The following is a 57,671-nucleotide window of genomic DNA, read 5'->3' as shown; positions in this document are numbered from 1 at the left end:
CCTGTCGCCCGCGCGGCCCGAAGGGGGGCTCACCAAGCAGTGCCTCGCCGCCGCGAACCCCACCACGTGGACGGGCGAGCTGCGCGAGTTCCTGGTGCGCCGCTACGACATCCTCCCGGTGCCCCCCGGCACGGAGGCCCCGGTGGACCAGCCGGGGCCCGCGGGCCGGCTCTACCTCGTGCTCGAGGCGGCGGTCCCCCCGGGCCTCTTGGTGATGGACACGCCCGACTTCGACAGCGTCTACCGCGACAACCGCGACCGCGCCGAGGCCCTGCTCGTCACCGTGGACGTGCTCCTCTTCGTGGTCAGCCGGCAGACGTACCAGAACGCGGCCCTGGTGGACTTCCTGCGGGCCGCGGTGGGCCGGGGCCGCCCCTACCTGCTCATCTACAACGAGGCCACCCGGGAAGAGGTGGCCCGCGGGCACCTGGACAAGCTCGCCGCGGACGTGGGCCAGCCGCCCTTGGCGCGCTACCTCGCGCCGCACCAGCCGGAGGTGGAGGCCGGGCAGCGCCCGCTGGCCACGCACCCGCTGGATGGCAGGCCCGCGCTCTCCGTGCTGCTGGGCCAGGCCGAGCATGCGCGGGAGCTCAAGTCCCGGGCCCTGGCCGCCTCCCTGGCGGATGCGCGCGCGGAGATGGACGCCCTGGGCCAGGCGGCGCGCGAGGCCTCCCACGAGCCGGAGCGGCTGCGCCAGCGGCTGCGCCACGAGCTGCTCGCGGTGGGCCGGAGCGCGGCGCTCAAGGGCGTGCCCGCCGACGTGCTCGTGGATGCCTTCCGCGATGAGCTGGACGCGCGCAGCACCTTCCACCGCTACGTGCGCCTGCCCTTCCGGGCGCTCGCCACCGCGCTGACGTTCGTCTCCCGGAAGGTGCGCCAGTCCTTCACCGGGCCCCAGCCGTCCGAGGCCCCCGTCTTCCAGGCCACCGACGAGACGCTCCGCGACGGCACGCGCCGGCTGGTGGAGGTGCTGGCCCCGGAGGTCGCCGCGTGGCGGGGAGACGAGGCGACGCGCGCGCGGCTCGCGGAAGCCTTCGGCGCGGCCACGCTGGCCCGGCTCGAGGAGCCCCTGGGCCTCGACGCCCTGCACGGCCATGCCGCGGATCGCGAGGGGCTCTACGCGTTCTGCCGGAGCCTCGTGGGGCAGGAGCTTCAGGGCGGCATGCGCGAGGAGCTGATGCAGGCGCTCACCACGCTCGTCTACTCCGTGCCCTCGGGCGCGGCGGCCGTCGCCACGGTGGCCACCGGCGGAGTGGGCCACGATGCCATCATCTGGGCGGGCACCCTGCTGTCCACGCCGCTGCTGGAGCGCTTCGTGGATCTGCTCGGCGCCGATGTACGGGCGCGTGTCACCCAAAAATGGGCGGACGCACACGGTGCGACGCTGGCTCACGCCCTGGAGGAACGCTTCTTCCCCGAGGTGTTGATACATCTGGACACCCAGGTGTCCCAGTGGCGCGGCACGGCCGAGGCCCTGGAAGACACGTCGCGAAAACTGTCGCAAGAATCGGCGGCCCCCCCATCCCCCTGACGACGGAAATCTGATAGGCTCTCGCCGCTTCCAGCACCGCGGCGCCCTCGGGGGGGGACCTGGTAGGGAGACTCGACGGGTCATGACCTGGTCGGTCACTACCGCATGACTACCCCGCGTGTCCTTGGAGGACAACTTTCCGAGTCCTATGTATCCCCCCGACTTTACGAGGCGGGGCATGGGATGGGAATGGATAAGAAGCCGGCGAAAAACCCCAAGAAATTGTTGGGGCCCAACATCCGTGAAGCCCGGACCCGGCTCAACATTTCTCAGGCCCGTCTCGCAGAAATGCTCGAAATGTCGACCGAAGTTTTAGGCCGCATGGAGCGCAAGGAAGTCCTGCCCCGGCTGGAACGCTTCGTCCTGCTGTGTGAAATCCTCGGGACGACTCCGAACCAGATGCTCGGCTTCGCCATGGGCCTGGGCAGCCCACAGGGGCCGCGGATGTCCCCGGCGTACGACGAGATGATGACGCTGATGCGTCACTTCGTCATCGAGATGGAGTCGCAGCTGGCCGAGGACGAGCGCAAGGAGCTGATGCAGATCTTCGCTCACCTGCAGCGGCTCATCACCCTCATCAAGAAGCGGAAGGCGGAGGCGGCGAAGTCGCGCCGGGCCCTCGCCAAGCGGGGCAGCCCCGCCGGCTGAGTCCCACCGGCACGCCCGTTTTCCGGTCCAGGTCGCAGGACGCGAGGCGGACTCGCGGTTCTCCCAGGGCCCCCCTCTTTTTCCCCCGCTTGCGCGGCACCGGCCCTCGCCCCAGGGATGATCTCCCGTGCGCCCGGGGCCCCAGAGGCCGGGGAACGGCCCCCGTCCCATTCTTCCCTACCAGGTAGGAAAGTGCGAAGGAACCAGGTGAGTTATAACCTGGGCGGTCTCGCTGCATACCTACCCCGAGTGTCCTTGTGGACCCAACGTTTTAAGTCTTATCTACGTTTCCAACTTTTTGAGGTGGGCGGCAGCATGGACACCAGTGATGAAGAGCGTGAGCGCAAGCGTGTGGAGGCGCTCAGGAAGAACCTCGGAGCGAACACACGCCGGGCGCGCGAGCGCCTCGGCATCACGCAGGAGCAGATGGCCGAGATGCTGGGCATCTCCCCGGAGGTGTACGGCCGCATGGAGCGGGGGCTCATCTTCCCGCGCGTGGAGCGGCTGGCGGTCATCTGCGAGAAGCTGGGAGAGTCCTCGGACCGGCTCCTGGGGCTGGCCAACTCCCAGGAGCCCCTGCCGGCCACCGGGACACCGGGGTACGACGAGCTCCTGCCCATCCTCCACCGCCTCATGCCCGTGATGCCGAAGCTGACGCAGTTGCAGCGCATCGCGGTCCGGCGCCACATCTCGGACTTCCAGCGCCTGCTGAGCACCTTCCTGGAAACCGAACCGTCCGAGAAGCGCCGCAAACGGCGTGCCTCCGACGCGCCCGCTGGGTAGCCCCACCGCGCTTTGCCCTGCCCTGCTCCGGAGCCCCCGTGCCCCGGAAACCGCTCTGGCATCCTACCTGTCACGTCACGGTTTCACCTGCCAACCCTGCGCAGCCTGTGAACCCAACCTGTCGCGTTGTATCTGAACGAGCCAACCCACCATGGTGGGTATGAACAGGTAGGGAGGAGCATGGACGGCCTCGACAGAAGGACGCTGGGCAGGAACATCCGCCAGGCCCGTCACCGGCTGGGTCTCACGCAGGAACAGATCGCCGAGCGGATCAACATGACGCCCGAGGTGTACGGACGCATGGAGCGGGGCAACCTGGTGCCGCGGCTCGAACGCTTCGTGCTCCTCTGCCGGGTGCTGGGCGAGACGCCGGACCGGCTCATCTCCCGCCATGCGCCTGCGGAGGACGGGGCAGAGGACGGCGAGGCGCCGGACCCGGCGGATGTTCCGGTCGATGACCTCCAGCACCGGCTGGGCACCAACATGCGCGAGGCCCGGAAGCGCCTGGGGCTGACGCAGGTGGAGATGGCGGAGCGGCTGCACCTGCCTGTGGACCTGTACGGCCGCATGGAGCGAGGGGAGACGCTGCCCCGGTTGGACAGCTTCGTCGCCATCTGCCAGGTCCTCGGCGAGATGTCGGACCAGCTGCTCGGCCTGTCGCCTCCTCCAGCCGGGAAAACCCGCTGACGGCCCCCGAGGCCCTGGGGACTTCCTGCTTTCCCGTACCTGACAGGTTGTCCTACTTGGGGGTGACCTGTGGGTGTGGACGGAGGCCTGTTCCGGAACGATTGGGCATTTGCGCCGCCGTCCCAGTTGGGGGAGGATGTAACCCCTTGTTCTCGCTACCTTTTCAGATTCGAAGCGCCTTTGTGGCGCTGACCTTGGTGTTCGTGTGCCTCGCGGGGCCCGCGTGGGCGGCGAAGTTGCCGGATGTCATCGTGTTTGGCGACCCGGTGACCTCCTCTCCCGACCTGCCAGGTACGGGGCTGTGCGTCGCATCGAGCGTCTCGGACAATCCTGCCGCCGACTTCCCGCAGAGCACATCGGGTTACATCGGCGGAATGAATGATTTCATGGAGCGGACGGCGGCCAGCCGGACCACCTATGTCCTCCAGACGCCATTCGATCTGTCGAACAACAACACGGGCGGAACCCTCGCCAGCCGCGGCGACTTTTCTAGTCCATCAAGCTACGGAACAAGCTTCTTTATCAATGATCCGTTCACCTCCTTTGGTTCACGCTTCCGCGGCTACCTGAACGTCACCCCCGCGATGACCAACCAAACGCTGCATTTCGGCTTCTACGCCGATGATGCCGTGAGCTTTGTCATCTTTGATAAAAACAACGTGCAGTATCAGGTCATTAATCGGCCTCCCCAACTGGGAGCTGCAACATGGCGCACGACCAATAGCGTCACTTTTCTCAAGGAAGGGCTTTACCCCGTCGAAATCCTTTACTCAGAAGTGACCGATCACGCTGCCTTGGAGATGTCCATCTTCGCAGGTGTGTTCAGCGATTTCGAGCGGACAGCGAATCAAACCCCCATCATCAACCTCGACAATTCCGGCTTCGACCTTGCCCTTCCTGGACAGTTTTTCCAGACAGAGACCGGGCGTCCCTCGTTTGCGAATCCCGCGCAGTGCACGCAGTGCCTCCGGGCCAACGCCAATGCACCTGGCAACGGAGGCTGTGGCATCGGCTCCGGCTTCTACTGCAATGGCGCTGCGCTGTGCGCCCCGTGCGACACCTCCCGCGTTTGTGGCCCCTCGTGCTCCCCTTGCGGTCAGAGCACCCCCTACTGCATCAACGTCTCGGGCACCTTCACGTGCGTCGAGTGCAACGAAAACAAAGATTGTCCCAACAATGGCCGCTGCGACCCCGCCACCAACACCTGCAGGGGTTGCCTCAACGACTCCGATTGCCCCACCGGCCAGTGCACCAACAACGCCTGCACCGGCTGCAATGACGACACCGACTGTCTCTCCGGCCAGGTCTGCGACATCCCCAACTTCACCTGTGTGGAGTGCAACCGGGACGAAGACTGCCCTCCCGATGAGGTCTGCGCCCCCGACCTCAAGCAGTGCCGTGAATGCAGCCAGGACTCCGACTGCGAGCGCGGCAAGACGTGCTCGGACAACCAGTGCATCACCTGTGCCTCCAACGACAGTTGCGCGGGCAACTCCTGCAACTGCTGCCCCAGCGGCACCCAGTGCGCCGCCCCCACCCCGGGCACCCTGCCGTCCTGCGTCGAGTGCACCAACGACTCCCAGTGCGCTGACGGCAAGACGTGTGACATCGCCAACGGCCGCTGCGTAGACGCCATCCCCGAGTGCAACACCTCCGACCGCTGCGGCGCCGAGTGTGTGAAGTGCCCCACCGACCGGCCCCTGTGCCTCGATGGCCAGGTCTGCGTGCAGTGCCGCAATGACCTCGAGTGTGGCACGGGCCAGTTCTGCATCAGCGGCGAGTGCGCCTCCTGCATCACCGACCGGCACTGCGGCGCCCGCTGCAGCGCCTGCCCCGGCGAGGCCCCCTTCTGCCTCTCCGATGGCACCTCCGCCGGCAGCTCCTGCGTCGCCTGCCGGAACGATGCCGACTGCGGCAGCGGCCAGTGTGACACCACCACCCACACCTGCGCGCCCACCGACGGCTGCGAGGTGAGCTGCGCCGAGGGCACCGTCTGCAACGGCTCCGCCTGCGTGCAGTGCTTCGCCGACGCGCACTGCCCCTGCGGCGGCTCGTGCGATGTGGCCCAGGGCACCTGCAACAGCTCCTGCGAGGAGAGCGGCGACTGCCTCGGCGTCCAGCACTGCTCCGTGGCCACCCAGGTGTGTGAGCGCGGCCGGCGCATGCCCGGCACCGAGCCCCAGGGCGGCTCCTTCTGCTGTCAGACGGCCACGGCCGATCTTCCGTCCACCGGCGGCGGCGCCTTCGTGGCCATGCTCCTGGTGGGCCTCCTGTTCCTCTTCTCCCAACGCCGCGTATGACTCGCTCGCTTCCGACGGTTCTTGCCCTGGCGCTGGGCCTCGCCGCGGCCTCCGCCTCCGCCCAGGACGCCCGCTTCGACGCCCAGCTCTTCCGGCCGTCCGGCGCCCCGCAGGACATCGTGGCCGTGGGCCAGTCCCGGCCCCTGTCCCACCTGTCCGCCTCGGGAGGCCTCTACCTGAGCTTCTCGATCAACCCGCTCGTGCTGGTGACCCGCGGCGGTGACTCCAAGAAGGCCCTCAGCCTCGTGGGTAACCGCTTCCAGCTCGATGCCATGGCCAACGTCGGCCTGCTCGACTGGGCCGAGGTGGGCGTGGACATGCCGCTCATCCTCTTCCAGGGCGGCGATAACCTGGAGGCCATCGGCACCGAGGGCGTCGTCGAGGGCTATGTGCTGGGAGACCTCCGGCTCACCAGCAAGATCGCCCTGCCGGGCCTGCGGCGCCGTGCCGAGGACTCGGGCTGGGGCGCCTCCCTCACCTTCAACCTCGGGCTGCCCACCGGCAACCAGGAGGCCTTCGCCAGCGATGGGGCCGTCACCTACACCCCCGGCCTCATCGTGGACTACCGCTTCGGCATGGGCCTGCTCCTGACAGCCAACGCCGGCTTCTGGGCCCGGCCCGACCGCATCTTCAACGGCGTGAAGATTGGCGACATGGCCCCCTTTGGCCTCGGCGCCGAGATGCCGCTTGTGCGCACCGCGGGCGTCACCGCCGTGGGCGCGGTCCATGGCGCCGTGGCGCTGACCAAGCTGCCCGGACAGGCCCGGCAGATTCCCGCGGAGATGCTCCTGGGCCTGCGCTGGTACAGCGGCCTGGGCATCACCGTCACCGTGGGCGGCGGCCTGGGGTGTGGGTGCTCGATCCAGTCCCCGCAGCTCAGCTTCTTCACGTCCGTCATCTGGGTGCCCGCCGTCATGTCCGAGTACGCGGCCATCGAGCGCTTCAAGGAGCCGCCCCGCGACAGCGACGGCGATGGCATCCAGGACGACACCGACTCCTGTCCGGACGAGGCCGGCCCCGAGTCCCGCAAGGGCTGCCCCCTGCGCGACTCCGATGGCGATGGGGTGACCGATGACATCGACGCCTGTCCCACCGAGGTGGGCACCGCCGCCCGCTCGGGCTGCCCCATCCGGGACAGTGACGGCGACGGCGTCGCGAACGAGGACGACCGGTGCCCGGACGTGCCCGCCGGTCCTGGCGGGAAGAACGGCTGCCCGCTGGCCCGCATCCAGGGCAACAAGATCCTCATCCTGGAGCCCATCAACTTCGCCACGGACCAGGACATCCTCCTGTCCGAGTCCGAGCCCATCCTGGAGGAGGTCTCCCAGATGCTGAAGAAGCACCCGGAGATCAAACGCCTCCTCGTCGAGGGCCACACCGACTCGCGCGCCAGCGACGAGTACAACCTGGAGCTGTCCAAGCGCCGGGCGGCCAGCATCCGCGTCTACCTCGAGGAGAGCGGCGTGGAGCCCGAGCGGCTGTGCTCCCAGGGCTTCGGCCGCAGCCGCCCCGTGGCGGAGAACAAGAACGAGGAGGGCATGGCCCTCAACCGGCGCGTGGAGTTCACCGTCCTGCCGCCTCCCGCGGACGGCGAGCCCCGCTGCCCGGAGGAGCCCGCGGACAAGGCGCCCAAGAAGAAGGGCGCCAAGTCCGTCCCGGCTCCGGCGAAGACCGCCCCGAAGCCGTAAGCAGGGGCGCCCCCGCAGGCCGGGCGGCGCCTTCCCCCCCCGGGAGGAAGGCCCGCCGGGCGCGGGATCCGGGCCTATTCAAGGAGGAGCTTCCGGCGCGGCCTACCGGCTCAGGGAACAATCACCTCGGCGGCCCCCACCCTGCGGCCCGCCGAGAGCGTCACCAGGGCCCGTCCCGGGCCCACCGCCGTCACGTACCCCGCCGGGGAGACCTGGATGACCGCGGCGTCCGAGGAGAACCAGTGGATGGGCACCCCCTCCACGGTCCGCCCCCGGCTGTCGAGCGCCCGGGCCCGGAACTGAAGCGCCTGTCCGCGCTTGGTGAAGACATGCCGGGCCGGCTCCACCGCCAGCCGGGTGAAGGCAGGCACGACGAGCACGTTCAGATCCTGGCTCAGGTGGCCCACCGTGGCGGTCACCTTCACCGTCCCGGGCCCCACCCCGATGATCCGCCCGTCCTCGATGCGGGCGATGGTCTCGTCCTGGCTGCGCCACTCGGGGGCCGCATCGCGGATGCGCTTGCCCAGTTCATCCAGGACGGTGGCGAAGAGCCGCTCCGAGCGGCCAATCTCGATGAACTCCTGCTCCCCGGCGCGCAGTGCCAGCCGCCCGGGGATGGTCACCACGAAGCGCGTGGAGGCGCGGGCCTTGCCTCCGGACACCTCAATGGTGGCCTGGCCCGTCTTCCGGGCTATCACCACCCCCTTCTCCACGGTGGCGACGTCCGGAGAGGAGCTGGACCAGTGCAGCCGGGGCTCCGCCAGGCGGCGCCCCTGCGCGTCCTTCGCTTCGTACTCCAGCCGGACGGCCTGCCCGGGCTTTCGCAGCTGGTGCTCCTCGGGGCCCAGAATCGTCAGGGTCTCGGGAGACGGCGCACACGCTCCCAGCAGCAGCCCCGCGGCCACGAACCACCCCACACGCCTGGAGAGCCACGGAAAGACGCTCGACATGAATACAACCCACCAGGCCTCGCGCTTACTTGCGGCCTGCTTTCTTGGAGGGTGCCGGAGCCGGTTTGGAGGCCGCCAGCTTCAGCTCATCACGCTCTCGCGTCAACTCCTCAAGCTCGCCCTCCAATGCCCGGACTTTTGTTTTCAAAGTAGGCGGGCGCTACTTCCGAACCGTGGCGCTGCCCTTCTTCACCGGGGCCGGCTGGGCAGGGGACGGCGAGGCGGCGGGAGCCGGGAGCCGGCCCACGACGGCCTTCAGCTGGTCACGCTCCTGAGTGGCCTTCTTGAGGGTGCCCTCCAGCTCGCCCGCCCGCGTCTTGAGCACCGCATTCTCCTGGCGGAGCGTCTCCACCTCCGCGCGCGCCTGCGCCAGCTCCTTCGAGGGGCCACACGCGGCCAGGGAACCCACCGAGAGCATCATCACCGTCATCCACGCCTTCATCTGCAGCCGTCCTCTGGGCAGGTGCTCTCCAGGGCTTCCTCCCTGCGACAGACCTGCCGGGGGAACCTTTAGCAATGCACGTGCCTCCCCCTGTCCCAGGGGAAGCCTCCCGCGGCGCGGGGCGGCGGCGTTGCAGGAAGCCACGCTCCCCCAGGCGCGTTGCCATGCCCGGGCGTTGTCACACGCCCGGGGCCCACTGGAGCCGGGGGCCCTCGGCCGAGCGAGCTCCCTCCACCAGCGAGACCGGAGGGACATAGAACCCCCGCCGTTCCCGCTTCCACCAGGCGCCCGTGCTCCGCTGGGTGGCCAGGTCCGTCATCCGGTAGTCGTACAGCACCGCCCGCACAGCACGCGGCGGACGCTGGGGGAACGGGTTGGCCGCGAAGAGCGCCAGCACGTCCGGTGAGCCCTCCAGCAGGCGGACCAGCAAGGACAGGAACCACGTGGACGGGCGCCCCAGGGCCGCGAACCACATCTGCCAGTCCAGGCGCGGCTGGTGGGGGGCCACCTGCCGCGGCGCCTTCTCCAGGTGGGAGACCTTGTAGCGGAACGGGTACTCCGTCCACGTCTCGCCGTCCTCGGAGCCCTCGATGACGATCTCCGGCCGCTCGCGCGTCATCACGCTGAAGAGGCCGTAGGAGTTCACCGACCGGAAGGGCCGCACCCATCCCTGGACGCGCTCCAGGTGCTCCAGGCGCTCCAGGACTCGTGCCGAAGGGGCCCACCGGCCCAGCAGCTCGCTTGCCCCCAGGGCCAGGACCGGCAGCGCCAGCGCCCCTTTCACCCACGAGCCACCGGGAGAGGCAAGCAGCGCGGGCCGCCGCGGCAAGCCCGGCAAAAGGCCCGAGAGGGCCGCGTCATCCAGGAGCCACACGCCCAGCACGAACGACTGGAAGTTGAAGAAGCCATAGTTGCCCGTGGCTGCGATGCCCCCTTGCAGGAGGCTGAAGAGGCCGAAGGCGAGCTGCCTCAAGCGCCGGGGGGCGAAGATGAGCAGCGGCAGCGCGGTCTCCGAGGCCAGCACCGCCGCCGTGGAGAGCTTCTGCGCACCCGCTGGCAGGTGGTGCGCATACCACCCGCCCCGCGTGGGCAGGGGCGACGTCTCGTAGTGGTACTGGCACGCGCTCAGGTCGCGCCAGCTCGTGTCCCCGGACTGGAGCTTGCTAAGCCCAGAGCCCAGGTAGAGCCGGAAGAGGAGAACCCGGAAGAGCGCCACCTCGGCCGCCGGCACATCCCGGCGTCCCCACCCGGGCCTCAGGCCCGCGGGCGCCGTCAGCAGGCCCAGCAGGCCCATCTCCAGCAGCAGGGCATCCCACTGGAAGGAGAGGAAGTCCCGCCCGGCCGACACATAGGAGAGGTATAGCCCCCAGAGCAGGGCCGCGGAGGGCTGCGGCGCCACGTTGAGCATCAGCGCCACCGACAGGGCCTGGCCCACGCGGCAGCCGCGCACCAGTGCCCGGTCGGACGCGCCCAGCCAGAACACGGACGGCACCTGGAGGAAGCGCCGGTTGCCCAGGCGCTGGAGGTGCTCCGAGCCAAACGTCTCGTGCAGCGGGCGGATGCCCTGCGTGCCGTACAGGCCAAGCACCTGCCGTCCCAGGGAGGTGAAGGCGATGAGGAAGGTTCCCCCCAACAACCGGAGGAACACCCACCGGACGCCCCGGTGCGAGGCGGGGCCCACGTAGCGCCGCCCCACCAGGAGGTGGTCCACCTTCGCCGCCAGGACACGGTGCTTCGCGACGGCGCGGTACACGCCCTCAGCCACCCCTCTCACTCCGGGGAGCAGCCCCAGCCTCGCCAGCCACCGCGTTCCCGGACGGGCCGACCGAAGGAGCACGCGAAAGACGGCCTGGGCCCCGTGAGACACCCGCCCCGAGGGCTCGATGAGCTGCATCGCGCGCCGGGCATCGGCCCGCCGGATGCCCAGGACCCAGAGCCGCAGCGGCTTCATGGGAAGGAAGCGCACCCGCCCTTGGGTCTGCGCGCTCCAGCGCGCGATCCACCGCTTACAGAAGCCGCACGTCCCGTCGTAGAGCACGAGCGGACGCGCCGCTGTCAGAGCCGAGAGCATGTCTTCCTCCTCTGTCCTCGGAGGAAGATGGAAGCGCGGCGTCCGGATGGCTGCCGTGAGCGCTCGCATGCTGGGCTGGAGGGCAAGCGGCCTGGCAGGAGAAGCCTCTTCGCCACCTTCCGATGCATAGCTTGGGGGCCATGAGTGAGCCCAAGGCCAAAGCGCGCAGTCTGCAAGAGGTCGTCCCCGGCGTGTACCACTGGTACGTCCAGGACGACCGCATCGGCGCGCGCAGTGATGCCTACGCCGTGGTGGACCGCGACGGGGCCGTCGTCCTCATCGACCCACTGCCCATCGACGAGAGCCTGCTGCAGCCGCTCGGCAGCATCACCGCCATCGTGCTCACCGCGGGCAACCATCAACGCTCCGCCTGGCGGTTCCGCAAGCGCTTCAATGTCCCGGTGTGGGTGCCCCGGGACGCGCATGGGCTCGAAGAGGAACCCGACACCGTCTATGGCAACGGCGACACGCTCCCCGGCGGGCTCAACGCCTTCCACACGCCGGGCCCCGCGCACGTGATGTACACCCTGTGGATGCAGCAAAGTCCCCGGGGGGTCGTCTTCCTCTCGGACCTGCTCATTCACCCGGAAGAGGGCTCGCCGGAGTTCGTCCCGAGCGAGCACCAGGACGAGCCCGTCCGGACCCGGATGAGCGTCCAGCGGGTGATTGACCACCTGCCCGTGGACACCCTCTGCTTCGCCCACGGCGAGCCCATTGTCCGGGACGGCGAGCAGGTCCTGCGCAAGGCCCTGGAGCAGGATTCGGAAGGCGCCTCGGCCCCCGCGCCGTGAGCCTCAGGCGCCCCCGGCCCCCGCGGGCAGGGGCCCCTCGTGCACGAGGATGTCCCCTCCGTCCAGTCCCGGGGGGATGAGGTACAGCGTCTCGCCCGCCTCCGCGCGCCGCAAGAGCGAGCCCAGGGCGGGTGAGTCCGTCGCGGACACCCGGCGGGTGGGCTGAAACACGAGCCGCCGCTCCATCGCGGCCACCTCGCGCGCCTCGTCCGTCAGGTCCATCTCGTACAGGAAGCTGCGCTCCACGTAGTCGTGCACGCCCGGCACATGGCCCACCAGCCGCATCGGCCCCAGGCGCGTGTGGACCCGGAGGCTCAGGTTGTTCCACTGGGCAATGCCCCGCATCCGCCGCGCGCCCAGCATCTTCAGCGTCAGCGCCTTCACCCACGCCCCGGCCTGAACCCCCGGCAGGAAGCTCAGCAACGACACCCCGATGAAGTGCCCCCGGTGCACCGTGGGCGCCGCGTAGTAGGCCGCCGCGATGACCCGCTCCTCGTCCGGCAGGCTCAGCCGCTGGCGCGAGGGCTCACTGAGCATCCGCGCTGGGCAGCGCAGCAGGCCGATGGCCCCGGGCTGGAGATACAAGTCCGACAACACCCAGTTGGGCAGCCCCAGCTTGCCGAACGCGAGCTGGTTCAGCTCCAGGTACTGCCGCGACAGCGAGTTGTGCTCCTCCGCGGGCAGGAACTCCACGGGCACTCCCGCCGGGCACAGGTTCAGCTCCGTCGCGTTCTGCGCCGCGCCCAACGCCGCGAGCGAGAGCGCCGGATGGTGCGCGAAGAACCGCTTGGCCAGTGCGTGCATGTCCATTCACCTTCGGCCGGGCCTCATCCGGCAGCCCGAATGGCGTGCTGCGTAACACAGCTGGCGCCATGACGAGGCACGCCATGAGCTCCGGGATGGCACCGTTGCGAAACAACCGGGGTACAACGGCCGAGAACCCTCCACGTGGGCGACACGCCCCGGCAAGGAACCCCCTCTATGCACCGATTGAAGCAGTGGGCGCTGCTCGCCCTGGCCGCGGTCTGTCTCCAGGCTGCCCCAGCCTGGGGCCAGCCCGCAGCGGCGCACGTGTACCACAACCACATGCCCAACTTCTGGCCGTACTACGACGTCACCCAGTACGCCGCGACGCCCGTGGGCGGCCCCATCCGCTACGCGTACGACGCCCAGGTCATCAACCTGAAGAAGAGCCCTCCGTCCAACTACACCTATTACCTGCCGTCGGGCGCGCCGATGCCGCACGACGACCTGGTCACCTACTACTCCCACAACGCGAAGACGGGCGCGTACCTGTACTGGCCCTACGCCGTCGCGCAGGACATGCGCACCAACGCGCCCACCGGCCAGGTCCACGTCACCATGTCCGGCGCCGTGGTGAACAACGTGCAGGATCTCACCACGCTCAAGAACGTGCCGGGTTACGACAACACGGCCTGGGGCTCGCCCTGGCGCGACAAGTACAACAGCCTGCGCACGCCCGCGGGAAACCGGACGTTGGACCTCATCCACTTCACCGGCCACCACTCCATGGGGCCGCTGGTGGGCCCGGAGTACTTCCTCAAGGATCTCATCTACCAGAGCGCTACCCTGGCGCAGCCCTACTTCCTGGGCGGGGACTTCCAGTCCTCCAAGGGCTTCTTCCCCACCGAGCTCGGCTTCTCCGAGCGCCTCATCCCCACGCTGGCCAAGCTGGGCATCCAGTGGTCCGTCATCGGCGACAACCACTTCTCGCGCACCCTCCGGGACTACCCCTTCCTGAACGAGCCCGGCTCGGACACGCTCGTCTCCCCGCCCAACCGCGCGGACTTCCAGAACACGAGCAACGTGGGCAGCTGGGTGAGCCTGCAGATGGCGCACGAGCAGCAGACCATCCGCAACAAGTACCCCTTTGCCTCCACCCCGCACTGGGTGCGCTACGTGGACCCCGCCACCGGTGCCGAGTCGCGCGTGGTGGGCATCCCCGTCAACCAGAACGGCTCCTGGCTGGAGGGCTGGGAGGGCGAGGCCACCGTGGACGTGGTGGGCCTCAGGAGCTTCGAGGGGCTCGTCCCCCAGCGGCAGTTCTTCGTCATCGCCCATGACGGCGACAACTCGGGCGGCCGGGCCGGCTCGGACAGCACCTGGTACAACGGCCGCAGCGTCACCTGCACCGCGGGCGTGCAGTGCATGGGCATCAGCGAGTACCTGAATGCCCACCTGCCCGTTTCCACCGACGTGGTCCACGTGCAGGACGGCTCCTGGGTGGACACGCGCGACTCCTCGAGCGACCCCCAATGGCACCACTGGAAGCTGCCGCTGGGCATCTGGAAGGGCCAGTTCCCCGCCTTCAACGCCGCCACCGGCCTGAACCTGGCGCCCAAGACGAACCTCAGCGGCGTGCAGGAGGGGATGACCGTGTCGCTGGAGCACGGCTGGCACTACCTGGAGCGCAACTTCGCCCTGCTCCAGGCCGCGCTCAACTACGCGAAGACCGCCGAGCAGATCTGGCTCGATGCGCACCCCAACCACTGGAAGCCCACCACCGCCCTGGACAGCCAGGTGACGCACGCGGGCAACCAGCTCAACCCGTGGATGCTCTCCTACCCCGTGAAGGGCGATGCGGCGAACGACTGGGCCGGAGGCGCCAACCCCGCCGAGCTGTCCTGGTACTTCCTCTTGCCCGCCATGGACTCGGGCTTCGGCTACTACGACGAGAACCAGGACGACAACGTCAAGCCCACGCTGGCCTTCAACCAGTCGCTCTACTTCTCCAAGCCCTACGTGCAGGACCGGCTCGCCCAGGACCGCACCGGCCCGTCCGTGTGGTGGCCGCAGCGCTGGCCCTACAACCCCGGCAGCGCCAACACGGACAAGTCCGAGGGCTGGACGCTCCACCACTTCAACAACACCTTCGCCGTCTACACGTACGCCTATGACGTGAGCGGCCTGTCCAACATCAAGGTCCGCATCCGCACCCACGCGGCCAAGCTCATCGACGCCTCGGACAACACCCACAAGGTGTACGAGCCGGCGGCGCTCAAGGCCGCGGGCGTGCCCCACATCGACACCAGCCGCGTGAGCGCCTGGGTGGACTACCCGATGACCCGGCGCGACCTGAAGCCCGTCATGAACGGCGTCGCGTGGCAGCCGGCCTACCTGCCCGTCATGGCCAAGGTGCCCGCGCAGGAGATCGGCGACCTCTACTACACGTACCTCGGCAACTACCGCGACCAGCTCCTCGACTACTACATCGAGGCCACCGACAGCCGTGGCAACGTCACCCGCAGCGAGATTCAATCCGTCTACGTGGGCGCCGGCCGGTACAACCTGGTGGGCGGCAAGTACCTTGAGGACGCCAACGGCGCCATCGCTGGCACGCACCCGTTCCTCGTGGTGGACACCACCGCGCCCTCCACCCCCACGGGGCTCTCGGCCACGCGCACGGACCGCTCCGTGAAACTCTCCTGGAGCGCCGCCACGGACAACGTGGCGGTGACCGAGTATGTCCTCTTCCGCAACGGCACCCAGGTGGGCACCAGCGCCACGCTGAGCTACACGGACATGGGCCTCACTCCCAGCACCGCCTACAGCTACACCGTGAAGGCGCGCGATGCGGCGGGCAACACCTCCACGGCCAGCGCCGCCCTGAGTGTCACCACCCAGCCTCCCGACACCACCGCACCTTCCGCCCCCACGGGACTGAGCGCCTCGGCTGTGACGAGCTCCTCGGTGACGCTGAGCTGGACGGCCGCCACCGACAACTACGGCGTGGCGGGCTATTACGTGTACCGCAACGGCTCGCAGATCGCCGCGCCCGTGGGCACCTCCTCTACGGACACCTCGCTCTCGCCCAGCACCGCGTACAGCTACACCGTGAAGGCCGCGGATGCCGCGGGCAACACCTCGGTGGCCAGCAGCGCCCTGAGTGTCACCACCCTCACGGGCAACACCGCCACCGTCTATTACAAGAAGGGCTTCGCCACCCCGTACCTCCACTACCGCCCCGCGGGCGGCACGTGGACCGCCGCCCCGGGCGTGGCCATGCCGGACGCGGAGGTGACGGGCTATGCGAAGTACACCGTCAACCTGGCCTCCGCCACGCAGCTCGAGGCCGTCTTCAACAACGGCAGTGGCACCTGGGACAGCAACAACGGCAACAACTACTTCTTCCCCACCGGCACCTCCACCTTCAGCGCGGGCGTCATCACCGCCGGGGCCCCCGTGGTGGACTCGACGTCGCCGTCCGCCCCGTCCAACCTCACCTCGCCCTCCAAGACGGCCTCCACCATCACGATCGCGTGGGCGGCCTCTGCGGACAACGTGGGCGTGACGGGCTACCTCGTCTTCCGGGGCACCACGCAGGTGGGCACGTCCACGGGCACCACCTATACGGACAGTGGCCTGGCCGCGAACACCGCCTACAGCTACACCGTGAGGGCGCGCGATGCGGCGGGCAACACCTCGGCGGCCAGCAGTGCCCTGAGTGTCACCACCAGCTCCGGCAACACCGTCACCCTCTATTACAAGAAGGGCTTCACCACCCCATACCTCCACTACCGCCCCGCGGGCGGCACGTGGACCGTTGCACCGGGTGTGGCCATGCCGGACGCGGAGGTAGCGGGCCATGCGAAGTTCACCGTCAACCTGGGCTCCGCCACGCAGCTCGAGGCCGTCTTCAACAACGGCAGCGGCACCTGGGACAACAATGGCGGGCTGAACTACTTCATCCCCGCCGGCACGCACACGTTCAGCGCGGGCACCGTGACCGCGGGCGCGCCGTCGGGTGACGTCACCGGCCCCTCCGCCCCCACGGGCCTGGCGGTGGCCTCCAAGACGGCCTCCTCCGTGTCTCTCACGTGGAGCCCAGTGACCGACTCCAGTGGCATCGCGGGCTACAACGTGTACCGGAACGGCGCGCTGGTGGGTGCGCCCACCGCCGCCAGCTATACGGACACCGGGTTGAGCACCGGCACCGCCTACAGCTACACCGTGCGCGCCCGGGACACGGCGGGCAACCTCTCCTCGGCCAGCGCCGCCCTGAGCGTGACGACGAGCAGCACCGGGGCCACCGTCACCTTCACCGTGACGGCGAGCACCGGGGTGGGACAGAACGTGTACGTGCTGGGCAACGTCGCCGCGCTCGGCGCCTGGAGCCCCGCGGCCGCCGTCGCCCTGTCCCCGGCCAACTACCCCGCGTGGAGCGGGACGGTGAGCCTGCCGGGCTCGACGGCCATCGAGTACAAGTACATCAAGAAGGACGGCAACGGGAACGTCACGTGGGAGAGCGGCGCCAACCGCCTCTTCACCACCCCTGCCTCCGGTTCCGCGACACGCACCGACACCTGGAAGTAAGCCGGTGTGAAGGACTCCTGGCGCGAGGCGTTTTCATCTCTCGCCAGGGGCCTCCTCCCGTCATCACGAAAACTGCTGTCGCTCAGTACGAAGAAACTCAACGTTTCGAGCCGATGGGGAAGCGCCCTTCTCACCCTGGGATTACTTCTTCCTCCAACCATCGACAAAACAGCGCAGGAGGTTGACGTGTCCTTTGCATGGCGGAAGGAAGCATTGGGTCTCGCGGCAGTGTTGGGCCTGGGCTTGCAGGCATGTGCCTCGACTTCGGCGCAGCAACCGTCCCGTGCCACCACGGGCCAGAACGCCGAAGCCGAAGCCACGGGCACGGAGAGCGATGCGCCCCACCTGCGCCTGGCGATGGCGCGCAAGCAGTGTGAGCTGACCGCGCGCAACGTCCGGGGCTACACCCGGGCCATCGCGGGCCCCGCACGCGTGACGGGCCCGGACACCACGTGGGTGGAGCTGCACGTCGGCAGGCCCTACTCGCACACGCCGCTGGGCTGCACCTACGACGCCCAGGCCAATCAGGCCCACGTGCCCTGAGCGGTTTCCCCGGGTCCTTGGCGCTCTCCTTTCAGGGCCGGTTCCCTGGAGGGAACGCCAGACCTTGGGGCAAGGCCCCCTCGAATTCGAGGAGCCATTTCTTGGTGGGAAGGCCTCCGGCGAAGCCCGTGAGCGCGCCGTTGGCTCCAATCACGCGATGACACGGCACGATGATGGGGATGGGATTCCGTCCGTTCGCCAGCCCCACCGCCCGTGCCGCCGCAGGCCGGCCGATCCGCTTCGCCAGCTGGGCGTAGCTCACCGTCTCGCCAAAGGGCAGCAGGCTCAGGGCACGCCACACCTCGTGCTGGAACGCCGTGCCCTGGGCCGCCAGCGTGACGCCCTCGAACGTCTTGCGCCGACCGGTGAAGTACGCGTCGAGCGCCGTGCAGGCACGGTCCAGGTGCGTGCGGGCGCTCCCGGAGCCGCTGCCTTCCGGAAGCTCCCGGGGATCCTCGGCGAACAACACCGTACACAGGCCCTCGCCGCTCGCCACGAGCCGCAGCGCGCCAATGGGGGTTTGAAGGCGCACCGTCGCCAGCGCCTCGGTCTTGAGATGTTTCATGTGTGACTCCTCCGGACTCAGGCGGCGGTGCTCGCGGCCAGGTCCACCTGGGGTTCGGTCCACAGCAGCAGCGCCGCGTAGCCCCGCCAGGGCCGCCACGCCTCCGCCATCCGTTCAAGTACCTGCGGCGACAACAGGGTGCCGCCGCCCGCCGCCTTGCGCAGGGCGAGGTCCGACGCGGGAAAGGCGTCGGGCTCCCCCAGCGCGCGCAGGGCAATGTAGTGCGCGGTCCATTCGCCAATCCCGGGCAGCGTGACGAGCCGAGCCACACTGTCCTCCAGGCTCGCGCCGGGCTTCAGTTCACAGGTGCCCTCGGCACAGGCGGCTGCCAGCCCCTTCACCGCCAGGATGCGTCCTCCCGTGAGCCCGAGCCCCGACAGGTCCGCCTCGGCCAGGGCGGGGGCGGTAGGAAAGAAATGGGTCAGGCCCTGGCGTGCGAAGGAGGCCGGCGTGCCACACCGCGCCACCACCCGCCCCGCGAGCGTCGTGGCCCCCTTCACCGACACCTGCTGTCCCAGGATGGCGCGGACCGCCAGCTCGAAGGGCTCGAACGCCCCCGGCACACGCACCCCACCCGCCCGCGCGAGCCGGGGGCCCATCACAGGGTCCTTCCCGAGCGCCACCGCGAGCGCCGCGGGGTCCGCGTCCAGGTCGAACAGCCTGCGGACCCGCGCCACGAGCTGGCGCACGGGCAGCGGCCCCGTTCCCTCGATTCGAACCGACAGCGCCCGGTGCCCGGGCTGGTGGGACACGCCGAGGACTCCCTCGCTGCCGCCGAGCCGGTAGGTCCGGTGGTAGGCACCTTCCGCCACCGCCTCGACGCCCGGGATGGCCCGGCCCGCGAGATAGGCGAGCACCCGCTCCCAGTCGAACGGCGGCCGATACCCCAGGCGCAGGCAGATGGCCGCGGAGGCCTGGGCAGGGGCGGCGCGGGAGACGCGGCGCAGCTCGCTCGGGCTGCGCGCGTAGGCGGTCCGCAGGGCGTCGTTGAACCGGCGGAGGCTCTGGAAGCCCGCCGCCGCCGCCACCTCGCTCAAGGGCAGCCCCGTCTCGGTGAGGAGCTGCTTGGCCACCAGCAGCCGCCGGTTGCCCGCCACCGCCTGGGGGCTCGCGCCCAGGTGCCGCACGAAGAGCCGGTGGAGCTGCCGCTCACCGATGCCGAGCCGTGCGGCGAGCTGTCCCACCGAGCCCTCATCGAGCGCGCCCTCGTCGATCATCCGCAGCGCCCGGGCCACGCTCGCCTCGGTGCCCGCCCAAGCAGGTGTTCCCGGCGCGGCCTCCGGACGGCAGCGCAAGCAGGAGCGGAACCCCAGCGCCTCGGCGGCGGCCGCGCTGGGCGCGAAGGTGCAGTTCTCCCGCTTCGGCGTCCGCGCGGGGCACACCGGCCGGCAGTAGATGCGGGTGGTCCGGACACAGACGAAGAAGCGGCCGTCGAACCGCGCATCCCGCCCCACGAGCGCGCGGTAACAGAGGTCCGGGTCTGGCGGTTCGAGGGAGTCCATGCGCTGCAATTAACCGTATCCCCGGGCGGGCCGCTCGCCAGAATCGGACGTCACCGTGGCCCCCTTCCGAGTGCACGGTGGAGGAACCTCGCCGCATCCAGTGCTGGCCTTGGGCAGGCGTCTCGGTGAGGCTCCCCCCGCGTGGACGAGACGAACCTGCCCGACCCTGAAGCCCTCCGCCGCCTGCTCACCAGCGCCCTGACGCTGCCCGCCCTGGCGCCGCATGCCGTCCGGCTGGAGCGGCTGCGCGAAGATTATGCCCGGGGGGTGGCGCGCAAGGATGCGCCCCTCACCGTCGCCCTCGTGGGGGCCACCGGCGCGGGCAAGTCCACCCTGCTCAATGCCCTGGCCGGACAAGCCCTCGCCCGCGAGGGCGAGAACCGCCCCACCAGCACCGCCGCCACCGTCTTCGCCCCGACGGACGCGGAGCTGGGCCCCCTGGAGCGCGCGGGCCTCTCCATCGTGCGCTACGCGGCCAGCGCCCACGGGCTGTGGAGCGGGCAGGTCTTCATCGACACGCCGGACCTCAACAGCGTGGCCACCGCGCACCGGGAGGTGGCCCGCACCGCGCTGGAGCTGGCGGATGTCGCCCTCGTGGTGATGCACCGGGGCAGCGTGGCCGAGGCCACCCAGGTGGAGTTCCTCGCTGAGTTCGCGCGGCGCCGGGCACTCGTGCTGCTCATCAACTTCGCGGACGAGCAGTCACCGGAGTCGCGGGAGACGCTCAAGGCCCAGGCGCGCCGGCTGGCCTCCGAGCAGTATGGCCTGGCCCAGGAGCAGCTCCCCGCGTTCGCGATCAGCGCCCGGGCCGCGCGCGAGGGGAAGGATGTTTCAGGAGAGTTCGGCACCTTCCTCTTCCACCTCCGGGAGCTGGCCTCCCAGGCGGTGGCCACCCGGGTGCGCCGCAGCAACGCGCTCGGCGCCCTGGAGGAAGTGGCCACGCGCGTGGACGCCGCGCTCCAGGAGACCGAAGGGGTGCTGTCGCGCACCCGCGCCTCCCTGGAGGCGGGACTCGGCCGGGCGGCGGAAGGGCTGCGCCAGGACTTCGCCACGCGGCTGACGCTGGCCCAGGGGCACCTCGGCACGGAGGTGCGCCGCCAGGCCGCGAGCCGCTTCTGGGGCCCGGCGGCATGGGGCCTCCGGCTGTCTCCCTGGGGAACGGGCGGCATGGGCGCGGCGGCCCTGCTCTCGCGGAGCAGCCTGCCCGTGGGGCTGGCGGTGGCGGCGGCGTCCACGGCGTTGGATGCCGTGCGGGACAGGACCCGGGCCCGCGCCGCGGAGACGCGGGTGGTGGAACCCTTCGAGGACGACTTGACGGTGGAGGCCGCCGCGAGGGCGGCGCTCACCGAGGCGCGCTCGCTCGCGCATGCCCAGGGGCTTGCCCCCGAGACGCTCGGGCTGCCCGACACCCAGACGCTGCTCGCGGAGCTTCAGGCGGCGCGCGCGCAGACGTGGCGCTACACGCTCACCACGGCCATCGCCGAGGCGGTGGCGGGTTGGTGGCGGGTGGCACGGTGGACGGTGCTGCCGCTCATCAACCTGCCCCTGTTCGCGCTCCTGGGGCACGTGAGCTACCGCGTGGTGCGCGCCTACGTCGAGGGCCCACTGCTGGGCGGGGACTACTTCCTCAACGCGGGCGCGCTCTTCGTGCTGCTCGCGGGCGCCGGGGCGCTGCTCGCCTCAGCGAGTCTCGCGGGCGCTGGCCGTATCGCTCACCGAGCGGGGCAGGACCGGTTTACGCAGGCCCTCGCCACCCTGGGCGGGCGCCTCGGAGAGGCTGTCGAGGAGAGCCTTCGCCCCGGGCGGGACGCTGCCCGCGGCCTGCTGCGCCTGCTCCGCCGGTGACAGCGCCACGACGGCTTCGCCCGCGCGGCTGCGGTCCTGCGAGGCCACCATGGAGTCACGCGACTCGCGGCACAGCGGCGCGGCCACGCGCGTGTCGCGCACCGGGTCTCCGTAGCCGACGATGCGCGCGGGGATGGAGGGGTTGTTCCACCCCCGGCCCACCTGGCGCGCCACCTTGAAGTGCAGGTGCGGACCGCACGACCAGCCCGTCGCGCCCGAGAAGCCGATGAGCTGTCCCTGCTTCACCTGCTCGCCCGGCGTCACCACCACGGCGCTGAAGTGCAGGTACTGCGTCTCCAGCCCGTCCGCGTGGGAGAGGACGACGTAGTTGGCCTGGGGCGCGAACTTCTCGTCACAGCCCCCTTCCGTGCTGTCCCCGCGCGCCATGCGCACCACGCCATCCTTCGCGGCGACGATGGGCGTGCCCTCGGACATCCGGAAATCCCACGCATAGGTGTCGTTGTGCTTGTGGCTACCCGTGTCATGTCCCTGGCTCACCGTGTGGATACGCCCACAGGCAAACGGGACACCAACTTCAGGGACCTCCGAGAGGGTGTTGGGGGAAACCGCTGGAACGGACGCAAGGACCAGGAGGGTTGAAAGGATCATGTGTAGGGCCGCCTCTCAACGGAGGGAAGTCCCGAGCCTATTCCATGTGATTTTCCCGCTCGCGCCAGGCCGGCCTACCGCCAGGCGGGCCCAGCCCTTGTCCGCCCGTCTGCTGTAGGCCGCCTTCCCCGGGTCCCCCGCACCCTGAACGTTTTTCTCATATAGTGACTAGTCACTTTTTAAGTTGCGCGTTACAGTCCAGGTATGCCCCCGCGAAAGGCATCCCCCGAAGCCCCCGCGCATGCGCGCCGCACCCAGCAGGAGCGGCGTGAGGAGACGCGCCGGCGGCTGCTGGACGCCACCATCGCGGTGCTGGTCGAGCAGGGCTACGCGCGGCTCACCACGGTGGAGGTCGCCAAGCGGGCGGGCGTCTCCCAGGGCGCGGTCTTCACCCACTTCGACACCAAGGCGGAGCTGCTGGTGGCCGCCGTCGAGCACCTCTTTCCCCGCCTCATCCAGGACTACCTCGCCGGCTACGCGGGGCTGCCCGGGGGGAGGGACCGCATCGGCGCCGCGGTAGAGATGCTGTGGGCCGTGTTCGAGCGGCCGGAGATGCTCGCCGCCGTCGAGCTGTACGTGGCGGCCCGCACGGAGCCCGAGCTCCAGGCGGCGCTCGCCACCGTGGAGGGCCCCCACCGGGACAACCTCCTGCGCGTGGCGCGCGGGCTGTTTCCCGAGGCGGCCGAGTACCCGGACTTCGAGGCCGTCGTCGAGCTGGTCATCGACGCGGTGCAGGGCGGCGCCATCGCCCGCGTGGCCCGGCCCCACCACCCGGCCCTGCCGCGAATGCGCCAGGTGCTCGTCCGCTTCGTCCACCGCAGCTTCACCCGGCACCGGCAACACCAGCGCATCCGCCCCTAGCGAGGTCTCCCATGGAAGAGCTTCACATCCCCGACCTCATCGTCCTGGCGATCCCCTTCTTCCTCGTGTCGCTCGTGGCCGAGGGGCTCATCGTCCGGCGGTTGAAGCGCGAGGGCCGGCCGCTCGTGGGCCACACGGTGAAGGACACCGCGGCGAGCCTCTCCATGGGCCTGGGCAACCTCGCCATCAACCTCGGCTGGAAGGGCATCGCCTTCGCGGCGTACGTGGCGCTCTACCAGCTCACGCCGCTGCGCCTGGGCACCGGCCCCTGGGCCTGGGTGCTGCTCTTCTTCGCGGACGACTTCTGCTACTACTGGTTCCACCGCGTCCATCACGAGTGCCGCTTCTTCTGGGCCTCGCACGTGGTGCACCACTCCAGCGAGCACTACAACCTGTCCACGGCGCTGCGGCAGACGTGGACGCCCATGACGGGGCTGCCCTTCTGGCTGCCCCTGGCGCTGCTGGGCTTCCACCCGGTGATGATTGTCACCGCGCAGTCCATCAGCCTGCTCTACCAGTACTGGATCCACACCGAGACCATCGGGCGGATGGGGCCGCTGGAGTGGGTGCTCAACACGCCCTCGCACCACCGCGCGCACCACGCCTCCAACGTGCAGTACCTCGACAAGAACTACGGCGGCATCCTCATCCTCTGGGACCGGCTCTTCGGCACCTTCCAGCCCGAGGTGGAGCGGCCGGTGTACGGGCTGACGAAGAACATCCACACCTTCCACCCGGTGCACATCGCCTTCCACGAGTACGCCGCCATCCTGAAGGACTTGCAGCGCGCCGAGCCCCTGCGCACCCGGCTGGGCCGCGTCTTCCACGGCCCGGGCTGGCTGCCCGGACCGGAACGTCCCCCGGACAACACCGCGCACACCCTTTCCGCCTGAAATCCGGGGTTCGGCCCCCTTCCGCATGGGGGCCCATGTCGGACAAGCCACCACCTCCGCACGAGGAACGCGTCAGGCGCCTTTTCCCTGTGGGGACGAAGCGCTAGGACAGCGGGGGAACTCGGTGTGCGGAGGAACGATGAGCCAGCGGGAGCTGTGGGAGCGGTACAAGCGTTATCTGTGTGTCAGCCCATCCTTGGGCTTCTCGCTCGACATCTCGCGGATGAAGTTCACCGAGGCCTTCCTGGACCGGATGCGCGAGCCGCTGAAGCAGGCCTTCGATGCCATGGAGGAGCTGGAGAAGGGGGCCATCGCCAACCCGGACGAGAAGCGCCAGGTGGGCCACTACTGGCTCCGGGCCTCGGAGCTGTCGCCCGAGGCGGGCATCGGCCGGTCCATCCGCGACACGCTGGCGGACGTGCACTGGTTCGCCGAGGAGATCCACGCCGGGCGAATCGTCCCGCAGACGGCCGAGCGCTTCACCCAGCTGCTCATCGTCGGCATCGGCGGCTCGGCGCTGGGCCCGCAGCTGGTGGCGGACGCGCTGGGCGGCGCCTCGGACCCGATGAAGCTGTTCTTCTTCGACAACACGGACCCCGACGGCATGGACCGGGTGCTCGCCCAGGTGGGTGACAAGCTGCCCGAGACGCTCACGCTCGTCATCAGCAAGTCGGGCGGCACCAAGGAGACGCGCAACGGCATGCTGGAGGCAGAGCGGGCCTACAAAGCGCGCGGGCTCGAGTTCGGCGCGCACGCGGTGGCCATCACCGGCGACAACAGCGAGCTGGACCGGTACGCGAAGAAGAACAGCTGGCTGCGCACCTTCCCCATGTGGGACTGGATCGGCGGGCGCACCTCGGTGCTCTCCGCGGTGGGCCTGCTGCCCGCGCGGCTCCAGGGGCTGGATGTGGACGGGCTGCTCGCGGGCGCGCGGGAGATGGACCGGCAGACGCGGCAGCGCGAACTGACGCGCAACCCCGCGGCGCTGCTCGCGCTCATGTGGTTCCACGCCGGGGAGGGGCGGGGCACCCGCGACATGGTCATCCTGCCGTACAAGGACCGGCTGCTCCTGCTCTCGAAGTACCTCCAGCAGCTCGTCATGGAGTCGCTGGGCAAGGAGCTGTCGCTGGACGGCCAGGTGGTCAACCAGGGCATCGCCGTCTACGGCAACAAGGGCTCCACGGATCAGCACGCCTACGTGCAGCAGCTGCGCGAGGGCGTTCACAACTTCTTCGTCACCTTCGTGGAGGTGCTCAAGGACCGGCAAGGCCCCTCGCAGCCCGTCGAGGAGGACGCCACCAGCGGCGACTACCTAGTGGGCTTCCTGCTGGGCACGCGCCGGGCGCTCTACGAGAAGGACCGCGAGTCCATCCTGCTCACCGTACCGGACGTGAGCGCGCGCACGCTGGGGGCCCTCATCGCCCTGTACGAGCGCGCGGTGGGGCTCTACGCCCAGCTCGTGCACATCAACGCCTACCACCAGCCGGGCGTCGAGGCGGGCAAGAAGGCCGCCGGCACCGTGCTGGAGCTGCAGCGCAAGCTGCTGTCCCACCTGCGCGCGAAGAAGGGGCAGGCGGGGACGGCGGACGCGCTGGCCACCGCCATTGGCGCCCCGGACGAGGCGGAGACGGTGTTCCACGTGCTGGAGCACCTGGCGGCCAACCCGGACCATGGCGTGACGCGCACCGAAGGCAGCAGCCCCTTCGATGCGCGCTACCAGGTGGCCTGAGCCTCAGGCCTGCTTCGCGGGCGTGCCCTGACGCTGGGGCACGAGCCCCCGGACGGCGTTCTTGGCCACCGCGGTGGCCAGCGCCGAGCCGAAGATGACGACGAGCTTGCGCCCCAGCTCCACGCTCAGGGGCGCCTGCTCGGCGCGGGTGGCAAGCCGCTCCGGGTGCTCCCACGCGCGATGAAGCGCCAGCCGCCGCTTCTTCGCGAGGATCTGTTGCCGGTGGCGCGCGCGCCACACCCCGATGCCCACCCCCACGCCCACCATCGCAAGGGCGGCGACGCCCAGCCCGATGAGCAGTTCCTGGTGCTGGGAGGCGTGGTAGCGCACGTCCATGACGCGCTCGCGCCGGCGCTCCAGCTCGCTCAGGGTGAGCAGCAGCTCGTCGCGGATGCGGTCGGCGGTGCGCTCCACCTGCTCGCGCGCGTTGTTGCTGGACACGATGTGCGTGGGCCCGCTCTTCGCCATCGAATCACGCTCGCTCATTGAAGGGTCTCCCGCGCCAGGCCGAAGTCCGCCTTGAGGCGCTCCTGGGTATGGTTGAGGGGCTTCTTGGGCAGCTTCTTCACGCCCACCCAGCCCAGCACGCCCGCGATGAGCAGGATGGCCACGCCCACCAGCAGCACCCCCAGCGGGGCGGCCACGGGCAGCACCAGCCCCAGCGCGACGAAGAGGGCCGCCACCCCACACAGCGCCAGCACCCCGGCGGCGCCCAGCAGGATGCCGCCAGTCCGGGCGGCCTTCACTTCCTCCCGCAGCTCCTTCTTGGCATGCAGGACCTCCGCCTTCACCAGCAGCCTTGCCTCCGCGAAGGCGTGCCGGATGAGTTCGGCGGTGGTCAGAGACTCCAGTTGGCTTCGCTCCAAGCGTTCCGATTCGAGGTCCACGTCTCCGCCTCCCAGCTTCACAGGAGCCCCGTCCACGCTTTGCCGCGCCCGGTGCCCCGCCTGCGCCAAAGGTGGGGAGCGCCCCGTGTAGGGAGAAGTCCGCAGGAAATACAGGAGGAGGGCTGCCTGCCTGCCCGCCTTCTGCGGGAGGGCCGCCGAGGGCAGCCAGGCTCAGCGCCGGCGGTGCAGGGCCAGCGCGGTGACGAGCGTCTCGCGCACCTGGCGGGCCTGGAAGAGCCGGTCTGCGGTGTCCAGCAGGTTCTCCCCGTAGAGCACCTGCTTGCGCAGGCGGGCAGGCAGGGCGCGCGTGCCCAGGTGCGCCCCCAGGAGCGCGCCCGTCACCGCCGCGGCCACGTCCACCTCGCCGCCACAGCGCAGCACCAGCGCCACCGCCTCGCGGAAGTCGTGGGGCATCTTCAGCGTCGCGTACAGCGAGGTGAGCAGCACCGGCACCACGTGCGGCGGCAGCCCCTCCACCCCGTCGAGCTCCGAGCGCGGCACGCCCACCTTGCGCAGCGCGCCCAGCGCGCGGGACACATCCCACGTGAGCAGCCGGGGCAGGTGCCGCAGCTCCTCCGCGAGCGTCTTGTCGTGCACCGCCGCGGCCAGCGCCAGGGACTCGCAGAAGGCCGCCGCCGTGAGCGCCTCCTCTTCCATGCCCAGCGCCACCGCCTGCGCGAAGGCCGCCGCGGCAGCCGCGCAGGTGGGGTCCTTGTGCGTCACCACCGAGAGCACGCCCGCGTCGTGCGGCAGGCGCGCGCGGCGGCCCTCGAAGAGGCCCACCACCATGGCGCGGCTGAGCACCGAGGGGCACTTGAGGCCCAGCGGCGCCCCGGCGCTCATCCACGGCGCGCCGCCCGCGAGCCGCTGGAGCGCCTCGGACAGGCCCTTGGGCGGCTGGAGGATGACGCCCTCCTGCCACAGCCACGCGAAGTGCGCCGCGGCGCTGCGCCCATCCACCTTGCCCTCGCGGATGACGCTCTCGCTGGCGGCCAGCAGCATCTGCGTGTCGTCGGAGAACTGCCCCTTGGCGAACTTGCCGCGCGGACGCGGGGAGAAGTCATCCGCCAGGTGGGTGAGCCGCGTGAGGCTCGCCGGCGGCACGCCCCGCAGCGGAAACCCCAGGGCATCGCCGATGGCGAGGCCCAGGAACGCCGCATGAAACCTGTCCTGGCGCTCGGCGGGAGTCAGCGGCATCGGGGGCGCGAGATTAGCCGAGGCTCGAACGAGGACCAGCCGAATCCAGCAGCACGCCAAAGTCGAGCATCCGCATCCTCTTCCGGGCCGTCCCCGCGCCAACCGCACGAGGCAATGGAGGGCGGGTTTGGTACCGTAAGAGGCGGGCGCGGGGCAAGCCTCACACAAAGCTACGTGTCGCTGTCGCGCCCCAGATTCACCACCGCTTGCAATCGCGCGAGCACCGCCTCCGCGCCCTCATGCAAGCGCGTTCCATCCCACAGCGCGGGACAGGTGTGGCCACCGTGGCGTGCGAAGTCCGCTTGCACTTCGTCGAAGGCGAGGTTGCGGAAACGCACACGGTCCTCGAGCGCATGGTCGACGATGTAGACGCGCACCCGGGCCGAGGGCCGGTCCGGGATGCGGTGAAAGAGCTCGAACACGGCCACGGGCCCGGAAGAGGCCTAGCGGCCGCCCGCGACGTTCATGCGCGCCGTCTCGCGGCGCACCGTGGCCTGCTCGGCCAGGTACCGCGCGTCCTCGGAGGACAGGCCCTTGAGGCGCTCCTGCGCCTCGGCCAGGCGCTTGCGCGCGGCCTCCACGTCGATGCCCGCCACGGGCTCGGCGCCGTCGGCCAGCACCAGCACCTTGTCGTTGCCCACCTCGACGAAGCCACCGGCGATGAAGAAGGACTCGCGCCGGCCCGCGTCGATGAGCGTCAACTCCCCGGGCTCCACGAGCGACAGGAAGGGCGCGTGGCCGGGGCGCACGCCGAAGAGGCCGCGGCTTCCCGGCACGATGGCCTCGTCGGCCTGCACGGACAGGATGCGCTTCTCAGGGGTGACAATCTCCACGGTCAGCTTGGCCATGCGTTCCTCGGGGTGCCGCTGATTCAGAATGAGAGCCGCTGGGTCTTACTCGCCACCGGCTCGAACTCCACCTTCTCGTCGTCCGTGAGGCGCGGGCCCTTGCCGGGGATGCCCAGCGTCCCTTCCAGCCACTTGAAGTGGCCGTGCATCTGCCGCACCTCGCCCCACTGCTTGGCGGCCACGAGCTCCGGCAGCCGCAGCACCTTCAGCTTCTCGCCGGAGCGGTTGTACAGCACCGCCACCGTCGCGTTGGCCCAGGCCGGCACGCGCACCTTGCGGCGGCCCTGCTTCTCCACCACCGCGCGCTTGCCCTTCTCCACGAGCGGCAGGAGCACCCAGACGCGCTCCCCGTCGTTCGAGGCGAAGTACAAGTCATTCACCGAGCCGATGCACCCGGCGAACTGCCATAGCAGGCCGCTCTCCTGGAGCATCTCCACCCGGCACTCGCCGGGCGCCGTCTCCACCAGCCGCACGCTGAAGGTGCCGTTGGCGCTCACGCGGGCCTTGCTGGCGCGCTCCGCGCCCAGGGCTGGCAGGGCCAGCCCCAGCAGCATCAGGGACAGGGTGAGGCGCATGGGAGCCCCTCCAGGGGAGGCGGGAGCTTTAGGCCGCGGCGAGCTTGCGGGCCTTCTCGATCGCCTCGTTGATGTTGCCCACCATGTAGAAGGCGGCCTCGGGCAGATCGTCGTGCTTGCCCTCGGCAAGCTCCTTGAAGCCCTGGATGGTGTCCTTCAGCTCCACGTAGCGCCCCGGGGCGCCGGTGAAGACTTCGGCCACGTGGAAGGGCTGGGAGAGGAACTTCTGGATCTTCCGGGCGCGCGCCACGGTGAGCTTGTCCGACTCGGACAGCTCGTCCATGCCGAGGATGGCGATGATGTCCTGGAGCTCCTTGTACTTCTGGAGGATGCCCTGGACCTTGCGCGCCACCCCGTAGTGCTCCGGCCCCACGACGTTCGGGTCGAGGATGCGGCTGGTGGAGTCGAGCGGGTCCACCGCGGGGTAGATGCCCAGCTCGGAGATGGCGCGGTTGAGCACCGTGGTCGCATCCAGGTGGGCGAACGTGGTGGCCGGCGCCGGGTCCGTCAGGTCGTCGGCGGGCACGTAGATGGCCTGCACGGAGGTGACCGAGCCCTTGTTGGTGGAGGTGATGCGCTCCTGCAGGGCGCCCATCTCCGTGGACAGCGTGGGCTGGTAACCCACGGCGCTGGGGATGCGGCCCAGGAGCGCGGACACCTCGGAACCGGCCTGGGTGAAGCGGAAGATGTTGTCCACGAAGAGGAGCACGTCGCGCCCCTCCATGTCCCGGAAGTACTCGGCGATGGTGAGCGCCGAGAGGGCCACGCGGGCACGGGCGCCGGGCGGCTCATTCATCTGCCCGTACACCAGCACGCACTGGCTCTCCTCCAGGTTCTTCGTGTTGATGACGTTGCCTTCCTGCATCTCGTGGTACAGGTCGTTGCCCTCGCGGGTGCGCTCGCCCACGCCGGCGAACACCGAGAAGCCGCCGCGCTCCTTGGCCACGTTGCGGATGAGCTCCATCAGGAGCACCGTCTTGCCCACGCCGGCGCCGCCGAACAGGCCAATCTTGCCACCGCGGGTGTAGGGCCCCAGCAGGTCGATGACCTTGATGCCCGTCTCGAAGGCCTGCACGCGCACGTCCTGCTCCACGAAGGTGGGCGCGGGGCGGTGGATGGGCCACGTCTGCGTGGAGGTGATGGGGCCGCGCTCGTCCACCGGCTCGCCGATGACGTTCAGGATGCGGCCCAGGGTGCCCTTGCCCACGGGCACCTGGATGGGGGCGCCGGTGTTCTTCACCGCCTGGCCACGGGCCAGACCCTCGGTGGAGTCCATGGAGATGCAGCGCACCATGTTCTCGCCCAGGTGCTGCGCCACCTCGATGGTGAGGTTGTCCGCCTCGGCGCTGATGCTGGGGTTGGTCACCTTGAGGGCGGTGTACACCTCGGGCAGGCCTCCCGGCGGGAACTCCACGTCAATCACGGGACCGAGGACCTGGGTGATCTTGCCTACCGTCGCAACTTGAGCGCTCATGGAATTCGTCTGCCTCTTTGGCGAAAGGCGGTTTCGGCCGCTAACTCTGACATCGGCCCGAAGGTGGGGAACGGGCCCCCTTTACCGGGGGGCTATGGCCGGGTCAAGCCTTGCGGCGGACTGCTCCCGGCCCGGGAGAGGCACACATCCCTTTTCCTTATAACCCGGCCCTTTCCCGGAGAATTCAAGGGCCTGGATGGCGGTTGGAGGGCAGGAGGGCAGCCGCTATTGCCCCCCTCCAAGGACTCCTCGATGAGCCGATTCCACCGGCGCGCCTTTCTCCACGCCTCGGGCCTGACCCTCGCCGCTACGGCGGCGGGACGGGTCTGGGCCGCCCCACCGGAGACCCCCCGCATGCTCACCCGCCCCATCCCCAGCACCCAGGAGCCCCTGCCCGTCATCGGCATGGGCACCTGGCAGACCTTCGACGTGGGCCCGGACGCGGCGGAGCAGGCGCCGCTGGAGGAGGTGCTCCGCACGTTCGTCGCGCTGGGCGGCACGCTCGTCGACTCCTCGCCCATGTACGGCCGCTCCGAGGAGGTGGTGGGGACGCTGGCGGTGAAGACGGGCCTCCAGCCGAAGCTCTTCCTGGCCACCAAGGTGTGGACCTCGGGCAAGGCCGAGGGCATCCGGCAGATGGAGGACTCGCTGCGCAAGCTGCGCGCGCAGCGCGTGGATCTGATGGAGGTCCACAACCTGGTGGATGCCGCGACGCACCTGGACACCCTCCGGGCGTGGAAGGAGGAGGGCCGCGTCCGGTACGTGGGCGTCACCCACTACACGGCGAGCGCCCACGACGCGGTGGCGAAGCTCCTCCAGTCCCGGAAGGTGGACTTCGTGCAGATCAACTACTCGGTGGGAGAGCGGGAGGCCGAGCAGCGGCTGCTCTCCGTCGCGCGCGAGCGGGGCGTGGCCGTCATCGCCAACCGGCCCTTCGCGGGCGGGGGACTGCTCCAGCGGCTCAAGCACAAGCCCCTGCCCCCGTGGGCGGCGGAGCTCGACTGCGAGAGCTGGGCGCAGCTCTTGCTGAAGTTCGTGATTTCGCACCCGGCCGTGACGTGCGCGATCCCCGCCACGTCCAAGCCCAGCCACCTGCGCGACAACATGAAGGCAGGGCTGGGACGGCTGCCGGATGAAAAGCTTCGGGCCCGCATCGCCGCGGAAGCGGCGTAGGCGGGCCCGGGCACCTGCACACGGCGGGGAAGAGGCCTACTTCAGGGCCTCGGCGCCGGAGACGATCTCCGACAGCTCCTTGGTGATGACGGCCTGGCGCGTGCGGTTGTAGTGCAGGGACAGGTCGGCGATCATGTCGCTGGCGTTGCGGGTGGCGTTCTCCATGGCGCTCATGCGGGCGCCGTGCTCGCTGGCCACGCTCTCCAGCAGGGCGCGGTACAGCTTGATGGAGATGGCCTGCGGCACCAGCCGGTCGAGCACCGCCTGGCGGTCCGGCTCGTACTCGAAGTCCACCATCGAGGTGGCCGTGGCGGCGGCCGGCGTCCCCGCCGGGGCGGCCGGGGCGAAGTTCTGGAGCGGGAGAAGCTGCTCCACGGTGATCTTCTGGCTGATGGCGGAGATGAACTCGTTGTAGACGACGTAGACGGCGTCCACCTCGCCATTGAGGAAGCTGGCGGTGAGCTCCTCGGCCATCTCCCGGGCGGCAAGGTAATTCAGCCGCTGGTACAGGCCGCCGTAGTCCTTGCGGATGTTCTGGCCGCGCTGGCGGAAGAAGTCGTGGCCCTTGCGCCCCACCGTGGACAGCTGGACGCGCTCCAGCCCGCTGTTCTCGAAGATGAAGCGGTTGGCGCGACGGATGACGTTGGAGTTGAACCCACCGGCCAGGCCACGGTCCGAGGTCAGCAGCACCACCTCGGCGCGCTTGACGGGGCGGCTCACCAGCAGCGGGTGCGCCAGTTCCTGGTCCCCGGAGCGGGCCGCCAGATCGGCGATGATCTGGTCCAGCGTCTGGGCGTAGGGGCGGGCGGCGATGATGGAATCCTGCGCCTTGCGCAGCTTCGCGGCGGCCACCATCTTCATGGCCTTGGTGATCTGCCGCGTGTTCTTCACCGAGCGGATGCGCTTGCGGATGTCGCGAAGGGACGCCATGGGCCTTGAGCTCCTGTTGAGCGGCGCCCCCTATATAAGCGGTGCGCCAGCCGGTCAACCCTCGGCTCTCAAGAAGACCGCCCCCCCTTCCAGGCGGCGAGAGGCCGGGAGACAATGGCCCCCTGTCCACGGTCTTTCTTGCCATGGGGCGTCGCGGCGTGCTGGGTGTTTGGATGCGCAGAGGGCTGCTGACCGGCGTGCTGAGCCTGCTCGGCGTGCTGGCGCTGTCCCACTTCGTCCAGCAGCGCTACGCCCACCGCATCCTCCCCCGCGAGGGGGCCCCCGAGGCCCCCATGGCGCTGGTGTTCGGCGCGGGGCTGGCGCCCGGGGGGGTGCCCTCCGCCGTGCTGGCCCAGCGGCTGGACACGGCCATCGCGCTCTGGCGGGCGAAGAAGGTGGACGCGGTGCTCGTCAGCGGGGACAACTCGGACCGGTTCCACGACGAGACGCGCGCCATGCGCCGCTACCTGCTGGAGCGGGGCGTGCCCGAGCGGGTGGTGCTCGGGGATGACGCGGGCCTGTCCACCTACGACAGCTGCGTGCGCGCCCACGACGTCTTCGGCATGCGCCGGGCGCTGTTGGTGACCCAGCGCTTCCACCTGCCGCGCGCGCTCTACATCGCCAACTCCGTGGGCATGGATGCCTGGGGCGTGGCGGCCGACGAGGGCAGGCCCTCCACCCGGCGCTACCTCCTGCGCGAGACGTTCTCCCGCGTGCTGGCGGTGCTCATGGTCATGATGGACCTGAAGCCCGCCTCCTCCCTCGCCTCGCCGCCTCCGGCGCGTTGAGCGCCTGCATGGGGGCAGGCAGGCGGGCACCGCGCGTTGCCGCAACCTCCAGGGCGCCGCACTTTAAAGCGGAAGCAGCCAAGCCACCGTGCTGCCCGGAGGAAGAATCATGCGCTTCAAGAAGCTGGGGTCAGAGGATGTGGGCGAAGCCTCCTCGCGGCGCCACGTGAACCCCGCCACGGGAGACGAGGAGATCAACATCACGGATCAGGACCTGGTGGCCACGCCTCCCCTGGAGGACGAGCCGGACTTCCGGGACATCCTGCCGGATCAGATCCAGTCGTTCCGTGCCGAGGGAGAAGAGGACGATGAGGACGGGTGGACCGCCCGTCCGCGCGAGGAGATGCGCCCCATCGACCGCGAGCAGTTGCCGGAGGGGTAAGGGTGGGCACAGCCTCGGGGTCGCGCTCTCAGATATCCCCCCGCACGGTCTGGACGGTGGGGCTGAACATTCTGGCGATCCTGGGGCTGCTCCTGATGGTGCGTGCCGCCAGCGGCGTCCTGTCCTGGGTGCTGGTGGCGCTGTTCCTGGCCCTGGCGGCCAGCCCGGGGGTCTCCTGGCTCCAGCGCCGGGGGCTGCGGCGCGGGATGGCCGTGGGATTGGTGTTCCTGACTGGACTGGGCCTGGTCGTGGCCCTGTTGACGACGTTCGTCCCCATGCTCGTGCAGCAAGGCCAATCCCTGGTCCATGCGGCGCCCGGCTACATCGAGGCGCTGAAGCACGAGCCCTGGGTCCAGCAGCTCGACGAGCGCTATGACGTCATCGAGCGCGTCTCCGCGGAGATGCGGCAGCGGTTGCCCGGGGCGGCGATGCCCATGCTGGGGGTGGTGTCGGGCGTGCTCCACCGCCTGGCGGCCTTCATCACCGTGGTGGTGCTGACGCTCTTCTTCCTGTGCTTCGGCCAGGACGTGTTCGACAAGGCCCTGCTGTGGCTGCCGCCGCCGGAGCGGACCTATTGGCGGGGGCTGGCGCTGCGGATGTACCACAACGTCGGAAGCTACGTGGCCGGCGCGTTCTGCATCTCGCTCATTGGCGGGGCGGTGACGCTGGCGACGCTGCTGTTCCTGGGCGTGCCCTACTTCGTCCCGCTCGGCCTGGCCATGGCGATGCTGGGCCTCATCCCGTTCATCGGCCCGCTGCTCGGAGGGGCGCTCGTGGTCGCCACCGCGTATGCCTCGGGGGGCATGCGCGTGGGCCTCATCGCGCTCGGGGTCTTCTTCGTGTACCAGCAGGTGGAGAACCACCTGCTCCAGCCCATCATCCAGCGCCACACCCTGCGGATGAATCCCCTGCTCATCGCGCTGTCCATGCTGGTGGGCACCGCGTTCGCCGGAGTGCTCGGCGCGCTCCTGGCCTTGCCGGTCGCGGGCGCGGTCCAGGTCGTGGCCCAGGACCGGCTCGCCCGCCGCCAGGAGCGGTGGCATGCACAGGGCATGGACCCCATCGTCGAGCCGGTGCCCCCGCCTCCGCGCGAGGCGGAGGGGGAGAACGCGCAGGGCCCGCGGCACTGAGTCCGCGAGGCACTGCGGACGTTAGCCTCTTCGGGCGCCCGCCTTCTTCGCGGGGGCCTTCTTGGCCGGAGCCTTCTTGGCCGGAGCCTTCTTGGCCGGAGCCTTCTTGGCCGGAGCCTTCTTCGCAGGAGCCTTCTTCGCAGCGCCCTTCTTCGAAGCGGACTTCTGGGCCGGGGCCTTCTTCACCGCTGCCTTCTTGGCGGGAGCATTCTTCGCCGCCGCCTTCTTGGCAGGGGCTTTCTTGGCGGGAGCTTTCTTCGCCGCCGCCTTCTTGGCAGGGGCCTTCTTCGCGGCGCTCTTGACCGTGGCCGCCTTCTTCGCGGGAGCCTTCTTCGCAGCGGACTTCTGGGCTGCCGCGGGGGCCTTGCCGGCAGCAGGAGCCTGCTCCGTGCTCTTCCTCGCCGCGGTCCGGGCCGCCGCCTTCTTGCGTGGCGCCTCCTCTTCGGCTTCCGAAGCGGCCTGCTCCGTGAGGTGCTTCACGCGCCGTTCCGCGGCCATCACCGCGGGCGTCTCGAGTCCTTCCCCGGTCTGCTTCGCGGGCGGCTCGGACTTCACGACGGCTTTGCGCGTGGGCGGCCTCTTGATGCTCTTCACGCGGCGCTCGGCGGCCATCACCGCGGGCTGCTGGAGCTCCGGGGCCTGACCCTCCTCATATTCGTACTGGAGGTCCTGGACGTCCTCTTCGGCCGCCTCGTCCTCCTGGCCCTCGGCCTCCTCGCCGGTCAGCTCGGTCAGCGCGCCCTCCACGGCGGCGATGGCCCGGGCGAAGGTACGGTCTCCGAAGTCCTCGTGCTCCACGGGCGGAACCAGCACGGGCAGCATCTGCGACAGCGCACGGTAGAGGCGCATGTCCTTCTGCTCTTCATCCCAGGTGCCGAAGAGCCAGTCGTCGTCCCCGAGCGTCTGCACCCACTCCGGCAACGGACCGCCCCCGTCCCCCTGCTCGATCATGGCCGACTTGCGCGCCGCGAAGAGGTGACGGTGCGGCCCCTTCAGGCCGAAGCGCCACACGCCGGCCACCGGCAGCCCCACCAACATCTTCCGCGTCTTCTCCTGCACGCTGGGACGCTCCCCCTCCGCGGTCAGCGGGAAGAGCACCACCTCGCCCTCGAACGTGCCGCCGTTGAGGACCGAGTACAGGTCTCCCAGCTCCCCGGGCAGGGGAATGCCGAACTCCGTCTCGCTCCTCCGCAACTCCTCCGCGGCCGCCCCCGGAGCTGTCGTCTTCGCCGACTTCTGCAGTGCCTCCAACCACTCGTGCATGGCTCCTCCACTTCAGCGGCGCCTGCCTTCAGGCGCCCATACCCCACCACTGCGCAGTGCCACTGTCCACATTCACGCACCCGCTGCCCAGGGGGAGCTGTTTCAGGCCCGGGCTGTGTTCTACACCGCCCTACCCACTCCGCCGGCGCAATCTTCCCTCACCCGGAGGCCCCTCCGCGCGCCCCCGGACTGCCCTGTTCACTCCCCCCAGGTGCCCACAGAGGGAACTGGCGTTCCCATGACAGAGCCCTCCGTTCCCTGGTCTGGGTCGCTCCGGCCCCCCAGCATCCACTACCGGACACATCTCACGAGGCACGCGCGGTGCACGCCCCCCGACCCGGACGGGAGGGCACATGCATCAACGGTGCGGGTGGTGGGTGGTGGCGATGGTGGGGTTGCTGGCCTGTGGACCGGACACGTTCTCCGTCCCGCCGCCCGGCACGAGCGAGACGGGCATCGATCCGCTCCCCGAGAAGCCCCTGCAGCCCGAGCTTCCCACGGGCCCGGGCACCCCGGACGCGGGCCCCTCGGCCCCGGATGGCGGCACCGACGCGGGCCCGAAGCTGGGCGAGTTTCCCCCCGTGCAGACGCGGGTGCCCCAGTTCGAGCTGCACATCGCCCCGGAGGACCTGGCCAAGCTGGAGGCCCACCCCACCTCCGATGAGACGGTGCCGGTGGTGGTGGTGCTCGATGGCCAGAGCGCCCCGGGCGAGGTCCGCTACCGCGGCGCGAGCACCCGCACGCTTCCTCAGAAGAGCTTCAAGATCGAACTGAACAAGGGCCATGACTTGGATGGCCGCGACCACTTCAACCTGCTCGCGAGCTGGAACGACGGCGGCAAGCTGACGGAGAAGTTCGCGGTGGACCTGTACACCGCGATGGGGCTTCCCGTGCCGAAGGCCCAGTACGTCCGGGTGAGCCTCAACGGCCAGCACAACGGGCTCTACGTGGACATGGAGCACGTGGGCAAGGAGTACCTGAGGGACCACCGCATGGAGCGCGATGCCTCCGTGTACCGCTGCGGCCACCGCAACTGCGAGATGACGCTCCAGCCCGGCGGCAACTACCAGGGCGACTTCGAGAAGAAGACCAACGAGGACGTCAGCCGCGCGGACCTCGACACGTTCCTCGCCTGGGTGAACCGCTCGGATGACGCCGATTTCGAGGCGAAGCTGGAGCGCTTCGTGAACGTGGAGGCGTACCTGGGCAACCTCGCCATGGACGCGATCATCTCCAACAACATCGTCGAGGACTCGCGCAGCTACTGGGTCCACGAGCACCGCAAGGACCAGTGGACGTACGTGCCGTGGGACCTGAACAACGCGCGGATGATCTACTGGCGCACGTGGGATGAGACGTACCCCATCATCTCCAACCGCCCGCCCCAGGCCTTCACGCTGTATGACGCCGGGGTGCAGAGCCTGTGGGAGCAGCGCCAGGCCGAGCGCCCCAGCCAGCGCCCCACCTGGAGCATGCTGGCCACGCGCGTGTGGGACCGGCCCGCCCTGCGCGAGCGGCTGCTCGCGAAGCTGGAGATGGCGCTCGCGGGCCCCTTCTCGGAGGCCAAGGCCAATGCCCACATCGACGCGCTGTGGGCCATGGCGAAGCCGGAGCTGGCCACGGACCCCTACATCTCGCCCGTCCACGTGGCGCGCGCCCAGGACTCGCTCAAGAAGTACGTGCGCGACCGCCGCGCCTTCCTCCTCAAGGCGATGAAGACGCTGAGGGCGCAGGGCTCCGGCGCGCTCGTCATCCACGAGGTGAACGCGGGCAGCTCGGGCTACGTGGAGCTGCACAACCGGGGCACCACCCCCGTGGCGCTGGAGAACTACGAGCTGACGCCGGACCTGCGCGGCACCCCGCGCTACCGGCTGCCCGCCCTCACCCTGGCGCCGAACCAGCGCGTGCGCATCATCGCCGATGGCAACCCGGCAGCGGGCCCGGAGCACATGCCCTTCACGCTCTCGCGCCTGGGCGGCGAGGTGGGCCTCTTCGATGCCCGGCAGGTGTCCCCAGCCGGCAAGCCGCTCGTGTACGCGCCAGCCGATGCCGTCTACTATGGCCCCCTGCCCGCGGGGCAGGTGTATGGCCGCAAGACGCGCGGCAGCGAGGACTTCGAGCGCCGCCCCCTCACGCCCTGAGGAACCATGAGCCACCCCGCCACGTACGACGCCAACACGGAGACCTTTGACGCGCTGGTGCTCCAGCCCCGGGGCGAGCTGGTGGTGGTGGACTTCTGGGGCGAGGGCTGCCCGAACTGCGAGGTGTACGCGGCCGCCGAGCCGGCGCTGCTCTCCGAGCTGGAAGGGGCGCGCATGCGCGTGGTGAAGGTGAACGCCTACCAGGACGAGGAGCTGGCGCGGCGCTTTGGCCTCTTCGGCATCCCCACCTTCCTGCTGTTCCGGGACGGCAAGCTGCTCGGGAAGATGAGCCAGTACTACGGCCGGGAGTACTGGCTGGGCGTCATCCGCGAGCACCTGCCGCCCGCGGCCTGAGGCCCGCGCTCAGGAGGGCTTGAACTCGCCGGCCAGCTCGCGCGCGAGCGCCTCCTCCAGCCCCGGTACGCCCTGCGTCAGGTGGGCGGTGGACAGGGTCTCGGGCACCTCGCCCGGCGAGGCGTCCTCGGGGGGCTCGGGCACCAGGGAGCTCTGAGGCGGCTCGCCGTCCGCCACGCGGAAGAAGCCCATGAGCCGCCGCAGGGAGTCGGCCTGGGCGGCGAGCTGCTCGGCGGAGCCCGCGAGCTGGCCCGCGGACGTGGCGTTGCCGCCCGTGGCCTGCTTCACCTGGGACATGGCGTGGCTCATCAGCTCCACGCTCGTGGACTGCTCGCGCGTGGAGGAGGCCACCTCGTGCACCACGTCCGCGGTGCGCTGGATGGCGGGCACCAGGTCCTTGAGCAGCCTCCCGGACTGCTCCGCCACGCCCATGCTGGAGATGGCCAGCTCGCCAATCTCCCGCGCGGCGCCCTTGCTGCGGTTGGCGAGCCGGCGCACCTCGCCGGCCACCACGTTGAAGCTCTTGCCGTGCTCACCGGCGCGGATGGCCTCGATGGCCGCGTTGAGCGCCAGCATGTTCGTCTGGTGGGCCAGCTCCTCGATGAGCGAGACGTTGGCGGAGATACGCCGCATGGCCTCCACCGTCTGCCCCACGGCCTGGCCGCTGGCCTGGGCGTCCTGGGCCCCCAGCCGCGCCATGTCCTCCATCTGGTGGCAGCTCTCCGCGTTGCGCATCACCGAGGCGCTGATCTCCTTGAGCGTCTGCGCGTTCTCGTCCACGGCGGCGGCCTGCTCGCGGGCATCGAGCGCGAGGCCCTGCGTCTCGGAGGCCAGCATGGCCGAGGCGGACGCGAGCGAGGAAGAGCCCAGGCGCACCTGGGTGACGATCTTCGTGAGCTGCGCCACCATCTGCCCCAGCGCGATGCCCAGCGCGTCCTTGGAGGAGCGCGGCTGTACGCGGACCGTGAGGTCACCGTGGGAGATGCTCACCGCGGCGGAGACCATCTGCTGGGTGGAGTGCACCATGTCCAGGGTGGCGCGCAGGAGCAGGCCAATCTCGTCCTTGGTGTCCGGATCCAGGGCCAGCGACTGCTCGCCCTCCTCGAGGATCTCCACATCGCCCCGGGACAGGCGCAGCGTCATGCGGGTGAGCCGGGTGATGGGCTGGATGATGATGCGCGAGAGCCTCCAGGCCACCGCGATGCCCACGCCGCTGAGCCCCAGCGCCAGGAGTGCCAGGAGCACCTGCATCCACAGGAGGGAGGACTGGGCGTTCGCGTTGGACAGCTCGGCGGTGCGCCGGTTGAGCTTCACCAGCGCGTTCATGGCCTCATCGATGCGCCCCAGCGCCTGCTCCAGCTGCTCCACGTCCACGGGCGCCCCCGCGAGCACGCGGTCACGCAGGGGGACGTAGCCGGCATAGGCCACCTCGAAGAGCTGCACGGAGGCAAGCTCCTCCTTGCGCAGCGCGTCGCGGTCGGCCGCGGAGAGCTCATCGGTGAAGGAGGAGCTCATGGAGGTGACCCACTCGCGCGCGTAGAGCGTCATGCTCTCGCGCATCTTGCGGTCGTGCGCCTGGACCTCGCGGACCCGCGCCTCCCGCTCGGCGGGGGACAGCGGAAGCCTTGCGAGCAGGCGCAGCTTGCCAGAGAGGGTGGCGGCCTCCGCATGGCCCTGGTCGAGCGTCATGACCGGCAGGAGCATGAAGCCGTAGAGGTTGTCGTACTCGGCCTTGAGCGAGCCGGTGCCCAGCAGGGCCACGATCAGCATCGCGCTGATGGACGCTGGGATGAGCAGCGCGATCAGCGCCAGCTTCCAGAACAGCTTCAAGCGATGCACGAAGGGACGAATCATTCAGGAAGGCCCTGGGCCGGGACACCCGAGAATAGGCCATTTCGGCCCCGCTCAACGAGCCATCGGCGGCGTACCCCTGGAAAAGCGGACTGGCGTACTTTCCGGGCTGCTAACCGGTTGACTGCCCGCTACCCCAGCGGCCAATTCCACCCGCACCTCCATCGTCACAGCCCACGAGCCTCGTTCCCACGCCTCGTCTCTCGGAACTCAGCGACGAATTCGAGGAACTTCTTGATCGCCGCCAGATGGTCTCCACCACAGTCCCTCAGGTACTTCACCGCCCAGCCTTCACAAGGGTAGTCCTTCTTGGCGTCCCGGAGCCACGCCACGAACTCAGAGTACTCACGATCCGGGAATCCGTTGTGACGCAAAGCCTGCTCCGAGCCCGCGATAAAGGCGTTCAGCGCATGCGTATGGGTCGAACCCATGAACATATCCAGAATGACTCCCTTCCGGACCTGCTCACGAAGAAACAGAAGAAGGTCGATCGTGTAGACAATGCGGCCCTTCCATTCCGCAGGATAGACAATCGCACTCATCGAAGCGTCACCTCAACCCATGGGTCAGTCACGTCGAGCAACAGCCACGCAGCAAATGCTCCCGTTTCAAGCCATGCCGCGAAACTCCACGGCACGGCCAAGAAACCGGAGGCACACTGCCAGAGGGTCTCCCTGAGCCTCGCTCAGGAACTTTTCATGCCAGCCCTCAGGCGGAAACTCCTGCTTCACATCGCGCAACCAGTCTCGAAACTGGATGTACTCCGTATCTCCCTGCCCTGCCCTCAGGGCCGCAGCCTCCAAACCTAGTGGAGTGTCTTACAAGTTCGTAGACATAGTCGTGGGGCGCTTGCTGCTACCTCGTCGAATCGGTCTCCGAGCAGCCCGCCTTCAGCGAGGGGCGTCAGCCCTCCAGTGACTATGTCCAAAAACTTCGCGGACACTCCACTAGGGATTGCCTCTGGTGGCGTGGATCAGTTTGGCAGGATGTGCAGGATCGGGATGCGACCAGCGCGGTGTTGCCCTTGGCGGTCGATCAATACCCAACGCATCAAAGGTATGGGCGGATTTGGCCTACGCGGGCCGCGAGTCGAGTGCATGGCCCAGCAAGCTGGTGTCGAGGTGGAGACTGTGAAACGCACAGCCCCCACGCCTGTGCTGTGGCGCGGATGCTGGGGTGGTTGAGCCGAGAGCAGCGCCTAGCTTGAGACTACGAGCAGCCAGAGGAGTCGTCCGAAGCATTACCTGGGGATGATTCGACTAATGCTACGCCGCCTCGCCTCATTGCCTCGGCCCCCTCCTAATCAGACGCCCTTGCCATTTGCCTGCTCTTGAAGGGCCTCATTCAAAGCATTCACCCAATCCCCCCAATGAGCTGGATCTGAAGTTTGACCATCATCACACAAATGAATCCCCGAAAGCAGGATTGCCAAATCATCTGGCCGACCTACGCGCTTCCAATACTCTTCGAGGAAAATCTCCATAGCCCTGTAGGCAACCTTATCATCAATCTTCATTCACCACCCCATTATCCCCGCAGCTGACCTCGGAATCAGATTAACGCCTGCATGTGTAATTTTCCCATCCCTCACCTTCACCCACACCTGTTGACCAGAAGGAAGCATGCGCGAATAAACATCATTACCATGCTTATCTTTTCCTATAAAACTGGCCGTCCGTACTGCGGACTGAATCAACAAGCGCGCATATGGGGTATCAATCGCCAAATGTCCATCAGATTTTCTGAAAATGTGGGCCAACTGCTTCTCATTAAAAGGCGTGCTTGTACACTTTGCACTCGCAAGCGTGAAGAGTTCAGCAGCCCACACCTGCCCCAATAAGGCCGCATAAAAACTGACATGCGCCAAACCTACAACAACTTGTGCACTCTCAACTTGCCGCTGCTGTTCCTCAGTCATATAGGCAAAAGCAAGCATATCTCCCACTCCAGTATCATACAAGCCATTGGGATCCACCCGGCTGGAGGGATTATTCCCGGCGTAAGCGTAAACTGAAATACCCTCTGCACGCTTAATTCGCCTAAGCGCAAAAGACGGATCCATCAGCATCGGTTCAGGTTGTAGGTATCTGCCGATACTGGAGTCGTAATAACGATTCCAGTTCTCAAACAGATCCGTCTCTTCATCGTAGTATTGCCCAGGGAAGCGCAGCGGCGTCCAAAACGGCTGAGTTCCTGATTGAAACCGCTGATACTCATAGCCTGTGATGGTCACACCTTCGTAGCCACACGTTGTGTTGCAGTCCGGTGCTCCATTTGCACCAGGACAGCAGTTACCTGCGTTTGAGTTGAAATGCACCGAGACGCGGCCATCCGCAGGTTGCATCCACTCTGACCAGAAGGGCACATTCGAGCGGCCACCAATGCGGCCCCCAACAGGGGTGCTCGCGCTGGTCATCTTGACCTGGGCGTAATCCACGGGCCCACTGGACGAGGCCTCCGTATCCACCATTCCGAACAGCACCCTCATTCGGACAACGGTATTGGGAAGCGAGCTGGAAGTGGTCCCGATGGGCTGGGAGAACGAGACAATCGAAGCGTTCACCAGATTGCTTGCGTACGAACTGCTTCCGCTCAGATGTGGTGTCTCCTTGATGGCGCCCAGCCGGTTCATCTGCCCGAAGCCATTGTACTCTGCGATGCCTGCCACTTTGCGCGACGCATCCAACATCAGCACCGGCTTTCCGATGTGGTCCGTGACAGGGAAATAGACACCGCAGGCGGCACTCTCACCATTCCTCGCGCAATCGGCCGAGGTATCGGACTCACGTAACCAACCTGTGCTGAACCGGCCGCGAACGATGCCTACGGGACGTCCTCCCAGCCAGATATAGTCGTCCTCCACGTAGAAGCCGACGGAGGGAACGACCGTGTTGTTTCCCTGATCAGAGAGCAGCTGGTGGCCTGAGTCGTAGAAAAACTCATCCATGGCTCCAGACGGGTACACCTTGAGACGCCTGCGTCCGAGCGCATCATAGAAGTAGTTGTAACTGACCCCTCCGACCGTCACTGCCTTGAAGACAGAATCCGTTGCAACCGATTCATCCGGCCCATAGGCGAACTCAAGCCAGCTTCGGGCTGCTGACTCTGACGCAAGCCGGTTCTTCCGCTTTTCGATGGCCCTACCGTCCGCATCGTAAACGAATTCAGCTTCTGCCCCCGGATGGTTCCTGAAATTCCAGGACAGCAATTGGTCTGAATTCGGAGCGGAAGCATAAACAAAGTCTGAAGCACCATTTCCATCCGAATTGAGGCCCGTTCGATTTCCTCGGTAGTCGTATTCGTAGCTCTGAGTGCCGAGTATCCCCTGAGCCGGAGCAGGAGAAAAACCAATCAGCTGCGTATTCCTGCCATAGGAATAGCCTACCTTGCGGGCGCCGGTTGCCGATCCCAGGACACACGTGTACTCCGCAGAAACATGCCCACCTTCCCACCAATACGACCGATGGAAGATGTCCCCTGCACCTGTGCCAGGAACGAAAGCGCCACTGGAGACACGCAGGCTGCGCAACCTTCCCGAGAAGTCACTCAACGCCGCGGAAGGAAATGGCGCGGGACACGATGTTATCCCTGTCGCGGATGACGCATCATCTCCCAAGGCATACTCAATGGAGCTCAAGCTGGACGAGCCTGGATGATGGAGCTGGTACCCTCGCAGCCCGGCATAGGGCTCCCAGACCGCGCCGCTCAAGATTCGCTCCACCCGCCATGACGTCCCATCGTACAGGCTCACGTCCAGAGCACTGACCCTCCCGGCCGCAGCCCCCGTTCCATACACATAGGTGACAGTGCGCCCATGCGGATAAACAATCTGCGCGAGGTGTCCATTGGGCGTGTAGGAATACGCGGTATGGGGTGTGTTCTGAAGGTTCCCACCACAGGCCGTGGTCCCCGCGCGAAGGCGAATCTCTCCGGTCAACCGCCCCGTCTCATCGTACTGGAACCAGGTGCGCCCGAAGGAGTCATCCCTGAAACGCAGCCGTCCCCGGGTGTTGAGCGGCTGCGGGCAGGAGCTATCTGGTGCCTCGTCCTGCGCATACCCCAGACGGAACAACAGCTGCTGTCCCTGCGTGGGCTGCGTGTATTTCCTGGAGACAGACAGCATCCGCCCCATCGAATCATAGGCGTACGTGAGGTACTCGCCCCTCAGGCGCATTTCCTGCGTCTCACGGATCACCACATTTCCCATCGCATCATAGGCGTAACGGACCGGCCCTCCCGTATTGGGAAGCTGCACCTCCACCATTTGCCGGAAGTCGTCATGCACGTACACATTGGCTGGCACGGCGCAGCTGTCACACGCAGTGCTCCCCGTGCAGCCCTGCTTGATGCTCGCAATGTTTCCCTGGCTGTCATACGTCATGCAGGTCCGCTGACGGCCGCCATAGGAAGGACCATCCGCCTGGATGAGCCGGTTCGCCCGGTCGTACATGAAGGAGCTGCAAGCCGTCGAGGTGGCAGTCCCTGCGGAATTGGGGCCCGAGCACCAAGGGAGAGGAGCATTGAAGGGGTCCCCCAGACCGATCAGATTGTCCGCTCCGTCAAAGAGACGGACGGTCGCATTGGACCATGCCGAATTGCCGGCCGGTGCCTCGCCGTCCTGGCTCCAGGTAGGCCTCTGATGGGCATCGGCGGCATACTTGACCACCCGGCGGGTTTCCGCACCGGCTGCCCCCCAGCTCAAGTAGCGCTCTTCTTTCACCGTCCCATCGGGCCAGTAAGCGTAGGCCACTTTCTCGGTCCAGACCGCTCCATCGGCCGATGCTGCCCTCGCCTTCCATTGCAACTTGTCGGATGGCTCTCCTCCAGCGCAGGCCTGCGTTGGGGTCGCCTTGCGATAGCAGAAAACCTCGTGATTCCCCTCCGGATGCCGGATCCAGCTCAGCCTCCCCTGGTCGTACCCATAGGAGGTGGGCGCCTGCGAACCGGCCGCCACCGTCAGCAAGCGCTGCTCCTGATACGTAGCGCGGGTGACGACACCATTGGGGTCCGTGCTCTCCGTCACGTTCCCCCAAGCATCGTACTCTTGGACGGTGGTGACGTCAGGGGGAGCCGCCAAGGACGCGTAAACGGATACGGATTGCAGCCGGTTCCGCCGGGGGCTGGTCTCGGTCCCAGGCCAATAGCGGTACTGCGTCAGGGGGTATTCACCCTGAAGGCAATCCGTTGCATTCGCGCTCGCGACAAAGCAAGGGCCGTGGACTTCCACCGTCCGGCCCAACGGGTCAGGAGCCGTTTCGCCCGAGGACACCCGTGACGTGAAGAAGAACGTGCCCACCAAGCGATGCTCTACAGACCACGCTCCACTGGCCTGGCGAACACGCGTCCAACCCGATTGGATGATGGCCTTCTGGCGCGTGGTTCCCGGCTCGTAAATGTAGGAGGTCTTGGCCCGCTCTCCCGCTGGCCCCAGAAGGGTTTCCCGCTCCTGGGTGGCCAGAAGCTGCTCCCCGTGAGGGCCATACGTGTAGGAGAAGAAGTCCGTCTCCAGCGCCCCCGTGCCGTTCTTGTCCGTAGCGCCTTTCTTGAGCGACGTCATTTCCAGGGGGGAGCGAACCGCGCCGTTCTCCTGGGCGTACCCATAGACTTCCCAGTTGTTGCGCTTGTCCTTGCGCGCCTGCTCATAGCCGGGAGAGCCGGCCTCCGAGCATGTCCACTCATGCTGAACGCTGCCAGGCGAACAGGCGTAGTTGTACGCACCACAACTGTCCGTGCTCCTGTACAGTCGAGGCTCAAGCTTTTGTCCGAAGTTCGAGAGAATTTCGAAGGACTTGATGAGGTGGGTAGAGCCCTCTTTACCATTGCCCAGCCCTCCCTCCGTGTTCTTGGCCGTGCGCTTCAACGGAACGGCACCGCAGCAGTTGGAGCCCGGTTGACAGGCCGTCGCTGTCACCTCTGGCTCGAACTCCCATGCGGCTCCGCCTCCCTTCGCGAGCACAACCTGTCCGTTCCCCCCGTACTCGTGGAAAGCAGTGTGGCCACGGCTCGATGTCCTCCGGTATGCCTGCGCAAGGTACTCGTAAGTCTCCGAGCGGTCTGTCCACGTGACAGCGGCAAGACGCCCTGGACGCTCCACGCCCCCCTGCGTTGCGTAAGAGTACGTGGCCACCGGGATGGAAGGACTTCCCGGCTCCTCGCCCTCCTGAAGGGAGAGGCCGCCCAGGACACACTCCACCTGGCCACCAGCCCGCTCCAGCGCGCGGTAACTCAGCAGGAGGTGCGCCTCCAGACTGACGATTTCCGCAAGGTAGGGCACGCCATTGCCGCTCCCTGCGGCCCCCGCAGGGCATCGGCTGTCCGCGGGCTGCTTGTAGTGAAGCGTTTCGAGTGTGATTCCCGAGGGCGAGAGAATCCTGCTGAGAAAGTACCGGTCAACCCCACCCGGCCCTGGCGCGAAGGGCGCCTCGAAGAGGAGCTGCTCGCCCGTAGCCGTCACCAGTTTGAATCCAGCGGCCGTCCGCGACAGCCGCTCAGGAATGCTCTTGTTCCCGTACCCAGGGCTTGCCTGACACACCGCTCCTGCGCACGCCTCGAAGCGAAGGAGCCGTCCCTCCCGGTCCCGGACGCTCCAGCGGCTTCCCTGCATCACCACGACACCGAGGTGGTTGTGCCACCATGCAATGCTGTCCACGTGGGTAGGGCTCGCTCCAAAGGGCTTCGGAGCCCCCGCCAGCGGCCTATCGTGGAGCCATTCCAGAGGATTGGAGCTGTAGGTCCGGATGAATTGGAGAGCCCCCGCCGTTCCGGGAATGCTGATGTCCACCACCTGCTCCAAGCTGTTCCCTTGCGCGGTATTGACAGGGTCTCCAACGGCCAAGGGATTACAACTGCACTCCTCACCCTGGCAGGAGATCGGCGTTCCCCCTTCTGGTTCCCTGAATGGGCAGTCCTCATCGACTTGCCCATCGCAGTTCTCGTCGATTCCGTTATTGCACTCTTCCGCAAAGTCTCCCGGCATGGGAGCCCCCACACACTGCGTGCCCATCTGCGGCGAGCAGAACCCTCCCCCTGCGGGAAACAAGATTTCTGGATTGTCGCTCTTGAAGACGCAGGTCCCTCCTTGGGAGCACACCCCAGGACCATTGCTACACGGCGACGGCTGGGAGCCTCCTTTGACTTCACATGGGAAGTTCTCGCTCCCAGTCCCAGCGCAGGTGGCGGACCCCATGGTGACCTCACCACCGGGCTCTGTATTCCCACAGAGCGCCCCTGAGTAGCAGCACTGGTAATTCCCCGCGGGCGCGTCTTCACCGATGGCTTGGAATTGACACGACTGCTCACTCCCGCAGCAAGAGAACTGACAGGAGTCTCCGCCGCAGGAGCAGACAACTTGCCGGACTCCAATGCAGAAGGAAATGCGGCCGCATGACGCAGGGGGAGACGAGCTCGCTCCCTGTCCCGGGGACGGGAGCGAGCACACTTGTGCTTCTACGCGCTTCAGCGGAGCGGCCAGGATGCACAGCACCGCCAGGACATGCCACAGCGAATGTGGCCATTTCATTTGCAAGAGCATTCGAGGACTCGATACCAAAAGGACAAAAGGGGGTTCGTCAGAGACCGGGATTCAGCGAAGGCTGAGCAGGCGATGGGATGCAGTACCGCTCTGGCATTCCTGGGTGGAGGGCGCCGCAATTCCAATCCTGAGGACATTCCGCGTTGGACTGGCACCGCTCACTGCAGACGTATCCCTTTCCAGGGTCTGCTTGCGTGTGGAGACAAAGGCCAGACAAGCAACCGCTTGAGCCGAATTGCTTGCAGTCGTCTCCGGGCCTTCCAGCCGCCTTCTGCGTTCTCATGGGGCGATGCTCCGTCAAGACATCGTCTTGAACGGGCATCCGCTGAGGAGCCGTCACGGACGTATCCGTGCAGCCTCCCCACATGGCCAAACCAAGTGCTGCAATGAGTTTTTTCGACACGATGAACCCCAGCTCCCGAGGATCCGTGTTACCGGTTCAACTCAGGACTCAGCAGGAAGCGAGCCAACTGGAATTCTGAATAAAATCAGGATTTTACGCGTGAACGTGTCCAAAAGGACCCGTCCACGCTTTGGACCCACCGTCCGAAAATCGGGACGGGGTCAGTCCCGGTAGCCGCGCGCCTGGAGATGGAACAGGTGCGCGTAGCGCCCGTCCTTGGCCATCAGCGCGTCGTGGCTGCCCAGCTCTTCCACCTGGCCGTTGTGCAGCACGGCGATCTGATCCGCCATGCGCACCGTCGAGAACCGGTGCGAAATCACGATGGCGATCCGGTCCGCCGCCAGCGCCTGGAACCGCTCGAACAGCGCGTGCTCCGCCTCCGCGTCGATGCTCGCCGTCGGCTCGTCCAGGATGAGCACCTCCGCGTCCTCCCGCATGAACGCCCGCGCCACCGCCAGCTTCTGCCACTGGCCCGCGCTCAGCTCCTGCCCCTTTTCGAACCAGCCTCCCAGCATCGTGTCGTACTGCTGCGGCAGCGCCGAAATCACCGGGCTTGCCCCGCCCAGGTCCGCCGCCCGGATGATGCGCTCCCGGTTCTCCAGCGACGCCACGTGGCCCAGTCCGATGTTCTCCGCCACGTTGAACTGGTAGCGCACGAAGTCCTGGAACACCGCCCCGAACCGGCTCCGCAGGTCCTCCACGTCCATGTCCCGCACGTCCACCCCCCCGTACAGGATGCTCCCCTCCGTGGGCTCGTACAGGCGCAACAGCAGCTTCACCAGCGTGCTCTTCCCCGCCCCGTTCTCCCCCACCAGCGCTAGCTTCTCCCCCGGCCGCAGCGTCAGGTTCACCCCCCGCAGCGCCCACGCTTCCTTCCCGGCGTAGCGGAACGACACATCCCTCAGCTCGATGGCGTTCGTGCGCCCCCGCGGCGGGGACTTCGCCGGCAGCACCCGCGGCACCTCCGCCCTCGCGGGGATGTCCAGGTACGAGAACAGGTTGCTCATGAAGAGCGCGTCCTCGTACATCGAGCCGATGCTCGTGAGGATGCCTTGGAACGCCGCCTGCCCCTGCCGGAACACCGACAGGTACAGCACCATGTCGCCCACGCTGATGCCGCCCGAGGCCGCCTTCCCCGCCATGAAGGCATAGCACCCGTAGAAGGCCCCCAAAGACAGCACCCCCAATCCCAGCCCCCACCCCATCCGCCGCTGCGCCAGCGCCCGGTCCTCCCGGAAGAACTTCTGGAACAGGCTCCGGTAGCGCCCCAGCACCAGCGGCCCCAAACCGAACAGCTTCACCTCCTTCACGTGGTTGTCCCGCGTGAGGATCCACTCCAGGTAGTTGAGCTTGCGCCCCTCCGGCGCCCGCCACGAGTACAGCCGGAACCCCGCCGCCGCCAGCCGCGCCTCCGCGATGAACGCTGGAATGGAGGCCAGCACCAGCACCCCCACGCTCCACGGCGACAGCGACACCAAGAGCACCGCGTACGTCGACAGCGTCACCGTGTTGCGGGCAATCGTGAACGCCTGCATCACCAGCGACAGCGGCCGGCTGTTCGCCTCGCGCCGCGCGTTCTGCATCTTGTCGTACGTGCTCGAGTCCTCGAAGTGCCGCAGCTCCAGCTGCAGCGCCTTCTGGAGGATGCGCTCATTGAGCAGGTTGCCCAGGTTGGCCCGCAGCAGCTCGCGCGTGAGCGCCAGGCTCCGGTCCACCAGCGTCGAGCCCAGCATCAGCCCGAACTCCCACCCCACGAGCTTCAGCACCTCGTGCCGCTGGGCTTCGTTCCCCCCCTGGGCCGCCGCCACCACCCCATCCACGATGAGCTTGCCCACGTAGGCGATGGCCGCAGGCAGCACCGCCGCCACCAGCGTCAGCCCCCCCAGCAGCACCGCCAGCCCGGGGCTGGCCCGCCAGAAGAGCTGAAAGGTACCCGGTAATTGTTTGAAGAGACTGCCCGCGTTCTTCAGGCGGGCCGTGAGCGGGAGCGCGGAGGATTCGGGAGCCGGGGGGGACACGGTCTGTCCTTCCTAACCCAGGAACTCCTACCTCGCCTGTCCCGTGCTCCCTCGCTCCCCCTCGGGCGAATTCGGTTCCGTATTCCTGGAATCGACTGGAAAAAATTCAGGGCTCGCGAGCTGACATCCCACCTGCCCCCCGACCGGCCTGCCAACGTTCACGGCGAATCGATTCCTTGGACCGTTCGCTCGCCAACAGTCCCTGCCCAGGCGGTCGGCCAGGGCTTTGCAAAGGCATCCCTCCGCTTCCCGATGGGTGCAGCGACTGGGGCGGGAGCGATGAGGGTGGGGACATGCGCGGAGTCATCACAGGTCGTGAGGTGGTCACCAACCTGGGGCTGATTTACCGGGAGTTCGGTGCCAGTTGTCTGGTGCGCTGCCTCTGGGTGCTGGCCATTGGCAAGTCCACCACCTTCCTCGAAGTGGCGTGCCAACGCGGACGCTGAACAGCACAAGACCGCGAGGAACGGCGTTCCTCACGGCCTCGTCCTGCAAGTGGGCGCTGGAGCTTACGGCTCGCGGCGGTCCGTGCGGTTCGAGTCCACCGCGTCCTTGATGACCCGCTTGGCGTCCTCGATCTTCTCCTTCACGTTGCCCTTGAAGGTGTCGGCCTTTCCTTCGGCCTCGAGCTCCCGGTCACCGGTCGCCACGCCCACCGTCTCCTTCACCTTCCCCTTCAGCTTGTCGTTCCACTCACCCATGGTGTGTCCTCCTGAAGGCGCACGCTTCCGCTCTCTGTAGGGAAGATGTGCACGCCAGTGTGGGTGAACAGGGGTGAGAGGACAGCCTGTCCGCTCGCTCCCCCTGCGTTCGCTAGTCCGCCAGGGGGGCAGGCAGGTCAGCGAGCCCTCCGTCCCGCGAGAGCACCGGCCACCGCAGCGCCTCGGCCAGCGCGCCCATGAGGTAGCCCAGCCGCCGCAGGCGCTCGCGCGGCTCCGGCCCCTCCGCCTCGAAGCTCGTGGGCTCCAGGTAGGCGAGCTGCACCGAGGCCCGGCCCTGCAGCATCTCCACCCGCCTATCCAGTTCCTCCAGCCGGGCGTGCACCGCGTCCAGGAAGGCCTCCACCCGGCCCAGCGCCTCACTGGCTTCGCCGAAGGCGCGCACCACCTCGGCCTCCGCCGCCACCGTGGGCAGACACGCCGCCGCCGGGTACAGCGCCACGCCCGCCACCTCCACCGGGGGCCCGTCCGGCGTCAGCACCCCGCGGTCCAGCCACTCCAGCATCGCCTCCCACCCGGGCGGCGGCTCCTCGCCGCTCACGCCCCGCAGGGCCCACGCCCGGCGCGAGCCCCGGAGCACCGGTCCCCGGGGCAGCGCGGTCAGCGCGTCCCGTCCGGAGCCCGTCAGCACCTCGCGCGCACTCGCCTGGCCCCAGCGCTCCAGCCGCTCCAGCAGGATGAGGAAGGGCTCCGCAGTCTCCCGCCGCGCACGCTCCTGGCGCTCGGCGTAGGCGCGCATCCGCTCCCTCACGCGCTGCCGGGCGGCCCGCACCGCCGCCACCTGTGCGCCATGCCGTGCCATTGCCTCCGCGGCCGGCGTGCCCTCGGCGAAGACGGGCCGCGCGGAGGCATCCTCCAGCACCCGCTTCACCCCGAGCCCCAGCGCCGTGAGCGCCAGCCCGCCCAGCGCGACCGGCAGAAAGATGGGCATGCGGACATTCCTCCTCGCCAGAACCCTGGCCGGCACCTTCCCGCTCACCTTAATGGCTCCGGGCCCCTCCCCGGTATGGCCCCCTCCTGCACGCCCCTCTCCCGGCAGGCGGGCAGGCCCTCGTCATGCGTGGGCCCCGCGCGGTACTAACCCGCGCGGGCCTGCGCCACCGGCGGGGCCTCCTCCAGCGGCGGCACATACGGCCACTGCGGCAGGGGGCCCTTGCCCGCCTCGCGCGTGAGGTAATCCGCCGCGATGTTCGCGCTCTCCATGATGGTGAGCAGCCCGCTGCCCGGGTGCGTTCCGCCGCCCACCCAGTACAGCCCCTTCACATCCGGGCTCTTCACCTTCGGGCGCAGCGGCCCCAGTTGCAGCCAGGTGTGCGAGAGGTTGAACACGGCGCCCCGGAACACGTGGAAGTCATCCCGCCACGTCTCCGCCGTGAAGTAGCGCTCCGCACGGATGTGCTTTCGCACGTCCTTCAGCCCCACCTTGGCGAGCATGTCCGGAATGCGCTCGCGCAGCACCCGCTCCGTGGCGGCCCAGTCCACCTCGCGGGACGTGTTCGGCGTGGGCACCAGCACGTACAGCGTGGAGTGGCCTTCCGGCGCCCCCGACGGGTCCGTCACGCACGGGTTGCACACGTAGAAGGGCGGATCCTCCAAATCGAGCACCCGGTCCTCCAGCGCGTCCCGGTCCGTTCTGCGCGCGTTCTCGGACATATAAATGAGGTGGTGCGGCAGGTCCCGGTACACCGTGTCCAGGCCGTAGTAGGCCATGAAGGTGCTGCACGAGAACTTCGCCCGCTCCAGCGAGTCGTCCGACAGGCGCGTGCCCTCGCGGATGTCCGCCGGGATGAGGTTCTGCGCCGCGTACGCCAGGTCCGCGTTCACCACCACCGCGTCCGCGTCGAGCTGCTCGCCGCTCGCCAGCCGCACCCCCACCACCCGCCCCGCGTCCACGCGCACCTGCTCCACCGCCTCGCCCATGCGGAAAACTGCTCCCAGGTCCTCCGCGCAGCGCTTCATCCCCCGCGCCAGCGCCCGGAAGCCCCCGTCCACGTGCCACACCCCGAAGGCCAGCTCCAGGAACGGAATCACCCCGAACACCGACGAGCACGTGGTGGGGTGCAGCCCCAGGTACTTCGAGGGGTACGCCAGCGCGTACGTCACCCGGTCATCGTGGAAGAACGAGTCCAGGTGCCGGTACAGCGTCTGCCACGGCTTGAAGCGCAGCGTGGAGGCCAGGCGCCACGGGGCGTAGTAGCCCAGGCTGCCCGCGTTGGTGGCGATGAACTTCTCGTAGGCGATGCCGTACTTCTCCCGGCCCTCCGCCATCCACGCGCGCATCGCCTGGGGCAGCGCCGGGCCGAACTTCGCCAGCTCCGCCTCCATGTGCGCCAGGTTCTTCGAGGTGTCCAGAGAGGTGCCGTCCCAGAAGTGCACCCGCGTGTTCGGGTCCAGCGGGACGAGCTTCACGTAGTCCTCCATGCGCTTGCCGGACCGCACGAAGATGCGCTCCAGCACCCCGGGCAACTGGAGGATGGAGGGCCCCGTGTCCAGCGCGTACTCCCCGTTGGCCCCCAGGGTCAGCCCCTTCATCCGCCCCCCGGGCACCGGGTCCTTCTCCACCACGGTGACCTTCAGCCCCTGCCCGGCGAGGTTGATGGCCGCCGACAACCCGCCCGGCCCCGAGCCCACCACGATGACATGTCGCACCATGTCCCCGAGAATGCCTCGCTCCCCTTCTTCGCTCAGGAGCGGACTCCGGGAAGCCTTGCCTTTCGTCTGGTGTACAACCCTTGAAGGAGAAGGTTTCCGCTCCAGGACAGCCCTGGTAAGCGGGAGAGCTTGGACCCGAGACCCACGCCCCCATGACATCCACTCCCCGCGAGGTGCTCCTGTTCGTCCTGGAGGGACAACGCTACGCGCTGCCGTCGACGGATGTGCGCGAGCTGGTGCGCGCCGTGAGCCTCACCCCCCTGCCCCGCGCGCCCGATGTCGTGGAGGGCCTGCTCAACCTGCGCGGCCAGCTCCTGCCCGTGCTGGACTTGCGCCGCCGCTTCCGGCTCCCCGCCCGCCCGCTGTCCCCCGCCGACCACTTCATCATCGCCCGCGCGGGCCCCCGCGAGGTGGGGCTCCGGGTGGACCGCGCCGAGGGGCTGCTCCCCCTGGAGCCCGGCGCCCTGGACGAGGCCCCCACCACCCTGCCCGGCGTGGGCTACGTGGCCGGCGCCGTGAAGCTGCCGGATGGGCTGGTGCTCGTGCATGACCTGAAGACGTTCCTGTCCGAGGCCGAGGCGCTCGCGCTCGACACGGCGCTCACGGCCGTTCCGGAGGCGACGTGAGCCTGGAGCAGGCGCCCTGGAGCCACCCGGGCTATGGGCTCGTCTTCGCCTACGTCCAGCAGCGCGCGGGCCTGCAACTGCCCACGTGCATCCCCGCCGCCGAGGAGGGCATCGCCCGGGCCATGGCCCGCACCGGCCTGGAGGACCTCCGCCTCTATCAGAGTCTGCTGACCTCGGATCCGGGCGCCTTCGATGCGCTGCTCAACGAGCTGACCATCGGCGAGACGTACTTCTTCCGCACGCACGAGCACTTCGACTTCCTGCGCCACCAGGCCCTGCCCGAGCTGCGGCGGATGCGCGGCCCGGAGCACGCCATGCGCGTGTGGAGCGCCGGGTGCTCCTCGGGGGAGGAGCCCTACTCGCTGGCGGTGCTCCTCATGGAGGAGGGCTACGGGCACCGCATGGAGGTGCACGCCACGGACATCTCCCGCGCGGCGCTCGCCCACGCGCAGCAGGCCCACTACAGCGCCTGGTCCCTGCGCAGCACCGGCGCGGAGCGGATGCGGCCCTTCCTGCGCCAGGAGGACAAGCGCTACGTGCTCGCCCCCGAGGTGCGCCAGCGCGTGCGCTTCCAGTACCTCAACCTCGCCCTGGACACCTGGCCCTCGCCGGAGAGCGGCATCGGCGGCATGGACATCATCTTCTGCCGCAACGTCCTCATCTACTTCACCCGCGACACCATCGCCGCCGTGGCCCGCAGGCTCTACGAGAGCCTGGCCGACGGGGGCTTTCTCATCACCGGCCCGTCGGATCCCAGCCTGTCCGGATTCGCCCCCCTGGAGCCGCTGCTCACCGGCTGGGGCGTCGCCTGGCAGCGGCTCGCCCCCGGGGTGCGGCCCGCCCCCGCCGCGCCGCCTTCCTTCTCCCCCCTGCCGCCGCTGCCGCCGCTCCCCGTGGCACCGGCCCCCGTGCGCTTTCCCACCCCGCCTCCCCTGCCGGTGCTCCCCACGCCAGTGCTGTCCCCGCCCCCCGTGCCCCCCCCGGCCCCCGTGCCGCCGCGCCCCCCCGACCGGCTGGAGCCGGCCCGGCAGGCCATGGAGCGGGGCGACTGGCAGGACGCGGCGCAGCTGGCGCGCGCCCAGGCGGATGGGCCCGAGTCCGCGGAGGTGGCCATCCGGGCCCTGGCCAACGTGAACCCCGAGGCCGCCGCGGCGGCCTGCGCCGAGGCCGCGTCCCGGTTTCCCCTCGCCGCGGGGCTGCGCTACCTGGAGGCCGTGCTGCTGCTGGGCCTGGGAAGGCTCGCCGAGGCCGAGCGCGCGGCGCGCCAGGTGGTCTACCTGGAGCCCCGCCTGGCCGTGGCCCACCTGACGCTCGGCCACGTGCTGCGCCGCCGCAATGACACCGCCGGGGCCGCGCGCGCCTTCCGCTCCGCGGAGGAGCTGTGCGCCGCGCTGCCACCGGACACCGCCGTGCCCCTGTCCGAGGGCGAGCGCGCCGGGAGCCTTGCCCGGGTGGCCCATGACGAGCGCCTCCGCCTGGAGCTGATGATGACGACACCGGAGGAGCGCTGATGCCGGAACGCAAGACAGGCGGCCTGGACTGGGCCGAGGCCCGCGCGCGGCTGGAGCGCATGATGGAGACGGCGGCGCAGGCCGAGACCCTGTCCCCCGCGAAGGCCCGGGAGGTGCTCGATGCCCGGGCGCAGGAGCTCGCCCGGCCTCCGCCCGTGGAGCGCACCGCGAGCCACCTGGTGGAAGTGGCCCGCTTCCGCCTGGGCGGGCAGATGTACGCACTGTCCACGCGCTTTCTGCACGAGGTGCTGCGCACCCCGGAGCTGACCCCGCTGCCCGGCGCGCCCCCGCTGCTGCGCGGCCTCACCCTGCTGCGCGGCGAGGTGCTGCCCGTCGTGGAGCTGACGCCGCTGTTTGGTCGGCCCGTCTCGGGGCTCGGCAGCGCGGTGCTCGTCGTGGGCCTGGGCCGGGCGGAGCTCGGCCTGTGCGCCGAGGCGGTGGAGGAGGTGACGCAGGTGCCCCGCGATGCGCTGCTGCCCGCGCCCACCGCGCTCGCCGAGGTGGGTGACTGGGTGTCCAGCATCCACCGGGACGGCACCATCTTCCTGGAGGGCGAGGCCCTGCTGGGAGACAGTCGCCTGGTGTTCGACATCTCGGATGAAGGAACCCCATGAGCATTGGAAAGAAAATTGGAGCCGGATTCGGACTGGCCTTGCTGGTCCTGCTCATCGTCTCGGGCATGTCCCTGTATGGCACCGGCATCCTCACGGACACGACCGAGGAGCTGGTGCGCAGTGAGCTCACCATCGAGCAGCTGCGCCAGCTCACCGCCCACCTCGTGGACGCCGAGGCCCACCAGCGCAACTACATCATCACCGGCAAGGAGGAGTTCCTGAACGCCTACCGGACCTCCGTCACGGAGTCCCGGGCCACCCTGCAGCGCCTCAACCAGGCCACCGCCTCCTCCGAGTCCCGCACGCGCCAGGCCGCCAACCTGCCTTCCCTCATCGAGGCCCGGCTCTCCTACCTCGAGGACAGCATCGAGCTGCTCCGGACAAAGGACCGGGAGACGGCCCTGGCGAACGTGCAGAGGGGCACAGGCAACAGCCAGATGAATCAGATCCGCCGCATCACCCGCGAGATGCTGGAGCAGGAGCATGCCCTGTGGACCCAGAGCCACGAGAATGCCTCCAACGCCTCGCGGCTCATCCTGGTGGTGGTCTCCCTGGGCGCCGCCGTGGGCGTGCTCCTGGTGCTGGGCGTCAGCGTGGTGCTCACCCGGGGCATCACCGGCCCGCTGGAGCGGCTCATGGCCGGCGTGGAGCACTTCACGCGCGGCAACCTCGCCCACCGCATCGAGGTCCACAACGAGGACGAGACGGGCAAGCTCGCCCGGGCCTTCAACGCCATGGCCGAGCGGCGCCAGGACTCCGAGGCCCAGGTGGCCCGCCAGTCCGAGCAGCGCGAGCAGACGCTTCGCACCGTGGCCGAGTTCGTCAACCAGCT

Annotated in this window: 47 protein-coding genes and 1 pseudogene (1 of these 48 running past the window's edge); 24 read left to right on the top strand and 24 right to left on the bottom strand. The window is 68.6% G+C overall.

Features of this window, described 5'->3' with window-relative positions:
• From KY661_RS21200 to KY661_RS21175, 6 genes are all read left to right on the top strand, one after another.
• Window positions 1-1,531 carry the 3' portion of a GTPase gene (locus tag KY661_RS21200; RefSeq protein WP_225411946.1) on the top strand. The gene continues 233 nt to the left of window position 1, outside the view, so only the last 1,531 of its 1,764 coding nucleotides appear in the window; the start codon falls outside the window, past its left edge; its stop codon occupies window positions 1,529-1,531.
• Between the two features lie 105 nt (window positions 1,532-1,636).
• On the top strand, window positions 1,637-2,179 hold the full coding sequence (locus KY661_RS21195) for a helix-turn-helix domain-containing protein (protein WP_075006638.1): 543 nt from the start codon (window positions 1,637-1,639) through the stop codon (window positions 2,177-2,179).
• A 315-nt stretch (window positions 2,180-2,494) separates the two neighbouring features.
• Window positions 2,495-2,962 carry a helix-turn-helix domain-containing protein gene (locus KY661_RS21190; protein ID WP_225411944.1) on the top strand — a complete coding sequence of 156 codons (468 nt, stop codon included), beginning with the start codon at window positions 2,495-2,497 and terminating at the stop codon, window positions 2,960-2,962.
• 180 nt (window positions 2,963-3,142) lie between these two features.
• Window positions 3,143-3,649 carry a helix-turn-helix domain-containing protein gene (locus KY661_RS21185; RefSeq protein WP_225411943.1) on the top strand — a complete coding sequence of 169 codons (507 nt, stop codon included), beginning with the start codon at window positions 3,143-3,145 and terminating at the stop codon, window positions 3,647-3,649.
• 182 nt (window positions 3,650-3,831) lie between these two features.
• Entirely contained in the window at window positions 3,832-5,949 is a 2,118-nt protein-coding gene (gene traA, locus KY661_RS21180; protein WP_225411942.1) for an outer membrane exchange protein TraA family protein, read from the top strand.
• Complete coding sequence (locus tag KY661_RS21175; RefSeq protein WP_225411941.1) at window positions 5,946-7,637, top strand: OmpA family protein; 1,692 nt, start codon at window positions 5,946-5,948, stop codon at window positions 7,635-7,637. The genes traA and KY661_RS21175 overlap by 4 nt, the downstream gene beginning before the upstream one ends.
• 110 nt (window positions 7,638-7,747) lie before the next feature.
• On the opposite strand, the gene KY661_RS21170 is transcribed toward KY661_RS21175, so the two are convergent.
• The 3 genes from KY661_RS21170 to KY661_RS21160 all read right to left on the bottom strand — a co-directional run bounded on the left by KY661_RS21170 (window position 7,748) and on the right by KY661_RS21160 (window position 11,100).
• Entirely contained in the window at window positions 7,748-8,587 is an 840-nt protein-coding gene (locus tag KY661_RS21170; RefSeq protein WP_225411940.1) for an Ig-like domain-containing protein, read from the bottom strand.
• Between the two features lie 160 nt (window positions 8,588-8,747).
• Window positions 8,748-9,029: a hypothetical protein gene (locus KY661_RS21165; protein WP_225411939.1), complete on the bottom strand. Its 282-nt coding sequence runs from the start codon at window positions 9,027-9,029 to the stop codon at window positions 8,748-8,750.
• 178 nt (window positions 9,030-9,207) lie between these two features.
• Complete coding sequence (locus KY661_RS21160; protein WP_225411938.1) at window positions 9,208-11,100, bottom strand: lipase maturation factor family protein; 1,893 nt, start codon at window positions 11,098-11,100, stop codon at window positions 9,208-9,210.
• A 122-nt stretch (window positions 11,101-11,222) separates the two neighbouring features.
• On the opposite strand from KY661_RS21160, the gene KY661_RS21155 reads away from it, so the two are divergent.
• On the top strand, window positions 11,223-11,891 hold the full coding sequence (locus tag KY661_RS21155; protein WP_398577219.1) for an MBL fold metallo-hydrolase: 669 nt from the start codon (window positions 11,223-11,225) through the stop codon (window positions 11,889-11,891).
• A 3-nt stretch (window positions 11,892-11,894) separates the two neighbouring features.
• Here KY661_RS21155 and KY661_RS21150 read toward each other — a convergent pair whose 3' ends face one another.
• Entirely contained in the window at window positions 11,895-12,695 is an 801-nt protein-coding gene (locus KY661_RS21150; protein WP_225411936.1) for a hypothetical protein, read from the bottom strand.
• 177 nt (window positions 12,696-12,872) lie between these two features.
• Between KY661_RS21150 and KY661_RS21145 the strand changes: the two genes are divergently transcribed.
• Both KY661_RS21145 and KY661_RS21140 read left to right on the top strand, forming a co-directional pair.
• Window positions 12,873-17,225: a carbohydrate binding domain-containing protein gene (locus KY661_RS21145; protein ID WP_225411935.1), complete on the top strand. Its 4,353-nt coding sequence runs from the start codon at window positions 12,873-12,875 to the stop codon at window positions 17,223-17,225.
• 186 nt (window positions 17,226-17,411) lie between these two features.
• Window positions 17,412-17,768 (top strand): hypothetical protein, encoded by a 357-nt coding sequence (locus tag KY661_RS21140; RefSeq protein WP_225411934.1) that lies wholly within the window; start codon window positions 17,412-17,414, stop codon window positions 17,766-17,768.
• A gap of 31 nt (window positions 17,769-17,799) precedes the next feature.
• On the opposite strand, the gene KY661_RS21135 is transcribed toward KY661_RS21140, so the two are convergent.
• Together KY661_RS21135 and KY661_RS21130 are read right to left on the bottom strand one after the other, a co-directional pair.
• Window positions 17,800-18,333 carry a methylated-DNA--[protein]-cysteine S-methyltransferase gene (locus KY661_RS21135; RefSeq protein WP_225411933.1) on the bottom strand — a complete coding sequence of 178 codons (534 nt, stop codon included), beginning with the start codon at window positions 18,331-18,333 and terminating at the stop codon, window positions 17,800-17,802.
• 17 nt (window positions 18,334-18,350) lie between these two features.
• Window positions 18,351-19,835, bottom strand: a complete 1,485-nt coding sequence (locus KY661_RS21130) for a DNA-3-methyladenine glycosylase 2 (protein WP_225411932.1) — start codon at window positions 19,833-19,835, stop codon at window positions 18,351-18,353.
• Between the two features lie 141 nt (window positions 19,836-19,976).
• Here KY661_RS21130 and KY661_RS21125 point away from each other — a divergent pair, with 141 nt between their 5' ends.
• Window positions 19,977-21,680 (top strand): GTPase, encoded by a 1,704-nt coding sequence (locus KY661_RS21125; protein ID WP_225411931.1) that lies wholly within the window; start codon window positions 19,977-19,979, stop codon window positions 21,678-21,680.
• Window positions 21,681-21,905: 225 nt separating this feature from the next.
• On the opposite strand, the pseudogene KY661_RS37320 reads toward KY661_RS21125, so the two are convergent.
• Window positions 21,906-22,115, bottom strand: a pseudogene (locus KY661_RS37320) (M23 family metallopeptidase); the annotation flags it as partial.
• Window positions 22,116-22,493: 378 nt separating this feature from the next.
• Between KY661_RS37320 and KY661_RS21115 the strand changes: the two are divergent.
• From KY661_RS21115 to KY661_RS21105, 3 genes are all read left to right on the top strand, one after another.
• Window positions 22,494-23,150 carry a TetR/AcrR family transcriptional regulator gene (locus KY661_RS21115; protein ID WP_075006652.1) on the top strand — a complete coding sequence of 219 codons (657 nt, stop codon included), beginning with the start codon at window positions 22,494-22,496 and terminating at the stop codon, window positions 23,148-23,150.
• Between the two features lie 11 nt (window positions 23,151-23,161).
• The gene (locus KY661_RS21110; RefSeq protein WP_225411930.1) at window positions 23,162-24,043 is read left to right on the top strand and encodes a sterol desaturase family protein; all 882 of its coding nucleotides are present in this window, start codon (window positions 23,162-23,164) and stop codon (window positions 24,041-24,043) included.
• A 139-nt stretch (window positions 24,044-24,182) separates the two neighbouring features.
• A complete protein-coding gene (locus KY661_RS21105; RefSeq protein WP_225411929.1) occupies window positions 24,183-25,772 on the top strand; it encodes a glucose-6-phosphate isomerase in 1,590 nt (529 codons plus the stop codon).
• 3 nt (window positions 25,773-25,775) lie between these two features.
• Here KY661_RS21105 and KY661_RS21100 read toward each other — a convergent pair whose 3' ends face one another.
• From KY661_RS21100 to atpD, 7 genes are all read right to left on the bottom strand, one after another.
• The gene (locus KY661_RS21100) at window positions 25,776-26,258 is read right to left on the bottom strand and encodes a hypothetical protein (protein WP_225411928.1); all 483 of its coding nucleotides are present in this window, start codon (window positions 26,256-26,258) and stop codon (window positions 25,776-25,778) included.
• Window positions 26,255-26,659 (bottom strand): phage holin family protein, encoded by a 405-nt coding sequence (locus KY661_RS21095; protein ID WP_225411927.1) that lies wholly within the window; start codon window positions 26,657-26,659, stop codon window positions 26,255-26,257. Before KY661_RS21095 ends, KY661_RS21100 begins: the two co-directional genes overlap by 4 nt.
• Window positions 26,660-26,830: 171 nt before the next feature.
• Entirely contained in the window at window positions 26,831-27,856 is a 1,026-nt protein-coding gene (locus tag KY661_RS21090) for an ADP-ribosylglycohydrolase family protein (protein WP_075006656.1), read from the bottom strand.
• A gap of 170 nt (window positions 27,857-28,026) precedes the next feature.
• Entirely contained in the window at window positions 28,027-28,278 is a 252-nt protein-coding gene (locus tag KY661_RS21085; RefSeq protein WP_225411926.1) for a hypothetical protein, read from the bottom strand.
• Between the two features lie 21 nt (window positions 28,279-28,299).
• Window positions 28,300-28,704 (bottom strand): F0F1 ATP synthase subunit epsilon, encoded by a 405-nt coding sequence (locus KY661_RS21080; protein WP_075006658.1) that lies wholly within the window; start codon window positions 28,702-28,704, stop codon window positions 28,300-28,302.
• Window positions 28,705-28,727: 23 nt separating this feature from the next.
• Window positions 28,728-29,279: a hypothetical protein gene (locus KY661_RS21075; RefSeq protein ID WP_225411925.1), complete on the bottom strand. Its 552-nt coding sequence runs from the start codon at window positions 29,277-29,279 to the stop codon at window positions 28,728-28,730.
• Between the two features lie 28 nt (window positions 29,280-29,307).
• Window positions 29,308-30,753, bottom strand: coding sequence for a F0F1 ATP synthase subunit beta (gene atpD, locus KY661_RS21070; RefSeq protein ID WP_075006660.1), 1,446 nt, complete (start codon window positions 30,751-30,753; stop codon window positions 29,308-29,310).
• A gap of 252 nt (window positions 30,754-31,005) precedes the next feature.
• Here atpD and KY661_RS21065 point away from each other — a divergent pair, with 252 nt between their 5' ends.
• Window positions 31,006-31,926, top strand: coding sequence for an aldo/keto reductase (locus tag KY661_RS21065; RefSeq protein WP_225411924.1), 921 nt, complete (start codon window positions 31,006-31,008; stop codon window positions 31,924-31,926).
• 36 nt (window positions 31,927-31,962) lie between these two features.
• Here the strand turns inward: KY661_RS21065 and atpG are convergent, their stop codons facing one another.
• On the bottom strand, window positions 31,963-32,856 hold the full coding sequence (gene atpG, locus KY661_RS21060; protein ID WP_225411923.1) for an ATP synthase F1 subunit gamma: 894 nt from the start codon (window positions 32,854-32,856) through the stop codon (window positions 31,963-31,965).
• 143 nt (window positions 32,857-32,999) lie between these two features.
• Here atpG and KY661_RS21055 point away from each other — a divergent pair, with 143 nt between their 5' ends.
• The 3 genes from KY661_RS21055 to KY661_RS21045 all read left to right on the top strand — a co-directional run bounded on the left by KY661_RS21055 (window position 33,000) and on the right by KY661_RS21045 (window position 35,156).
• On the top strand, window positions 33,000-33,644 hold the full coding sequence (locus KY661_RS21055) for a SanA/YdcF family protein (protein WP_075006663.1): 645 nt from the start codon (window positions 33,000-33,002) through the stop codon (window positions 33,642-33,644).
• Window positions 33,645-33,753: 109 nt separating this feature from the next.
• Window positions 33,754-34,026 carry a hypothetical protein gene (locus KY661_RS21050; protein ID WP_075006664.1) on the top strand — a complete coding sequence of 91 codons (273 nt, stop codon included), beginning with the start codon at window positions 33,754-33,756 and terminating at the stop codon, window positions 34,024-34,026.
• A 56-nt stretch (window positions 34,027-34,082) separates the two neighbouring features.
• Complete coding sequence (locus tag KY661_RS21045) at window positions 34,083-35,156, top strand: AI-2E family transporter (protein WP_225411921.1); 1,074 nt, start codon at window positions 34,083-34,085, stop codon at window positions 35,154-35,156.
• 21 nt (window positions 35,157-35,177) lie between these two features.
• Here KY661_RS21045 and KY661_RS21040 read toward each other — a convergent pair whose 3' ends face one another.
• Window positions 35,178-36,419: a histone H1-like repetitive region-containing protein gene (locus KY661_RS21040; protein WP_225411920.1), complete on the bottom strand. Its 1,242-nt coding sequence runs from the start codon at window positions 36,417-36,419 to the stop codon at window positions 35,178-35,180.
• 353 nt (window positions 36,420-36,772) lie between these two features.
• Between KY661_RS21040 and KY661_RS21035 the strand changes: the two genes are divergently transcribed.
• Both KY661_RS21035 and KY661_RS21030 read left to right on the top strand, forming a co-directional pair.
• Window positions 36,773-38,560, top strand: a complete 1,788-nt coding sequence (locus KY661_RS21035; RefSeq protein WP_225411919.1) for a CotH kinase family protein — start codon at window positions 36,773-36,775, stop codon at window positions 38,558-38,560.
• 6 nt (window positions 38,561-38,566) lie between these two features.
• Entirely contained in the window at window positions 38,567-38,914 is a 348-nt protein-coding gene (locus tag KY661_RS21030; protein WP_093525825.1) for a thioredoxin family protein, read from the top strand.
• 9 nt (window positions 38,915-38,923) lie between these two features.
• On the opposite strand, the gene KY661_RS21025 is transcribed toward KY661_RS21030, so the two are convergent.
• From KY661_RS21025 to KY661_RS21005, 5 genes are all read right to left on the bottom strand, one after another.
• A complete protein-coding gene (locus KY661_RS21025) occupies window positions 38,924-40,768 on the bottom strand; it encodes a methyl-accepting chemotaxis protein (protein WP_225411918.1) in 1,845 nt (614 codons plus the stop codon).
• A gap of 164 nt (window positions 40,769-40,932) precedes the next feature.
• Complete coding sequence (locus tag KY661_RS21020; protein WP_225411917.1) at window positions 40,933-41,307, bottom strand: hypothetical protein; 375 nt, start codon at window positions 41,305-41,307, stop codon at window positions 40,933-40,935.
• 761 nt (window positions 41,308-42,068) lie between these two features.
• Window positions 42,069-42,281 carry a hypothetical protein gene (locus tag KY661_RS21015; RefSeq protein WP_225411916.1) on the bottom strand — a complete coding sequence of 71 codons (213 nt, stop codon included), beginning with the start codon at window positions 42,279-42,281 and terminating at the stop codon, window positions 42,069-42,071.
• Entirely contained in the window at window positions 42,282-48,284 is a 6,003-nt protein-coding gene (locus tag KY661_RS21010; protein WP_225412049.1) for an RHS repeat-associated core domain-containing protein, read from the bottom strand.
• 576 nt (window positions 48,285-48,860) lie between these two features.
• Window positions 48,861-50,717 (bottom strand): ABC transporter ATP-binding protein, encoded by a 1,857-nt coding sequence (locus tag KY661_RS21005; protein WP_225411915.1) that lies wholly within the window; start codon window positions 50,715-50,717, stop codon window positions 48,861-48,863.
• Between the two features lie 293 nt (window positions 50,718-51,010).
• Here KY661_RS21005 and KY661_RS21000 point away from each other — a divergent pair, with 293 nt between their 5' ends.
• Window positions 51,011-51,163, top strand: coding sequence for a hypothetical protein (locus KY661_RS21000; RefSeq protein WP_177233843.1), 153 nt, complete (start codon window positions 51,011-51,013; stop codon window positions 51,161-51,163).
• Window positions 51,164-51,226: 63 nt separating this feature from the next.
• Here the strand turns inward: KY661_RS21000 and KY661_RS20995 are convergent, their stop codons facing one another.
• From KY661_RS20995 to KY661_RS20985, 3 genes are all read right to left on the bottom strand, one after another.
• A complete protein-coding gene (locus KY661_RS20995; protein ID WP_225411914.1) occupies window positions 51,227-51,418 on the bottom strand; it encodes a CsbD family protein in 192 nt (63 codons plus the stop codon).
• Between the two features lie 112 nt (window positions 51,419-51,530).
• Entirely contained in the window at window positions 51,531-52,367 is an 837-nt protein-coding gene (locus KY661_RS20990) for a hypothetical protein (RefSeq protein WP_225411913.1), read from the bottom strand.
• 146 nt (window positions 52,368-52,513) lie between these two features.
• The gene (locus tag KY661_RS20985) at window positions 52,514-54,088 is read right to left on the bottom strand and encodes a phytoene desaturase family protein (RefSeq protein WP_075006676.1); all 1,575 of its coding nucleotides are present in this window, start codon (window positions 54,086-54,088) and stop codon (window positions 52,514-52,516) included.
• A 152-nt stretch (window positions 54,089-54,240) separates the two neighbouring features.
• On the opposite strand from KY661_RS20985, the gene KY661_RS20980 reads away from it, so the two are divergent.
• The 4 genes from KY661_RS20980 to KY661_RS20965 form a co-directional block, all read left to right on the top strand.
• Window positions 54,241-54,714, top strand: a complete 474-nt coding sequence (locus tag KY661_RS20980) for a chemotaxis protein CheW (RefSeq protein WP_225411912.1) — start codon at window positions 54,241-54,243, stop codon at window positions 54,712-54,714.
• Window positions 54,711-56,225 (top strand): CheR family methyltransferase, encoded by a 1,515-nt coding sequence (locus tag KY661_RS20975; RefSeq protein ID WP_225411911.1) that lies wholly within the window; start codon window positions 54,711-54,713, stop codon window positions 56,223-56,225. Before KY661_RS20980 ends, KY661_RS20975 begins: the two co-directional genes overlap by 4 nt.
• Window positions 56,225-56,839 (top strand): chemotaxis protein CheW, encoded by a 615-nt coding sequence (locus KY661_RS20970; RefSeq protein ID WP_225411910.1) that lies wholly within the window; start codon window positions 56,225-56,227, stop codon window positions 56,837-56,839. The genes KY661_RS20975 and KY661_RS20970 overlap by 1 nt, the downstream gene beginning before the upstream one ends.
• Window positions 56,836-57,671: CHASE3 domain-containing protein (locus KY661_RS20965; RefSeq protein ID WP_225411909.1), on the top strand; the 836-nt coding region annotated here is incomplete at its 3' end. The genes KY661_RS20970 and KY661_RS20965, both read left to right, overlap by 4 nt.

This window comes from Allostigmatella hybrida (assembly GCF_020103775.1).
Lineage (GTDB): Bacteria > Myxococcota > Myxococcia > Myxococcales > Myxococcaceae > Hyalangium > Hyalangium aurantiaca.
This window is presented reverse-complemented; position numbering and strand designations above follow the sequence as displayed.

Excerpts from the sequence above, each read along its gene's own strand:
- KY661_RS21065 (WP_225411924.1), top strand. The coding sequence starts at position 31,006 with ATGAGCCGATTCCACCGGCGCGCCTTTCTCCACGCCTCGGGCCTGACC.
- KY661_RS21150 (WP_225411936.1), bottom strand. The coding sequence starts at position 12,695 with ATGCACGCACTGGCCAAGCGGTTCTTCGCGCACCATCCGGCGCTCTCG.
- atpG (WP_225411923.1), bottom strand. The coding sequence starts at position 32,856 with ATGGCGTCCCTTCGCGACATCCGCAAGCGCATCCGCTCGGTGAAGAAC.
- KY661_RS21110 (WP_225411930.1), top strand. The coding sequence starts at position 23,162 with ATGGAAGAGCTTCACATCCCCGACCTCATCGTCCTGGCGATCCCCTTC.
- KY661_RS21115 (WP_075006652.1), top strand. The coding sequence starts at position 22,494 with ATGCCCCCGCGAAAGGCATCCCCCGAAGCCCCCGCGCATGCGCGCCGC.
- KY661_RS21025 (WP_225411918.1), bottom strand. The coding sequence starts at position 40,768 with ATGATTCGTCCCTTCGTGCATCGCTTGAAGCTGTTCTGGAAGCTGGCG.
- KY661_RS21090 (WP_075006656.1), bottom strand. The coding sequence starts at position 27,856 with ATGCCGCTGACTCCCGCCGAGCGCCAGGACAGGTTTCATGCGGCGTTC.
- KY661_RS21020 (WP_225411917.1), bottom strand. The coding sequence starts at position 41,307 with ATGAGTGCGATTGTCTATCCTGCGGAATGGAAGGGCCGCATTGTCTAC.
- KY661_RS21105 (WP_225411929.1), top strand. The coding sequence starts at position 24,183 with ATGAGCCAGCGGGAGCTGTGGGAGCGGTACAAGCGTTATCTGTGTGTC.
- KY661_RS21160 (WP_225411938.1), bottom strand. The coding sequence starts at position 11,100 with ATGCTCTCGGCTCTGACAGCGGCGCGTCCGCTCGTGCTCTACGACGGG.
- KY661_RS21135 (WP_225411933.1), bottom strand. The coding sequence starts at position 18,333 with ATGAAACATCTCAAGACCGAGGCGCTGGCGACGGTGCGCCTTCAAACC.
- KY661_RS20990 (WP_225411913.1), bottom strand. The coding sequence starts at position 52,367 with ATGCCCATCTTTCTGCCGGTCGCGCTGGGCGGGCTGGCGCTCACGGCG.
- KY661_RS21010 (WP_225412049.1), bottom strand. The coding sequence starts at position 48,284 with ATGAAATGGCCACATTCGCTGTGGCATGTCCTGGCGGTGCTGTGCATC.
- KY661_RS21170 (WP_225411940.1), bottom strand. The coding sequence starts at position 8,587 with ATGTCGAGCGTCTTTCCGTGGCTCTCCAGGCGTGTGGGGTGGTTCGTG.
- KY661_RS21080 (WP_075006658.1), bottom strand. The coding sequence starts at position 28,704 with ATGGCCAAGCTGACCGTGGAGATTGTCACCCCTGAGAAGCGCATCCTG.
- atpD (WP_075006660.1), bottom strand. The coding sequence starts at position 30,753 with ATGAGCGCTCAAGTTGCGACGGTAGGCAAGATCACCCAGGTCCTCGGT.
- KY661_RS21190 (WP_225411944.1), top strand. The coding sequence starts at position 2,495 with ATGGACACCAGTGATGAAGAGCGTGAGCGCAAGCGTGTGGAGGCGCTC.
- KY661_RS21035 (WP_225411919.1), top strand. The coding sequence starts at position 36,773 with ATGCATCAACGGTGCGGGTGGTGGGTGGTGGCGATGGTGGGGTTGCTG.
- KY661_RS21155 (WP_398577219.1), top strand. The coding sequence starts at position 11,223 with ATGCATAGCTTGGGGGCCATGAGTGAGCCCAAGGCCAAAGCGCGCAGT.
- KY661_RS21175 (WP_225411941.1), top strand. The coding sequence starts at position 5,946 with ATGACTCGCTCGCTTCCGACGGTTCTTGCCCTGGCGCTGGGCCTCGCC.
- KY661_RS21100 (WP_225411928.1), bottom strand. The coding sequence starts at position 26,258 with ATGAGCGAGCGTGATTCGATGGCGAAGAGCGGGCCCACGCACATCGTG.
- KY661_RS21015 (WP_225411916.1), bottom strand. The coding sequence starts at position 42,281 with ATGAAGATTGATGATAAGGTTGCCTACAGGGCTATGGAGATTTTCCTC.
- KY661_RS21040 (WP_225411920.1), bottom strand. The coding sequence starts at position 36,419 with ATGCACGAGTGGTTGGAGGCACTGCAGAAGTCGGCGAAGACGACAGCT.
- KY661_RS20970 (WP_225411910.1), top strand. The coding sequence starts at position 56,225 with ATGCCGGAACGCAAGACAGGCGGCCTGGACTGGGCCGAGGCCCGCGCG.
- KY661_RS21195 (WP_075006638.1), top strand. The coding sequence starts at position 1,637 with ATGACTACCCCGCGTGTCCTTGGAGGACAACTTTCCGAGTCCTATGTA.
- KY661_RS21075 (WP_225411925.1), bottom strand. The coding sequence starts at position 29,279 with ATGCGCCTCACCCTGTCCCTGATGCTGCTGGGGCTGGCCCTGCCAGCC.
- KY661_RS21055 (WP_075006663.1), top strand. The coding sequence starts at position 33,000 with ATGGGGCGTCGCGGCGTGCTGGGTGTTTGGATGCGCAGAGGGCTGCTG.
- KY661_RS21185 (WP_225411943.1), top strand. The coding sequence starts at position 3,143 with ATGGACGGCCTCGACAGAAGGACGCTGGGCAGGAACATCCGCCAGGCC.
- KY661_RS20985 (WP_075006676.1), bottom strand. The coding sequence starts at position 54,088 with ATGGTGCGACATGTCATCGTGGTGGGCTCGGGGCCGGGCGGGTTGTCG.
- KY661_RS21000 (WP_177233843.1), top strand. The coding sequence starts at position 51,011 with ATGCGCGGAGTCATCACAGGTCGTGAGGTGGTCACCAACCTGGGGCTG.
- KY661_RS21030 (WP_093525825.1), top strand. The coding sequence starts at position 38,567 with ATGAGCCACCCCGCCACGTACGACGCCAACACGGAGACCTTTGACGCG.
- KY661_RS21145 (WP_225411935.1), top strand. The coding sequence starts at position 12,873 with ATGCACCGATTGAAGCAGTGGGCGCTGCTCGCCCTGGCCGCGGTCTGT.
- KY661_RS21130 (WP_225411932.1), bottom strand. The coding sequence starts at position 19,835 with ATGGACTCCCTCGAACCGCCAGACCCGGACCTCTGTTACCGCGCGCTC.
- KY661_RS21050 (WP_075006664.1), top strand. The coding sequence starts at position 33,754 with ATGCGCTTCAAGAAGCTGGGGTCAGAGGATGTGGGCGAAGCCTCCTCG.
- KY661_RS20980 (WP_225411912.1), top strand. The coding sequence starts at position 54,241 with ATGACATCCACTCCCCGCGAGGTGCTCCTGTTCGTCCTGGAGGGACAA.
- KY661_RS20995 (WP_225411914.1), bottom strand. The coding sequence starts at position 51,418 with ATGGGTGAGTGGAACGACAAGCTGAAGGGGAAGGTGAAGGAGACGGTG.
- KY661_RS21165 (WP_225411939.1), bottom strand. The coding sequence starts at position 9,029 with ATGAAGGCGTGGATGACGGTGATGATGCTCTCGGTGGGTTCCCTGGCC.